The 57,671-nt window shown below is 41.3% G+C and carries 47 protein-coding genes and 3 tRNA genes (1 of these 50 only partly in view); 27 read left to right on the top strand and 23 right to left on the bottom strand.

All coding sequences use genetic code 11. The features are described 5' to 3' along the window. The 4 genes from ruvC to SALWKB2_RS01225 form a co-directional block, all read right to left on the bottom strand. Nucleotides 1-193, bottom strand: partial view of a crossover junction endodeoxyribonuclease RuvC gene (gene ruvC / locus SALWKB2_RS01240; RefSeq protein ID WP_025329884.1) — the 5' portion only. The gene continues 359 nt to the left of window position 1, outside the view; the window shows 193 of its 552 coding nt (coding positions 1-193); its start codon is at nucleotides 191-193; its stop codon lies beyond the left edge, outside the window. Between the two features lie 130 nt (nucleotides 194-323). Continuing rightward, on the bottom strand, nucleotides 324-1,025 hold the full coding sequence (murU, locus tag SALWKB2_RS01235) for an N-acetylmuramate alpha-1-phosphate uridylyltransferase MurU (protein ID WP_025329883.1): 702 nt from the start codon (nucleotides 1,023-1,025) through the stop codon (nucleotides 324-326). Nucleotides 1,026-1,156: 131 nt separating this feature from the next. Next, complete coding sequence (locus tag SALWKB2_RS01230) at nucleotides 1,157-2,386, bottom strand: PilT/PilU family type 4a pilus ATPase (protein ID WP_080690477.1); 1,230 nt, start codon at nucleotides 2,384-2,386, stop codon at nucleotides 1,157-1,159. A gap of 401 nt (nucleotides 2,387-2,787) precedes the next feature. Then, nucleotides 2,788-3,831 carry a type IV pilus twitching motility protein PilT gene (locus tag SALWKB2_RS01225; RefSeq protein ID WP_025329881.1) on the bottom strand — a complete coding sequence of 348 codons (1,044 nt, stop codon included), beginning with the start codon at nucleotides 3,829-3,831 and terminating at the stop codon, nucleotides 2,788-2,790. Nucleotides 3,832-3,990: 159 nt separating this feature from the next. Between SALWKB2_RS01225 and SALWKB2_RS01220 the strand changes: the two genes are divergently transcribed. Next, nucleotides 3,991-4,710, top strand: a complete 720-nt coding sequence (locus SALWKB2_RS01220; RefSeq protein ID WP_025329880.1) for a YggS family pyridoxal phosphate-dependent enzyme — start codon at nucleotides 3,991-3,993, stop codon at nucleotides 4,708-4,710. Between the two features lie 76 nt (nucleotides 4,711-4,786). Here the strand turns inward: SALWKB2_RS01220 and pdxY are convergent, their stop codons facing one another. Together pdxY and SALWKB2_RS01210 are read right to left on the bottom strand one after the other, a co-directional pair. Continuing rightward, a complete protein-coding gene (pdxY, locus tag SALWKB2_RS01215) occupies nucleotides 4,787-5,653 on the bottom strand; it encodes a pyridoxal kinase PdxY (RefSeq protein WP_025329879.1) in 867 nt (288 codons plus the stop codon). Nucleotides 5,654-6,300: 647 nt separating this feature from the next. Beyond that, on the bottom strand, nucleotides 6,301-8,055 hold the full coding sequence (locus tag SALWKB2_RS01210) for a vWA domain-containing protein (protein WP_080690420.1): 1,755 nt from the start codon (nucleotides 8,053-8,055) through the stop codon (nucleotides 6,301-6,303). 310 nt (nucleotides 8,056-8,365) lie between these two features. On the opposite strand from SALWKB2_RS01210, the gene proC reads away from it, so the two are divergent. The 3 genes from proC (at nucleotide 8,366) to dksA (ending at nucleotide 11,070) form a co-directional block, all read left to right on the top strand. Further along, nucleotides 8,366-9,163, top strand: a complete 798-nt coding sequence (proC, locus tag SALWKB2_RS01205; RefSeq protein ID WP_025329877.1) for a pyrroline-5-carboxylate reductase — start codon at nucleotides 8,366-8,368, stop codon at nucleotides 9,161-9,163. A 764-nt stretch (nucleotides 9,164-9,927) separates the two neighbouring features. Next, the gene (locus SALWKB2_RS01200) at nucleotides 9,928-10,491 is read left to right on the top strand and encodes a YggT family protein (protein ID WP_025329876.1); all 564 of its coding nucleotides are present in this window, start codon (nucleotides 9,928-9,930) and stop codon (nucleotides 10,489-10,491) included. A 162-nt stretch (nucleotides 10,492-10,653) separates the two neighbouring features. Further along, a complete protein-coding gene (gene dksA / locus SALWKB2_RS01195) occupies nucleotides 10,654-11,070 on the top strand; it encodes an RNA polymerase-binding protein DksA (protein WP_025329875.1) in 417 nt (138 codons plus the stop codon). A 216-nt stretch (nucleotides 11,071-11,286) separates the two neighbouring features. Here the strand turns inward: dksA and rnhB are convergent, their stop codons facing one another. The 5 genes from rnhB to SALWKB2_RS01170 form a co-directional block, all read right to left on the bottom strand. After that, a complete protein-coding gene (gene rnhB, locus SALWKB2_RS01190) occupies nucleotides 11,287-11,892 on the bottom strand; it encodes a ribonuclease HII (protein WP_025329874.1) in 606 nt (201 codons plus the stop codon). Then, a complete protein-coding gene (gene lpxB, locus SALWKB2_RS01185; protein ID WP_025329873.1) occupies nucleotides 11,889-13,061 on the bottom strand; it encodes a lipid-A-disaccharide synthase in 1,173 nt (390 codons plus the stop codon). The genes rnhB and lpxB overlap by 4 nt, the downstream gene beginning before the upstream one ends. Before the next feature lie 131 nt (nucleotides 13,062-13,192). Next, nucleotides 13,193-13,268, bottom strand: a tRNA-His gene (locus tag SALWKB2_RS01180). A gap of 19 nt (nucleotides 13,269-13,287) precedes the next feature. Further along, nucleotides 13,288-13,364: transfer RNA gene (locus tag SALWKB2_RS01175), tRNA-Arg, on the bottom strand. Nucleotides 13,365-13,402: 38 nt separating this feature from the next. Next, nucleotides 13,403-13,480 (bottom strand) — tRNA-Pro (locus tag SALWKB2_RS01170). Nucleotides 13,481-13,692: 212 nt separating this feature from the next. Here SALWKB2_RS01170 and folD point away from each other — a divergent pair. The 18 genes from folD to SALWKB2_RS12620 all read left to right on the top strand — a co-directional run bounded on the left by folD (nucleotide 13,693) and on the right by SALWKB2_RS12620 (nucleotide 36,264). After that, nucleotides 13,693-14,556, top strand: a complete 864-nt coding sequence (gene folD, locus SALWKB2_RS01165; protein ID WP_025329872.1) for a bifunctional methylenetetrahydrofolate dehydrogenase/methenyltetrahydrofolate cyclohydrolase FolD — start codon at nucleotides 13,693-13,695, stop codon at nucleotides 14,554-14,556. 72 nt (nucleotides 14,557-14,628) lie between these two features. Continuing rightward, entirely contained in the window at nucleotides 14,629-15,324 is a 696-nt protein-coding gene (locus SALWKB2_RS01160; protein ID WP_144353307.1) for a hypothetical protein, read from the top strand. Nucleotides 15,325-15,447: 123 nt separating this feature from the next. Further along, the gene (gene gap / locus SALWKB2_RS01155; RefSeq protein ID WP_025329870.1) at nucleotides 15,448-16,476 is read left to right on the top strand and encodes a type I glyceraldehyde-3-phosphate dehydrogenase; all 1,029 of its coding nucleotides are present in this window, start codon (nucleotides 15,448-15,450) and stop codon (nucleotides 16,474-16,476) included. A 203-nt stretch (nucleotides 16,477-16,679) separates the two neighbouring features. Further along, nucleotides 16,680-18,440: a M61 family metallopeptidase gene (locus SALWKB2_RS01145; RefSeq protein ID WP_025329868.1), complete on the top strand. Its 1,761-nt coding sequence runs from the start codon at nucleotides 16,680-16,682 to the stop codon at nucleotides 18,438-18,440. A 43-nt stretch (nucleotides 18,441-18,483) separates the two neighbouring features. Then, nucleotides 18,484-19,017, top strand: a complete 534-nt coding sequence (locus SALWKB2_RS01140; protein WP_025329867.1) for a tyrosine-protein phosphatase — start codon at nucleotides 18,484-18,486, stop codon at nucleotides 19,015-19,017. A 105-nt stretch (nucleotides 19,018-19,122) separates the two neighbouring features. Continuing rightward, nucleotides 19,123-20,097 (top strand): hypothetical protein, encoded by a 975-nt coding sequence (locus SALWKB2_RS01135; RefSeq protein WP_025329866.1) that lies wholly within the window; start codon nucleotides 19,123-19,125, stop codon nucleotides 20,095-20,097. After that, nucleotides 20,094-21,791: a single-stranded-DNA-specific exonuclease RecJ gene (gene recJ, locus SALWKB2_RS01130; RefSeq protein ID WP_025329865.1), complete on the top strand. Its 1,698-nt coding sequence runs from the start codon at nucleotides 20,094-20,096 to the stop codon at nucleotides 21,789-21,791. Before SALWKB2_RS01135 ends, recJ begins: the two co-directional genes overlap by 4 nt. A 201-nt stretch (nucleotides 21,792-21,992) precedes the next feature. Then, nucleotides 21,993-23,672, top strand: coding sequence for a type IV-A pilus assembly ATPase PilB (gene pilB / locus SALWKB2_RS01125; protein WP_025329864.1), 1,680 nt, complete (start codon nucleotides 21,993-21,995; stop codon nucleotides 23,670-23,672). A 48-nt stretch (nucleotides 23,673-23,720) separates the two neighbouring features. Then, nucleotides 23,721-24,953 carry a type II secretion system F family protein gene (locus tag SALWKB2_RS01120; RefSeq protein WP_025329863.1) on the top strand — a complete coding sequence of 411 codons (1,233 nt, stop codon included), beginning with the start codon at nucleotides 23,721-23,723 and terminating at the stop codon, nucleotides 24,951-24,953. A gap of 6 nt (nucleotides 24,954-24,959) precedes the next feature. Beyond that, nucleotides 24,960-25,811, top strand: a complete 852-nt coding sequence (locus SALWKB2_RS01115; protein ID WP_025329862.1) for a prepilin peptidase — start codon at nucleotides 24,960-24,962, stop codon at nucleotides 25,809-25,811. After that, nucleotides 25,808-26,422, top strand: coding sequence for a dephospho-CoA kinase (gene coaE / locus SALWKB2_RS01110; protein WP_025329861.1), 615 nt, complete (start codon nucleotides 25,808-25,810; stop codon nucleotides 26,420-26,422). Before SALWKB2_RS01115 ends, coaE begins: the two co-directional genes overlap by 4 nt. Before the next feature lie 5 nt (nucleotides 26,423-26,427). Next, complete coding sequence (gene zapD, locus SALWKB2_RS01105) at nucleotides 26,428-27,180, top strand: cell division protein ZapD (protein ID WP_025329860.1); 753 nt, start codon at nucleotides 26,428-26,430, stop codon at nucleotides 27,178-27,180. Beyond that, nucleotides 27,180-27,377 carry a DNA gyrase inhibitor YacG gene (gene yacG, locus SALWKB2_RS01100; protein WP_025329859.1) on the top strand — a complete coding sequence of 66 codons (198 nt, stop codon included), beginning with the start codon at nucleotides 27,180-27,182 and terminating at the stop codon, nucleotides 27,375-27,377. Before zapD ends, yacG begins: the two co-directional genes overlap by 1 nt. A gap of 46 nt (nucleotides 27,378-27,423) precedes the next feature. Continuing rightward, nucleotides 27,424-28,344, top strand: a complete 921-nt coding sequence (locus tag SALWKB2_RS01095; protein ID WP_025329858.1) for an ABC transporter ATP-binding protein — start codon at nucleotides 27,424-27,426, stop codon at nucleotides 28,342-28,344. Further along, complete coding sequence (locus SALWKB2_RS01090) at nucleotides 28,341-29,102, top strand: ABC transporter permease (protein ID WP_038648602.1); 762 nt, start codon at nucleotides 28,341-28,343, stop codon at nucleotides 29,100-29,102. Before SALWKB2_RS01095 ends, SALWKB2_RS01090 begins: the two co-directional genes overlap by 4 nt. A 54-nt stretch (nucleotides 29,103-29,156) precedes the next feature. After that, nucleotides 29,157-29,405, top strand: coding sequence for a BolA family protein (locus SALWKB2_RS01085; protein WP_025329856.1), 249 nt, complete (start codon nucleotides 29,157-29,159; stop codon nucleotides 29,403-29,405). A gap of 39 nt (nucleotides 29,406-29,444) precedes the next feature. Continuing rightward, complete coding sequence (murA, locus tag SALWKB2_RS01080; protein ID WP_025329855.1) at nucleotides 29,445-30,704, top strand: UDP-N-acetylglucosamine 1-carboxyvinyltransferase; 1,260 nt, start codon at nucleotides 29,445-29,447, stop codon at nucleotides 30,702-30,704. 382 nt (nucleotides 30,705-31,086) lie between these two features. Next, nucleotides 31,087-36,264 (top strand): calcium-binding protein, encoded by a 5,178-nt coding sequence (locus tag SALWKB2_RS12620; RefSeq protein ID WP_025329854.1) that lies wholly within the window; start codon nucleotides 31,087-31,089, stop codon nucleotides 36,262-36,264. A 283-nt stretch (nucleotides 36,265-36,547) separates the two neighbouring features. Here the strand turns inward: SALWKB2_RS12620 and SALWKB2_RS01070 are convergent, their stop codons facing one another. The 3 genes from SALWKB2_RS01070 to cysT are packed head-to-tail and all read right to left on the bottom strand — an operon-like array spanning nucleotide 36,548 to nucleotide 39,369. Further along, complete coding sequence (locus tag SALWKB2_RS01070) at nucleotides 36,548-37,630, bottom strand: sulfate/molybdate ABC transporter ATP-binding protein (RefSeq protein ID WP_025329853.1); 1,083 nt, start codon at nucleotides 37,628-37,630, stop codon at nucleotides 36,548-36,550. Between the two features lie 30 nt (nucleotides 37,631-37,660). After that, nucleotides 37,661-38,533 (bottom strand): sulfate ABC transporter permease subunit CysW, encoded by an 873-nt coding sequence (gene cysW, locus SALWKB2_RS01065; RefSeq protein ID WP_025329852.1) that lies wholly within the window; start codon nucleotides 38,531-38,533, stop codon nucleotides 37,661-37,663. Further along, complete coding sequence (gene cysT, locus SALWKB2_RS01060) at nucleotides 38,533-39,369, bottom strand: sulfate ABC transporter permease subunit CysT (RefSeq protein ID WP_025329851.1); 837 nt, start codon at nucleotides 39,367-39,369, stop codon at nucleotides 38,533-38,535. The genes cysW and cysT overlap by 1 nt, the downstream gene beginning before the upstream one ends. Before the next feature lie 364 nt (nucleotides 39,370-39,733). On the opposite strand from cysT, the gene ppc reads away from it, so the two are divergent. Then, complete coding sequence (gene ppc, locus SALWKB2_RS01055; RefSeq protein ID WP_025329850.1) at nucleotides 39,734-42,436, top strand: phosphoenolpyruvate carboxylase; 2,703 nt, start codon at nucleotides 39,734-39,736, stop codon at nucleotides 42,434-42,436. A gap of 264 nt (nucleotides 42,437-42,700) precedes the next feature. After that, a complete protein-coding gene (gene grpE, locus SALWKB2_RS01050) occupies nucleotides 42,701-43,249 on the top strand; it encodes a nucleotide exchange factor GrpE (RefSeq protein ID WP_025329849.1) in 549 nt (182 codons plus the stop codon). 99 nt (nucleotides 43,250-43,348) lie between these two features. On the opposite strand, the gene SALWKB2_RS01045 is transcribed toward grpE, so the two are convergent. The 8 genes from SALWKB2_RS01045 to SALWKB2_RS01010 all read right to left on the bottom strand — a co-directional run bounded on the left by SALWKB2_RS01045 (nucleotide 43,349) and on the right by SALWKB2_RS01010 (nucleotide 51,857). Then, nucleotides 43,349-44,104, bottom strand: a complete 756-nt coding sequence (locus SALWKB2_RS01045) for an amino acid ABC transporter ATP-binding protein (protein WP_025329848.1) — start codon at nucleotides 44,102-44,104, stop codon at nucleotides 43,349-43,351. A gap of 4 nt (nucleotides 44,105-44,108) precedes the next feature. Beyond that, entirely contained in the window at nucleotides 44,109-44,753 is a 645-nt protein-coding gene (locus SALWKB2_RS01040) for an amino acid ABC transporter permease (protein ID WP_025329847.1), read from the bottom strand. 78 nt (nucleotides 44,754-44,831) lie between these two features. Beyond that, the gene (locus SALWKB2_RS01035) at nucleotides 44,832-45,632 is read right to left on the bottom strand and encodes an amino acid ABC transporter substrate-binding protein (protein WP_025329846.1); all 801 of its coding nucleotides are present in this window, start codon (nucleotides 45,630-45,632) and stop codon (nucleotides 44,832-44,834) included. Nucleotides 45,633-45,837: 205 nt separating this feature from the next. Then, on the bottom strand, nucleotides 45,838-46,608 hold the full coding sequence (locus tag SALWKB2_RS01030; RefSeq protein WP_025329845.1) for an ABC transporter ATP-binding protein: 771 nt from the start codon (nucleotides 46,606-46,608) through the stop codon (nucleotides 45,838-45,840). A gap of 9 nt (nucleotides 46,609-46,617) precedes the next feature. After that, the gene (locus SALWKB2_RS01025; RefSeq protein ID WP_025329844.1) at nucleotides 46,618-47,619 is read right to left on the bottom strand and encodes a FecCD family ABC transporter permease; all 1,002 of its coding nucleotides are present in this window, start codon (nucleotides 47,617-47,619) and stop codon (nucleotides 46,618-46,620) included. A gap of 2 nt (nucleotides 47,620-47,621) precedes the next feature. Further along, nucleotides 47,622-48,410: a heme/hemin ABC transporter substrate-binding protein gene (locus tag SALWKB2_RS01020; RefSeq protein WP_025329843.1), complete on the bottom strand. Its 789-nt coding sequence runs from the start codon at nucleotides 48,408-48,410 to the stop codon at nucleotides 47,622-47,624. A 100-nt stretch (nucleotides 48,411-48,510) separates the two neighbouring features. Further along, nucleotides 48,511-49,551 carry a hemin-degrading factor gene (locus tag SALWKB2_RS01015; RefSeq protein WP_025329842.1) on the bottom strand — a complete coding sequence of 347 codons (1,041 nt, stop codon included), beginning with the start codon at nucleotides 49,549-49,551 and terminating at the stop codon, nucleotides 48,511-48,513. A 77-nt stretch (nucleotides 49,552-49,628) separates the two neighbouring features. Next, the gene (locus tag SALWKB2_RS01010) at nucleotides 49,629-51,857 is read right to left on the bottom strand and encodes a TonB-dependent hemoglobin/transferrin/lactoferrin family receptor (RefSeq protein WP_025329841.1); all 2,229 of its coding nucleotides are present in this window, start codon (nucleotides 51,855-51,857) and stop codon (nucleotides 49,629-49,631) included. A gap of 621 nt (nucleotides 51,858-52,478) precedes the next feature. Here SALWKB2_RS01010 and SALWKB2_RS01005 point away from each other — a divergent pair. Continuing rightward, nucleotides 52,479-52,784 (top strand): hypothetical protein, encoded by a 306-nt coding sequence (locus SALWKB2_RS01005; protein ID WP_025329840.1) that lies wholly within the window; start codon nucleotides 52,479-52,481, stop codon nucleotides 52,782-52,784. A 536-nt stretch (nucleotides 52,785-53,320) separates the two neighbouring features. Here SALWKB2_RS01005 and SALWKB2_RS12615 read toward each other — a convergent pair. Next, a complete protein-coding gene (locus tag SALWKB2_RS12615) occupies nucleotides 53,321-53,455 on the bottom strand; it encodes a hypothetical protein (RefSeq protein WP_269146747.1) in 135 nt (44 codons plus the stop codon). A gap of 205 nt (nucleotides 53,456-53,660) precedes the next feature. Between SALWKB2_RS12615 and SALWKB2_RS01000 the strand changes: the two genes are divergently transcribed. Together SALWKB2_RS01000 and SALWKB2_RS00990 are read left to right on the top strand one after the other, a co-directional pair. After that, nucleotides 53,661-55,010: a M48 family metallopeptidase gene (locus SALWKB2_RS01000; RefSeq protein ID WP_144353306.1), complete on the top strand. Its 1,350-nt coding sequence runs from the start codon at nucleotides 53,661-53,663 to the stop codon at nucleotides 55,008-55,010. A 1,983-nt stretch (nucleotides 55,011-56,993) separates the two neighbouring features. After that, nucleotides 56,994-57,536 (top strand): hypothetical protein, encoded by a 543-nt coding sequence (locus SALWKB2_RS00990; RefSeq protein WP_038648597.1) that lies wholly within the window; start codon nucleotides 56,994-56,996, stop codon nucleotides 57,534-57,536. Nucleotides 57,537-57,671: the final 135 nt, after the last annotated feature.

The following is a 57,671-nucleotide window of genomic DNA, read 5'->3' as shown; positions in this document are numbered from 1 at the left end:
CCTCACGTAAATTTTGAACGATTATGCGGATACGTTCAGCTAATGGGGCACCTGAAGTCGTTTTAATGCAACCGGAAGCCACATAAATATGCTGGCTACCGATGACATCAATCACTCCAAAGCCGGTAACTCGGCTGCCAGGATCAACGCCCAGAATTCGGATATGAGTTTGCTCTTTCGGCTGTTTTTGCATGCTTTACTACTTAATCACTGAAAAACAATAATTTATTCTGACAGGTTGTAACACTATCTTATAAAACGGATATTCGCTCTGCCAGTTGAGTAAATTATGTTACCGTATATTAATCATACCTGTTAGTGATTCATGATATTTTTTCAACAAGCCATTGATTTGCTTGTTTCAATCGCTCTACTGTACCTACATCCAGCCAATAGCCGTCATAATACTCTCCGCTCACCAGCCCGGTTTGCATAGCTGTACGCAACAAAGGTGCCAGTTTAGCCCGGGTATATCTTGGTATCTCATTAAAAAGAGCAGGATGATAGACACCTACACCACTGAAAGTAAATGCCGGGTTTTCTGGCTGCCGTTCAACAACATCTCCTTGGTCCGTCAGACTAAAATCACCCTCCGGATGATGTACCGGATTATTAACCAGCCATAGATGTGCCAGCTTACCTGTTTGCTGTAACTTTTTACTAATCTTTAACGCCTGTGCAAAATCAATATCAGTTAAAACATCTCCGTTTATGACCAGAAAAGGGGCATGCCCCAATAAAGGTAAGGCCGTGGCAATCCCTCCGGCTGTTTCCAACCCACCCTCAGCTTCCGCAGAATAACGGATATTCACGCCATAAGTACGCCCTGAACCTAGAGTATCTTCGATTTGCTGTCCAAGCCAGGCATGATTAATAACAATATCAGTAAATCCGGCTGCCTTTAACCGCCGTAAATGATGGGCAATTAAAGGTATACCACCAACATTCAGCAATGGTTTCGGACAAGTATCTGTCAGTGGACGCATACGCTCACCGCGTCCGGCAGCAAGAATCATGGCTTTCATGGTGATTGATTATTCCGTAGTAAATACAGTTAAAATTACAAGCTGATAGATCAAGCCGATAATATAACAGGCAAAGCATATAGCTTTGCCTGAATATTCGAAATCATAGCTGATTAATAAATTTAATCAGTTTAAATCAGATTCAAATCTGCCCCAGTATCAAAGATTGCCGCACCCTTTTCACCCTGTTCATACAGATTAATACGTAAACGTAAGTCATTGGGTGAATCAGACTGACGTAAGGCTTCGTCAAAATCAATAATACCATCAGCATATAACTGGAACAGACATTGATCGAAAGTTTGCATGCCATCATTACCTGCTTTAGCCATCAGTTCTTTTATCTGCATTAATTCACCTTTGTAGATATAGTCCTGAACAGTAGCAGTATTAATAAGCAAGTCAACCACAGCACGACGGCCTTTACCATCTTTTTTCGAAGCCAGGCGCTGACCAATAATACATACCAGATTCAGTGCCAAATCCATCAATACTTGTTTATGCTGCTCTTCCGGATAAAAGTTCAGAATACGTTCAATAGCCTGATTTGCACTGCTGGCATGCAGAGTAAAAAAGCATAAGTGGCCAGTTTGAGCCAGCTTTAATGCATACTCCATGCTTTCATCACTGCGCACCTCCCCCACACAGACTACATCAGGAGCCTCACGCAGTGCACTTTGCATAGCATTATCCCAGCTCAGCGTATCTACGCCTACCTCGCGATGAGTAATAATGCTTTTCTTAGGTTTATGAACATATTCAATCGGATCTTCAATAGTCAGAATATGGCCGGCAGAATTAGCATTGCGATAATCCAGCATAGCAGCCATAGTAGTGGATTTACCGCTACCGGTAGGACCGGCAAGAATAATCAGCCCGCGTTTTTTCATTACCAGCTCGTCTAGCACCGGTGGGAGAAAAAGGCTTTCAGTAGTTGGAATATCGGTGGTAATCCGGCGCAGTACCATGCCTACCCGACCTTGTTCATGATAGGCATTTACCCTGAAGCGCACGCCATTTTTAGCAATAATGGAATAGTTCAGATCCAGTTCTTGGATAAACCGCTGACGTTGCGCCATGGTCATGGTTGACATAGCAATTTTGGCAGTTTCATCAGCAGTTAAAGGCTTAGTAGGCGCCGGTGTGATCTTACCATCAATTTTCCATGATGGCGGGAATCCGGGACTGATAAAGATATCAGCAGCATTTAAACGCACAGCTTCCACAGCCATTTTTTCCAGTACCGGATGAAGATGGATAGTTTCCCGTTCCAGAGTAAGGGAAGCATGAGTACTGGCAGAAGCTGCTGCACTGATATCGGGTGTATGTGAATCTGTCATTGTGCTTGTAGGTTTTGTCATTGTATTGATTTCAGAAGTAACGGAAGTCTTTGCAGGAATACGTTCTGCAACCGGTACAGATACAGCTTTTTCAGTTTGTGATACTGCTGTAACAGCAGATTTTGTCATATTTCCGGCAGTTGCTGTTGTGGCTGTTGTATTCGGCGCTGATATTTGGTTTGCTGTCGTTACCGTAACCTCTTTTGCAACAGCATTAGACTGCAAAACCGGTTGTTCTGTTGTCACTGTGGATGTATTGGCAGCTGTACCGGAAGCAGAAGTATCGGCAGCACCGGTTGCTGCAGGATGTTGATAATGATTAACCATATCTGCAAGTAGATCAGATAAAGCGGACGACTCCTCAGCAGAACCTTTCAACGTACCCATATCAATACACTTTCCTATATAAAAACAACAAACAATTAGCCTACCAGCTGATCCGGACTTACTGCTTTGGCACGTGCAACATCTATACTAATACGGTTTTCACGCACTAATTGCTGTAAACACTGATCGAGTGTCTGCATTCCGAATTTCTGACCAGTTTGTAAAGTAGAGTTGATCTGAGCAATTTTGTTTTCCCGAATCAGGTTACGTACTGCCGGATTACTGATCATAATTTCATGTGCTGCCACACGGCCGTTACCATCTTTGGTTTTAAGCAGAGTCTGAGAAATCACTGCCTGCAAACTTTCTGATAGCATGGAACGAACCATTTCTTTTTCACCTGCAGGGAATACATCCACAATACGGTCAACGGTTTTAGCAGCACCTGTGGTATGCAAAGTACCAAACACTAAGTGACCTGTTTCGGCAGCAGTTAAAGCCAGACCAATCGTTTCAGGGTCACGCATTTCGCCTACCAGAATCACATCCGGATCTTCACGCAGTGCCGAACGCAGGGCATTGGCGAAACTATGAGTATGCTGATGCAGTTCACGCTGATTTACCAACGATTTTTTACTTTGATGTACAAACTCAATCGGGTCTTCAATTGTTAGAATATGACCGGCATCATTATTATTGATGTAGTCGATCATTGCTGCCAGTGTAGTTGACTTACCGGAACCAGTAGGACCGGTTACCAGTACCAGCCCGCGCGGCAGTTCTGCAATTTTCTGAAAAATTGCCGGAGCCCTCAGTTCTTCAAGTGTAAGAACTTTACTCGGAATGGTACGCATAACGGCTGCAGGACCGCGTTCAGTATTAAAGGCATTCACACGGAACCGCGATACATTGGGCAATTCGAACGAAAAGTCAGTTTCCAGGTTTTGCTGATATTCCTTGCGCTGATAATCGTTCATGATAGAAGCAATCATTTTGCCTACTTCTTCTGCACTCAATTCAGGCAGATTGATACGGCGGATATCACCATTAACGCGTATCATGGGAGGCAGACCAGCACTCAGATGCAAGTCGGAAGCTTTATTTTTAACGCCGAAGGCCAATAAATCGGTTATCTGCATATTTACTCCATTATGCTTGCCTGCATGATACAGGCACAAAATATGGTTCTTATTTTAATCAAGTTGTCGTATCTTTAAAATGAAAATATTTGTCACTATGTCAAAATTTTTACAAATATACTTAGATTTAATCAGAAAAATTGAAAAACACCATTAATTATGAAAAATACAGACATCTTAATTCAACACTGGCAACAGGTACTGGCAAACATAAATGATGTCTGCCGGCAAACTGCGGCACCACAGCCGGTACAGCTGATTGCTGTCAGTAAAACCTTTCCTGCCAATGATATCATTACTTTATATGAGGCTGGTCAGCGTGATTTTGGTGAAAACTATATTCAGGAATTCAGCGAAAAAACCAGTCAGCTCGCTGAGCTGGATGTTGTCTGGCACATGATAGGGCATATTCAGTCAAATAAAAGCCGAATTGTGGCAGAACGGGCACACTGGGTACACACTATTGATCGTGAAAAAATTGCCCGGCGGCTGCATGAGCGGCGTCCTGAATATTTACCGCCCCTCAATGTCTGTATTGAGGTGAATATTTCAGCAGAAAGCAATAAACATGGTATTAGCCCAGATAAAAGCGAATTACTGACACTGGCTAATATGATCAGCGAATTACCGCGTCTTAAACTGCGCGGACTTATGTGTGTAGCCAAGGCCGGTAGCACAGACACTGAATTACAACAACAGTTCCATCAGATGCAAAACCTGTTACAGTACTTGCACCAGGCCGGTTTTGCTGTTGATGTATTATCAATGGGTATGAGCGCGGATTTAAGTATTGCTATAGCTTGCGGAGCTACTCATGTACGGGTAGGCAGTGCAATTTTCGGGCAGCGCAACTACACTCAGACAGAAAATAATTCTTAGAAATAAAATTATGCCGGTAAGGATTTCTTACCGGCAGCACAAAAATTATCATCATTATGATAAATATATAAATCAATCAGGCTATTTTCTCAGCCTGAAAGCAATGTGCAGGATGAGCTATTTCTTCCTGAGCAGCGACCACCTGCAACTCATACTGCCGGCGTTTCAGAGTTTCCAGCATAACGCCGTATACTGCAGCAGTAGTATGCTCAAATGACTCCAGCAAGGTCTTACCAGACAGATAATCAGCCAGAAAAATACCACTGGTCATATCTCCCACACCTACCGGCTGCCGTTCACCAAAATCTACCAGTGGCCGGTGAATATGCCATGCTTCCTCAGCAGTGACCAGCAGCATTTCAAAACGATCTGTCTGATAGCCGGCACGGCTCAAATGTTTCACCAGAACCACCTGCGGACCTTTATTGCATAAAGCGCGGCAGGCTGCAACTGCTTCCTCCACATTATGAATACGTTGTTTGTTGTTCAATTCTTCCAGCTCAAACAGATTCGGCGCAATCATATCACTCAGCGGCAAAGCCACATCACACAAAAATTCAGCTACACCACCTGCCACAATACAGCCTTTTTCCGGATGTCCCATTACCGGATCACAAAAATAAATGGCTTGCGGGTTAGCTTGTTTCACTTTTCTGACAATATCAGTAATCGCATTGCCTTGCTCAGCTGAACCCATATAACCACTTAGTACAGCATCACAATTTTTTAATTCATCAATTGCGGCAATACCATCTGCAATATCCAGTAAATGTGCAGCCGGCATTACCATACCTTTCCATTGCTTGTACTGAGTATGGTTAGAAAACTGTACTGTATTTAATGGCCAGACATTGACACCTAACCGACGGATAGGAAAAACTGTAGCACTGTTACCTGCATGACCAAATACCACGTGAGACTGAATTGAAAGTATATTTTTCATAATAATGCCATTTACAATCCGATGAGTGTTTACCCTGCGAATTTCATAAAAACCTGATAATCAGCTAAACATGCTGACAAAACTGATTATACTCAGATTATATTGGTTCGGATAAATCATTACTTATATCAACACCTCAGTCCGGTATCTTGCTTTTCATACCTGTATACAAATTAATTACAACATAATTTGTCCGGATTTATCTCTAGCATTGCAAAAACAATACGATATTAAATTTATTTACAAAATACTCAGATATTCATCTAACAACCAAACCTTGTATTTTATTTTTTCTCAATATTTATTGGTTTTATACATTCAGAATACATACTGCATATCATGACCTGAATAATACAGATTCTGATTGCAGAATATAAACCAGACAAGAGTTGAATTGAATTAAACTAAAAACAATTATTTTTATTACTGAAATAAATTACAACCTTTAAATTACTTCAAGGGCATAAATGTTTGTATCTACCAAATCTGATAATTGTAGTGAGTAAATAAGACTAATTCATAAGCAATAAAAACGAAAAAGCCAGCTTTAAAAAACTGGCTTTTTTTGGTTATTAAACTATCCGGTTCAATAACTCTGTTTATTTTCTCTTAGAAATAGAATTTAATATATGCTACTGAATCATACCTTAGTTGTCTTTATCGTCCAGAGCAGCTGCCTTTCTGACTAATTTTACAAATTCAGCGCGGTAGCCCTGCTTGTCCTCACCTTTGGCATTATTTGCCCAGCTTGCTATCTGCTGATAAGATGTTTTAGACAATTCAGGATTATTACGCAATTTTTGTCCGTATGCAGCCACAGCGGCCATAAACCGTGTTTCTACTCCGGCGCTAGCAAAAGAACTGGCCAGAGCTTTCTTTTCTATAGGCAGGGAAGCCAGTTCACTTTTTTGACCACGTGGTGCTTTCCAGCGTAATTTAAGAAAAGCAATTTCATTATTGTTTGCATTTATAGCTGGTGCTGATTTTTTGTTCTGATAACGTAAAGGATCAATACTTGGTTTACCACCGGCCAGCGTCAGTTCATATAAAACCGTCAGCTTTTTCCCCGCACCAATATCACCTGCATCAACTTTATCATTATTAAAATCTTCCTGCTTTAACTGCCGTTTTTCATAACCAATCTGGCGATACTCAAGTACCTGAGCCGGATTAAATTCGATCTGAGCTTTCACATCTTTAGCTACCGTAACCAAAGTGGCACTCATCTCCTCCTGCAATACCTTTTGTGCTTCTTCGAGGCTATCGATGTAGCTGTAATTACCATTACCTGCATCAGCAATCTGAACCATCATTGCATCATTGAAATTATCATCACCAAAACCAAGTGTAGATAATGTTATACCCTTTTCTTTTTCTCTGCTGACAAATGCTTTCAGCTCTTCTGTGCTATTAATACCAACATTAAAATCACCATCAGTAGCCAGTAATATCCGGTTGATTCCACCGTTTACTTTGCCCCGCTCTGCCATCTTGTAAGCCAGTTGCAGCCCTTCTCCGCCAGCAGTACTGCCTCCGGCTTCAAATTTATCAATAGCAGCCAGAATTTTGGCTTTATTACTACCAGAGGTGGGTTCCAGTGCCACTCCGGCACTTCCGGCATAAGCAACAATAGAAACTTTATCTTGCGGCCGCAGTTTATTTACCAGTAATTTTAATGATTCTTTGAGCAAATCCAGTCTGTCTTCACCATACATCGAACCAGATGTATCTACCAGAAAAACAAGATTCGACGGGGGTAACTGATTAAAATTGACATCATTTGCCTTAATATTAACTCTTAACAGAACCTTATCTGTGTTCCATGGGCTGGGTGCGAGCTCATAACCGGCAGAAAAAGGAGAACCTGTTATTGACGTTAATTTCTCATTCGAAGTACTTGGAAAATAATTAATAAATTCTTCTACTCTCACTGCATCAGGATGCGGCATCCGGCCATGTGCAATAAACCGTCGGCTATTTGCATAACTGGCTGTATCCATATCCAGACTGAATGTACTAACAGGTTCAGTAACTACCTGTTTTACCGGGTTATCAGAATAATTTTTATATTGCGCAGTATCCGGCTGCTGAGTTTCAAATACAGCCCTTAAGCCTGGACTCTGATAGTCTGCCCCCCTGAATCCTATTCTGGAATTATACTCCACGCTGGACGAAGATGGTTTACTCTTCCTAAGAGACAGGCTTTCCTCAGAAAACGAAGTTTTATATCCTGCTGACATGTTTGCATAGTAACCATCTGATTGATTGCTGGTGCTATCCGTACTACTAACCCTATCCCTACTACTGGTGCCAGCCGTATTACAAGCACTCAGTATGCTGGTTAATAACACCAAGACTAAACTATAAGAAGCCTTACGACCTATTGCTTTTATTTTTAACATAAATATTCTTTATTTATCAGATAAAAATACATTATTAACATAACAGTCAAATTAACACCAGTAATTTTATTTGTTTCTTTTCAGCTTTAAAATCAATAAAATCAGTAGAATAAGATATTAATTAATTAATATTCAGCTGCTGAATCTGAAGATGCAATCCATATTGACTTTATCCTTTACACATTGAACCTATAATTAAGCTAATATTGAATATAAAAGTCTTTACAAACCAATATTGTTTAAATTTATTCAATTAAGACAATATTATCGATTAAGTTAATTATTTTTAATAAAAATTGAGGAAAATCTTATGAACGTATATTTTCTTGGCGGTGGCAATATGGCAACAGCTATCGTAGCCGGTATGACTCAGCAAGGCGGTTATGAGATTGAAGTAATTGACCGTAATCAGGATAAACGACAATATCTAAGCGAACGATATCAGGTACGTACCAGTGCTAAATTAACTGAACTGGCAGCCACAGATATCCTGGTACTGGCAGTTAAACCGCAAGATATGCAGCAGGCTACTACCGGTATCCGGCTTAACGGTGCGCTTGTATTAAGCATAGCAGCAGGCTTAACAATAAGTACTTTAAGTCAGTTTCTGGGTAATCACCAGCGTATTATCCGTATTATGCCCAATACCCCCTGCCAGATTGGTCAGGGAATCTCCGGTATGTATGCACCGGCAGGCATAAGTAAAGCAGACAAAACCATAGCAGAAAATATCATGCGCACAACAGGCGAAGTAGTATGGCTGGAAGAAGAAAGTGGCATTAATCGTATCGCTGGTATTAGTGGCAGTGGTCCGGCCTATGTCTTCTATTTTCTTAATGCCCTGCAACAGGCTGCCATACAACAGGGTTTCAGCCCTGAAGAGGCTCATCGTTTAACACTTGATACATTCAAAGGTGCGGTAAATCTGGCAGAACAGTCTGGCACCGAATTTGCTCAACTACAAAAAAATGTAACATCTAAAGGTGGCACCACATTTGCTGCGACTTCAGTTTTTGACCGGCATCAGCTGACACAGGTTGTAATTGACGGTGTTGCTGCCAGTGTTGCGCGAGCAGAAGAAATGCAGCAACAACTTGCACCTTTTTAAAAGTTATTATTTTGATATAGAGTTACATTTTATTAAAAACTTCAGGCGTTTTTATGAAGTACATTAAAGAGTATATTTTTAACATATTCACTTATAATGTACTTCATTTATTGATATTTTATCTTGTTTATATTAAGTATTTAAAAATACTTCAATGTTAATCGACTAATCCAAATCTATATTTCTGGCTTTTACTTAACAAAGATTTGTTTTACATATTTAATTTATTGGTTTTGATTAATTAGTAAAATTAAAATACTTTCTCTCTATGCAATTATTGGCACTGTATTAATCATCAATAAAAATACATCAAATATATTAATCAGCAAAACAAATGTACTCTTGTGAAGGGTACAAAATGAATAAAATAACAATACATGATTTGATTATTAATATAGTTAAAGTAAACCAATATTTACTCGGAGTGCAGAAGAAAAAATTTTATTAGCTGCTACAGATATACTTTAACAGTCAAAGCAAAATTCAAAACCAAGAAAAGCTGCTCATATCATAGCACTGCAATTCAGATCAGATTTTTAGACTATGAATTCCGCCCACAATCAATGGATTGTATTATTACAGCGGTAAACCCGACTTTAAATAAACAAATCATATTTATCAAATATCATTATTTATCTCTTATATTGTATACAATATAATCTTAAGTCAGAATTTGTTTGTTCAAATTTTTCCATAATATAATCCGCCCGAATCTTTTTCTATAAAAAGAAAGTTCAATATCCGTCGGACATTAAAGGCAATATGTGATTAGTAAAACATTATTTTTATTAGCCAGTGCACTGAGTATTATATGCTGGGCCCGGCTTCTGTTACAGTGGGCTAAATTACCTTTTCTGCATCCTCTGGCTCAGTTTTGTGTACGTAGTACCAACTGGCTGGTACGCCCTCTGCGTAAAATTATACCACCATTGTACCAATGGGATATTGCCTGCATTCTGGCTACTGTCATTATTTATTACCTGGCATGTACGTTAAATCTGTTTATCAGCCTTAGATGGGTATTACCGGATATTCGCACTATTGCAGCCAGTCTGGCTCTTTGCATTCTGTTTTCCCTGAAAGCACTGTGCTATGTATTATTCATCGGGCTGGTAATAAGAATGTTTTTAAGTCTGAGCAAACCTTATTCAATACTGCTATTTACCTTGCAACGTATCTATGCTCCGTTAACCCGTCCGTTTGCCTTTATGCGTATTGGTAAATATGATTTTTCTGCGACAATTATTCTGCTTGTGCTCTGGCTTTGTCTCGAATGGTGGCTGCCGCAGGCAAGCAGTAAGATTTCATACTGGCTGATATTCGGATAATGTTGTCGAATGCAAAATTATTAATAAATTATAAAAACATGCTATTATGCCCGAACTTTTTTAACAGCCTGAAATCCAGTATCTGTTATTTTCAAATCCAGATTAAGCTGTCAGTTCCTGAGCTAATTGCTTAATCGAGCTATGCAAAAGAAAGACTGTACAATGGCCAAACTCACAGAACAAGACATCCAGGCCTGGAATGGCCCTGAAGAAGAATACATGAATGAAGAACACCAAGCTTTCTTCCGTGATTTGCTGTTAAAACTCCAGGATGAGCTGATTCATAATGCCAACAATACGGCCGGACATTTACAGGAGCAGGCTACTACGCCTGATCCTGCAGACCGCGCAACACTGGAAGAAGAATATGCATTAGAATTGCGCACCCGTGACCGTGAACGTAAGTTATTAAGTAAAATTCAGGCTTCATTGCGCCAACTAGACGAAGGCGATTATGGCTTTTGTCAGGATACCGGCGAACCTATTGGTCTGAAACGGCTACTCGCTCGCCCTACTGCAACTTTGTCGGTAGAAGCGCAGGAACGACGTGAACGAATTAAAAAACAGTTTGTTGATTAATTTATCTGTTATGGATTAAAAACGCTTTCCTGCCGGAAAGCGTTTTTGCATTATTGCTACATATCATCATTGCGATAATGCATGCCTCACCGCTGATTTGCATAATTATTAACTGCTGCTAATTATTTGATATTAATTCAACAGAAATCATAAAATATTAATATAACAGCGATGTACAGATTAAGCATAAAAGTACAATCCCGCGGTTGAATAGCCTCAGAGACAGTATTTTCCCTGCGCCAGCAAGGCTTTCACAGGTGCAAAATCCTGCCGGTGCTGTGGCAGTACACCAAACTGTTGCAATGCAGCAAGATGTGCGGCTGTACCATAGCCTTTATGACGGGCAAAACCATACTGCGGATAACATTTATCCAGCTCATACATCTCTGCATCACGTGCCGTTTTGGCCAGAATAGAGGCGGCTGAAATAGCGGCTATTTTGAGATCGCCTTTAACTACTGCTTCTGCCGGCAAAGTCATATCAACAGGAATGCGATTGCCATCTATCCACACTTTAGCCGGCTGAATATGCAAACCGGCTACAGCACGAGCCATGGCACGCATAGTTGCAAACAGAATATTAAATTGGTGTATTTCTGCCACGTCTGCTGCAGCTACAGACCATGCAGTTGCCTGCTGCTTAATTAATATTGCCAGCTCATCACGCTTTTTCTCGGACAGTTTTTTTGAATCAGTAAGACCGGGTAAATCATAATCTGCCGGTAAAATAACTGCTGCTGCATATACACTGCCAACTAACGGACCACGACCGGCTTCGTCTACACCGGCATGGCTGGGTAATACCATCAGCTCTGTATTCATATTTGCCCCGTTGCATGCTGCAATACCGCCTGTGCAGACAGTTCATCAGTATTCAAACGCAGCTGCTGATGTAGTGCTGAAAAGTCTGCCTGCAAATCCTGTACTTCCTGTGGCGATTCGTACCAGTGAATCACAGCCTCTGCCAGTTTTTGTGGTGTTGCATTACTTTGCAGTAATTCAGGTACCACACCTCTGTCTAACAGAATATTAGGCAAACCAACATACGGCACTTTAATTTTATGTTTGACATATGCATAGGTTAAAGGTGAGATTTTATAGCTGATTACCATCGGGCATTGGCATAAAGCCACTTCGAGCGTGGCTGTACCGCTGGTAACCAGTGCAACATCGGCTGCCTGACAGGCCATTTCTGCATGTGCAGACATTAAACGTATCGGCAATTTTTGCCACACCGGCTGAGCCAGAATATCCTGCATACGCTGCCGTGTTGCCGCCGTAGCCAGTGGTAGTAAAAACTGAGCCTGAGGATAACGCTGGTGAATAATTTCAGCAGCCTGTAAAAAAATCGGTGCCATGAAATCAATTTCACTGACCCGGCTGCCCGGCATTAAAACAAACACTGGAGCCTGTTCAGACAGTTTCAGCTGCTGCCTTTTCGCCTTTCTGTCAATAACCAGTGGCAAAGTCTGAGCAAGAGGATGTCCGACAAAACGTGCCCGTCCGCCTGCCTGCCGGTATAGTTCCGGTTCCATCGGAAACAGGCATAATACCTCGTCCACCTGTTTAACAATCTTTTTTACCCGTTTACGCCGCCATGCCCAGACAGACGGACTGACATAATGTACGGTAGCAATACCGGCCTGTTTTAAACTTTCGGCAACACCCAGATTGAAATCCGGTGCATCAATACCGACAAATACCTGTGGTTTGATTTGTTTCAGTGAACGAATCAGGCCGCGACGAATGGCCAGAATTTCCGGTAGTTTTTTGACAACTTCAACAAAACCGCGTACTGCCAGTTTTTCCTGATCATAGAGACTTTGTATTCCGGCTGCCAGCATCCGCGGTCCGCCAATACCAACGAACTGTACCCGCGGATATCGTGTACGAATCGCATTCATCAAATGGGCACCCAGTAAATCACCAGATGCTTCGCCGGCACACAAGGCTATGGTTAAAATGGGAAGTTCAGTTGCAGCTTTATTCATAGCAGGATAGCAGTTTTATAAGCAACTATTATAGTAAGACGTAATAGATAGCAAGTTTAGCAGGCGATAGTGTATTCCCGAAGGGTACCATAAAAATTAAAAGCCCAAGCAAACGGCTTGGGCTTTTATATTGGGGTGGCTGATGGGGCTCGAACCCACGACAACTGGAATCACAATCCAGGGCTCTACCAACTGAGCTACAGCCACCATAAAACTTTTCAAACTTTGGTGCGCCCGACAGGAATCGAACCTGTAACCCCCGGCTTAGAAGGCCGGTGCTCTATCCGGTTGAGCTACGGGCGCGTACTCTCAAATCTATCCGGACAAGGATTCGGTCGATATGGTCGGGGTGGTGGGATTCGAACTCACGACCCTCTGCTCCCAAAGCAGATGCGCTAACCAGACTGCGCTACACCCCGACGAGAGAGGCGAACTATACAGCCATGAAAAACTATCGTCAAGAGGTAAAGTAAATTTTTTTGCCATATTTTTGAAATATGGCTGATTTATATGAACAGCTATATATAAAAGCAGATGAAACCGCTTAAAAAAAATGCGACAATGCTATTCTTGTAAATATTAGCTGATAGTTACCTGCCATCAGCATAATCTTTTTCTCTGGAATTTTCTCATGACCGCTCAACTCATTGATGGTAAAAAAATTTCTCAACAAATCCTGCAAGAATTAACCATTCGTGTACAGCAGCGTCTGGATAATCAGCTACGCCGCCCCTGTCTGGCTGTGGTTCTGGTTGGTGAAGATCCGGCCAGTACAGTATATGTACGCAATAAAAAGCGTGCCTGTGAAACCATTGGTTTTGAATCCCGCAGTTACGAGCTGCCTGTACATACCACAGAAGCCGAATTACTAGCCTTGATTGACGAAATGAATGCAGATAATGGTATAGACGGAATTCTGGTGCAATTACCACTGCCTGCACATATTGACAGTCAGCAGGTACTGGAACGGATTGTGCCTCATAAAGATGTAGATGGTTTTCATCCGTATAATGTTGGCCGGCTGGCGGTAAAAATGCCATTAATGCGTCCGTGTACACCTAAAGGGGTAATGACATTACTGGATGCCTGTCAGGTACCAGTCACCGGTAAAAAAGCTGTTGTAGTAGGCGCTTCAAATATTGTCGGCCGACCGCAGGCGTTAGAATTACTTCTGGCACGTGCGACAGTCACAATCTGTCATAGCGCCACCCGGAATCTGGCACAGGAAGTTGCTGCTGCTGATATTGTGGTTGTAGGCGTCGGCATTCCGAACTTTGTTAAAGGTGAATGGATTAAACCCGGGGCTGTAGTAATAGATGTGGGAATTAACCGTCTGGAAAACGGACAGTTGTGCGGGGATGTAGAGTTTGATGCAGCCAGAGAACGTGCTTCTATGATTACACCGGTACCGGGCGGAGTAGGCCCTATGACCATAGCTACCTTAATGGAAAACACATTGAAAGCAGCAGAAATTCACAATACAAAACAATCGTGATGTTATCGGTAAAGCTATATTGTGTATTGATTACACACTAATATCAGCCATCATACAAAACAACAAACATGTTTGCTTGGTAAAATAGACATACCAGTCTTCTGCCCTGTACTTGATTATGATGCGATAGAATGGCTACCGGTTAAAACAGCTATCCTTATTTATAACCCTAATTGTGGTATTGACCTGATGTATCAATTTTTTCTGGACGCCTGTGCTGCTCTGCGCCTGCGCTTTTATCCCAAAACACATTATCGTTACAATCCATTAATCTTCGTTACCGTTTTACTTGCGCTCGGTCTGATGAATATGGCCAATATGTCACAGATTCTGGGACGGCAAACCGGTATAACTATCTTTGTCATTGTGTTAACAGTGGTGCGCTGGGGTGTTCTGAGCATGGTAATGGAGATCATTCTGGGCTATTACAATAAGCAGCCAGGACACTGGTATGGTTATGTACTGGCCACTGAGGTGCTGATCCTGCCTACACTGGCCACACTATACTGGCCACAGGTATTAGCCACTCCGGGGTCTTTATGGCTGCTATGGACATTGGTAGTACAGATCTTTGGATTTGTCCGCATCAGTCAGCAAAATATATTTAAAGTATTTTTGGGATACATTATCTATTTCTTAATTACCTGTCTGGCCGGAGGCATACTGCTATTATTATTCAGCGCCATGGGCTGGGTGGATATTAACAGCATGTCAGATGCATTTCGGCAAATGCTGGAAGCACAGTCAGCTGGAACAGGTATGCGCTGATACAGATGTGGAAACAGACTGGTTCAGCTATAATACAAGATGTTTTTGGTACGGTTTAAACCATTTCGCTCTGTACATCCCGAATTTGCCTGATTGGTTTTGTTGATTTAAAAAGGAACAAGCATGACGTTAAAAGTTGCCATTAATGGTTATGGCCGTATTGGCCGCCAGGTATTGCGTGCAATCTATGACTATAACTTGAGCAACCAGTTGGAAATTGTTGCGGTAAATGCCAGCGGTTCACTGGAAACCAGTGCACACCTGACAAAATTTGATACAGTTCATGGCCGTTTTGCCGCAGATGTTTCATCTGATAATGATGCTTTAATTATTAATGGCGACCGCATCCGTTTTTTTTCTACCCGTAACCCGGCAGAATTACCCTGGGGTGAACTGGGTATCGATCTGGTGCTGGAATGTACCGGTGCTTTTACTACCAAAGAAAAAGCCAACATTCATTTACAAAGTGGTGCTAAAAAAGTTTTGATTTCCGCACCCGGCGGTGCCGATGTGGATGCTACCGTGGTATACGGAGTTAATCATCAGGTATTAACACCGGAAATGACAGTAATATCCAATGGTTCTTGCACAACCAACTGTCTGGCACCGGTGGCAAAAGCCATTAACGACGAACTGGGAATGGTAAAAGGCTTAATGACAACCATTCATTCATTTACCAATGATCAGGTACTGACTGATGTTCGCCATAAAGATTTACGCCGTGCCCGCAGTGCTGTTGAAAATCTGATTCCAACCAAAACCGGAGCAGCCAAGGCTGTAGGACTGGTATTACCGGAATTACAGGGTAAGTTTGATGGCTTTGCAGTACGTGTTCCCACAATTAATGTTTCACTGGTTGATTTAACGTTTGAAGCCGCTCGTAACACCAGTGTCGAAGAAGTTAATGCTATAGTTAAAGCAGCCAGTGAAGGCAGTATGAAACATATTCTGGGCTACAATACTCTGCCATTGGTTTCCACCGATTTTAATCATACAACTCAGGCTTCCATATTTGACAGTACATTAACTAAAGTTACTAATGGTAATATGGTAAAAGTACTGGCGTGGTACGACAATGAATGGGGCTTTAGCTGCCAGATGCTGAATACTGCACGTGCTATGTTTGGCATGAAAGTTACACCACTCGCTTAACCCGTTTTACCAGCAGAAGTACAGGCTGTCTGAATCCGCTTATATAGGCTTCAGACAGCCTGAACCTATTGTGGCAAACAGAATCAGTACCTGTTTGCCATACAAACACCAGAACAAATTCAACCAAGTTAATATTAATCTTGGCAATTTTTCTCTGACAGACAACGCTGATATTTCTTTTCCGCTTCATTGAGGCACAAATTATGCTTAACTATCATTTGCAACCCCATTCTCTGACTCAGCATCTGTGGCAAGTACGCCTTAGTTTTACACAACTGGATAATCAGAATTTCAGTCTGAGTTTACCTAGCTGGGTACCCGGTAGTTACATGATTCGTGATTTTGCCCGTCATATTGTCACTTTATCAGCCAGTTGCAACAATACACCGGCATCAGCTGAACAGATAAATAAAAATACCTGGGCTTGCAACGGACAGGCAGGTAAATGGGAGATCACTTATCTGGTATATGCTTTCGATACTTCTGTGCGCGGCTCTTTTTTAAATACTGAACGAGGTTTCTTTGACGGTGCCTGTCTGTTTTTACGTCATAATCAGCGTGAACAGGAGAACTGCCAGTTAATCATTACCGGCCTGCCTGAAAACTGGGATATTGCCACTACCATGCCGCAAACATCACAACCCCATGTTTATCAAGTGAATAATTACCGCTCTTTAATTGATTATCCGGTAGAAATGGGCTATTTGCTGCGTCTGCCATTTAGTGCAGGCGGCATTGAACATGAAATTGTTATCAGCGGCCATTTCTCATCTTTTGATCAGCAGCGTCTGGTAGATGATGTAAGCAAAATATGTGCCAGTGAAATTGCTATGTTTGCCGCACCGGCACCGTTTGAACGCTACAGCTTTTTACTTTTTGTCGGAAATGGCATTTATGGCGGACTGGAACATAAATCCTCCTCTGCCCTCATGGCCGACCGGCATGATCTGCCGCAAAAAGACGGAAAAAATAACGACGCTTATATTACATTACTGGGTTTGTTCAGCCATGAATATTTTCATGCATGGAACGTAAAATCTATTATTCCTTCTGCATTTTTAAACAGCAAACTGGATGATGAAGCTTATACAAAGCTGTTGTGGGCTTTTGAAGGTATCACTTCCTATTATGATGACTGGTTTCTGGTACGCAGCGGTGTGATTACACCAGAGCAGTATCTGCAATTACTGGCCAAAACCATTACCCGCGTGCAACAGGGTGCCGGCCGTTTAAAGCAAAGTCTGGCAGATTCCAGCTTTACTGCATGGACAAAATATTACAAACAGAATGAAAACAGTGCCAACAGTATTGTCAGCTATTACCAGAAAGGCGCACTGGCAGCTCTGTGTCTGGATCACTATATCCGCCGGCATACTGGCCAGCAAAAAAATCTGGATGATATTATGCGTGCCCTGTATCAGGACTGGCGTCAGCGGGGTATGGGGCTGGCTGAAAATGAATGGCTGAAAATAGCCCAGCAAGCTACCGGAATAGACTTAACTCAAGTTTATCAGCAATACATTATGACCACGGCAGACTTGCCTTTGGCAGAACAATTACAGCAGGCTGGTGTACAGCTCCACTGGGCTGCCTTGCCTCGCCAGCATGGTGGCGCATATGTTGAGCATTATTCCGTTGCCGAACAGCCCAGTGCAGATCTGGGTGCCCGCGTTCAGCCAGCCTCATTCGGTGTCAGCCTGCAACAAGTATTTAATCAAGGCAGTGCCGAGAATGCAGGTATGAGTGCCGGTGACCAGCTGATTGCTATTAATGATGAAATTATTACCGATTTTAATAAGCAATGGGCACGTATTCATGCTGGTGAAACAGTACGGATACATTTCATCCGTGACGGTTTACTGCGACAGACTACTTTACTGGCACAGGCAGCATTAGCTGATACTGCGTTGCTGAGTATTGATAATGCATTGCTATTAAAGAGTTGGTTACAGCCACAGCCTTAAATTCATCCGCATACTTTTACCGTTATCTTTCTATGGTTTTAGAATGACAAGAATAGCAAATATTTTTTTATGGTGCTGCGTGTGTTTCATTATCAGCAGTTGTCAGTCTTATGCTAATTCTAATCAGTTACCCGGCAATTTTTATAAAGTATCTGATGATGTATACCGATCTGAACAACCCTCTTTAAAAGAGGCTGAACAGCTTAATAAAATAGGGATTAAAACAATAATTAACTTGCGTTCATGGCATAGTGATCAGGACAAAATTGCTAATACGGACATGTCTGAAATCCGGATTGATATGCGGGCTGAGAATATAACCGATGAAAAAATCATTCAAATTCTTAAAGCTATTAAAAACTCGCCTAAACCAGTATTAATTCATTGCTGGCATGGCAGTGATCGCACAGGAGTAGTTATTGCGATGTATCGGTTAATTTTTCAGAATTGGACTAAAAAACAGGTTATCGAAGAATTAATGAAGCCGGAATTGAATCATCATTACAAGATTTATCCAAACATACAAAGATATATCCAAGATGTTGATGTTGAAAAAATTCGTCAGGCTGTATTTTAATAACTCCATGATGGAATGAATGAAAAGTATAGTATCAAATTAACAATCTGATTTGATAAAAACTCAAAGTGATATTGATTTTTATACTGGGAATATTGTGTATTCATGTCTGCAGATTTAAGTATAACTCTCGTTCTGCCGGGTTTATTATGGCCTCATCAGGAAGCTGCGGTACCTGACTTACAGCTACCGGCACTGAATACCCTGCGGCAATGGAGCAAATATACATTACAAACCATAAACAGAAGTCAGTTATATCAGCAATATCTGTGGGAAGGTTCATGGGTTCAACAGGCTCAGCAGCAATTAAACCTAAACCCGGAATATTGCGGCTTTATTGTCACACCTATAAACCAGACAGCCGGCATGCATCAGCTTCAGTATCTTGACGGAAATGCTCTTGGTCTGAATCCAGAAGAGGCAAAATCTTTCTGTGAAGTTTTGAGTACATGGTTACAGCGAGATGGCTGGCGGTTTTTTCCGGTCAGACCGGATTTATGGCTAGTTACCACGCCACAGGTACTTGATTTTACCCTGTCATCTTTACTTGATTTGTCAGGCTGCATAGACGGTACCGCCAAACCTTCGGGTAAAGATGCAACTCTGATTCTGCAACAGCAAACTGAGCTGCAAATGTTGCTGTATCAGCATCCACTGAATCAGGAGCGCAGCACACGCGGTCTGCCCACGATTAATGGTTTATGGTTTGAAAAAGACCTTATTGGCACAGCAAAGCACGACACACTACTTTATACCAATAGTTCGTGGGCATTGCATGCGCATGAATTACTGCTAAATTACGCAGCATTAATGGATACTCTGTCAGATTCAGGCCAGCAGGAAATTGTATTGTTTAATGATAGTTTATGCTTACCAGTAAATCAGGGTGATGTTTATACCTATGCACAAATAATGCATCAATGGGAACAAGACTGGTGGCAACCTTTGCTGTCAGGATTAAAAAACAGACATATCAGCCAGCTGAATATCCGCTGTGAAGCCGGATTGCTTCAGATTCGCAAGCCCAGATTTCGTTTGTTCCGGATTAAAACCCAACCTTTTACCGGATTGAATTTATGAAGCCGGCACATATTATTACCCGTTCGGTAGATACTGATGCTCTGCAAACTCTGCTTGCTCAGGGTGTTGATCCTCTGCTGGCCAAACTGTATGCAACACGAGCAATTAAAAACAAAAGTGAAACTGAATACAATTTATCTGCGCTGTTACCGTTTCAGAATTTGAAAAATATTCAGGCCGCCAGTGAACGACTGGCTCAGGCAATCGAACGGCAGGAAAAAATTCTGATTGTTGCCGATTATGATGCAGACGGAGCCACAGCATGTGCCTTAGGGATGCGCGGATTACAGGCAATGGGAGCGCAAACTGATTTTTTCGTCCCCAACCGCTTTGAACATGGTTATGGCTTAACTGAACAAATTGCTGAGCTTGCAGCTCAGACAGGTACGAACCTGCTGCTTACCGTGGATAATGGTATCGCCAGTGTAGCCGGCGTACAACGCGCACAACAGCTAGGAATGGACGTCCTGATTACTGACCACCATCTGCCGGGTGAACAACTGCCTGAATGTATTATTGTTAATCCTAATCAACCAGGTGATCAATTTCCCAGTAAAGCATTGGCTGGTGTGGGTGTGATGTTCTACGTACTAATGGCTTTGCGTTACCATCTGCGCCAGCAAAACTGGTTTAGTAAACATCCGGAACCCAATCTTGCTCAATGGCTTGATTTGGTGGCACTGGGCACCATCGCCGATGTAGTACCTCTCGATCAGAATAATCGCCTGCTGGTAGCTCAAGGGCTCAGACGAATTAAAGCTGATAAAATGCAAGCAGGAATTCGTGCCTTGTTTGCAGTGGCCAAACGCAATCCGCAACAGGCACATGCATTTGATCTGGGTTTTGCTATCGGACCCCGTCTGAATGCTGCCGGCAGACTGGATGATATGAGTCTGGGTATAGCCTGTCTGTTGAGCGATGATATGGAAAGTGCAACCGATCTGGCCAAACAACTGAATGATCTGAACCATGAACGTCGTCAGATTCAGCGCAGCATGCAGGATGAAGCTAATCTACAACTGGCCGGCTTCAATACAGAAAACAGCTATAGCATCGTTGCTTATCATGATAACTGGCATCAGGGAGTAACCGGAATTTTAGCAGGCCGGTTACGCGAAACCTTTCATCGACCCAGTATTGTTTTTGCTCAGGCGGAAGATGGTACATTACGCGGCTCCGGCCGGTCTATTACCGGTTTACATCTGCGTGATGCACTGGATATGGTCAGTAAGCGCCGGCCGGATATTATCCAGAAGTTTGGCGGACATGCTATGGCTGCAGGCTTAAGTATTTCCGAAATACATCTGGCAGCTTTCCAAAATGAATTTGAGGCAGTCTGCCGGCAACTCATCCGGCCGGCGGATTTAAACTATACGTACCAGACTGATGGTTCATTAGACAATCAATATCTGAACTTAGCCACAGCACAGCAATTGGCGGCTCTGGTATGGGGCCAGAATTTTCCTGAACCTCGTTTTTGCGATGAATTTAAAGTAATCAGACAACAAATAGTGGGTACCGGCCATATTAAAGCAGTGTTACACAAGAACAACTGTGAATATGAAGTTATGTTTTTCCGCTGTACAGCCACCTTACCGGAACATATTCGCGTGGTTTACCGGCTAATTGCCAACCAGTGGCACCAGCAAATGGAATTACAGTTATATGCAGATTACTGGGAAATTTGTAATTAAACCGATATATAGGCTGTTTAAATACACAAATTCACTTATAATTAGCACAATTAAACATTAACATGAATTTACTCTGGTCTTTTATCTGATACAGGTTAGAAAAAAGTGTGCTGTATGCAGTAATATTTCAGTCAAACCTGAACAGGTACAGCATTTACCAGAATGTAAACTCAGAAGTTATGGAGACGGGAATTAATTTGTATGAGTCTTGGACTGATCAGGGTTTTATATAAGCACCAGATTATTGACGCAGAAAAAGCAGAAAAACTGCGTCAGGAACTGGAACAAAAACGTCCGGTTATACCGGCACTACTACAATCTGGAGCCATCAATGCTGATAAACTGGCCAGCTTTCTGTCCGGTGTATTCGGTATTCCTTACCTGAATCTGGAGCCATATAATCAAAGTCTGGTACCGCTGGATTTAATTAATCTGAAAATTATGCAGCAATACATTTGCGTGCCGCTATTCAAGCGCGGTAATCGACTGTTTTTGGCTGTATCTGATCCTACATCAATTCAGCATTACCAGAAAATTGCCACAGATGCCGGCTGCGTACTGAATCTGGTTATAGTCCGCGATAGTCAGTTACGCCAATTACTGGAAAATCTTGGTCAGGAATCCACCAACCTTCTAGAAGATATGGATTCAATTGGTGACTCCAGTGCTGTAGAAAATAACGCCATGTCTGCAGATGACGAAGATGGCGAAAATGGACCAATTGCAAAATTTGTTTTTAAAATACTAGGTGATGCATTAAACAGCGGCGCATCAGATATCCATTTTGAATTTTATGAAGAAATGGCACGAGTACGCTTTCGCGTTGACGGACAGTTGCGTGAAGTGGTACGTATGCCACTGAATATTCGCGGCCAGATCGCTTCACGTATTAAAGTAATGGCCAAACTGGACATTTCAGAAAAACGTATTCCTCAGGACGGACGTATTCAGGTTCAGTTCCGTAAAGGTGCCAAGCCGATTGATTTCCGTGTCAGCACACTGCCCACTCTGTTCGGGGAAAAAATTGTAATGCGTATCCTGAATTCGGATGCGGCTACTCTGAATATTGAACAACTTGGTTTTGAGCCATTTCAGAAAGAATTACTGCTTGAGGCCATCCACCGGCCATATGGTATGGTGCTGGTTACTGGCCCTACCGGTTCCGGTAAAACCGTATCACTGTATACCTGCCTTAATATTCTTAATACCGACAGTGTTAACATTTCCACTGCTGAAGACCCTGCGGAAATTAACCTGCCTGGTATTAACCAGGTAAATGTTAATGATAAACAAGGACTGACATTTGCTGCAGCGTTAAAATCATTTCTGCGCCAGGATCCGGATATCATTATGGTGGGGGAAATCCGTGATTTGGAAACCGCAGATATTGCCATTAAAGCTGCACAAACCGGCCATATGGTATTTTCAACTCTGCATACCAATAATGCCCCTGCTACATTATCCCGTATGCTGAATATGGGCGTTGCGCCGTTTAATATTGCCAGCTCAGTAAATCTGATTATGGCACAGCGTCTGGTGCGGCGTTTATGTACCTGCAAGGCACCGGCAGAGCGTCCGCCTGAATTTGCACTGAAAAAAGCAGGTTTTTCAGATGAAGATCTCGCCAAAGAATGGACATTCTACCGGCCAGTAGGTTGTGAAAGGTGTAAGGGTAAAGGTTATAAAGGACGTGCCGGCGTATATGAAGTTATGCCGGTCAGTGATGAAATGCAACGTATTATCATGAATAATGGTAATGAAGTTGATATCAGCACTCAGGCGCTCAAGGAAGGGCTAGTTGATTTACGCCATGCCGGTTTACTGAAAGTCATGGAAGGCATTACGTCTCTGGACGAGATTCTTGCTAGCACTAATGATTAAAACTGATTGTTCGCCTATACAATTAAGTCAATACTGTGAGAGAACACTATGAATAAACCCGTAGCAGTATCCAAAACCAAATCCTCCGGAACCAGTTTCAGTTTTGAAGGCAAAAACCTTAAAACTGAACAGATTGTACGCGGAGAAGTTGTCGCGAAAGACGAGGCTGATGCACGCGCCAAGCTAACCCGGCGTCAAATTCGTGTAATACAGATTGCCAAGGTCAAAAAACAGCGCCAAAAGAAAATTAGTCAGGCAGATATTACCGTCTTTACCCGGCAGTTATCCACCATGATGAAATCTGGTCTGCCTATGATGCAGGCTTTCGATATTGCAGCCAAAGGCCATTCCAACCCGGCAATGACCCAGCTACTGTTGCAAATCCGCTCTGATGTTGAGCAAGGTACATCTCTGGCAGAGTCTTTTTCTAAACATCCGAAATATTTCGATCATTTTTACTGTAATCTGGTGCATGCGGGTGAAGCCGGTGGTGTACTAGAGGCTATTCTTGACAAGCTGTCGGTATATAAAGAAAAAACTCAGGGTATCAAGAAAAAAGTTAAAAGTGCCTTGACCTACCCAGCTGTGGTAGTAGTCGTAGCAATCGCACTGGTAATCGTCATGATGATGTTCGTATTACCTTCATTTGGTAAAGTTTACGAGAGTATGGGCGTACCATTACCTGGTTTGACTCAGTTCATGATGAATATTTCCAATTTCTTTGTACATTACGGCATATTTGTCATCATTGCACTGATAGGTGGTGTAATTGGCTTATTTAAGTGGTATCAGAACTCAGATGATCTGAAAAAACGTTTTGATTATATGCTGTTAAAAATGCCTATTTTCGGCCAAATCGTTCGTAAAGCCACCATTGCACGCTGGTCTCGTACAACAGCAACTCTATTTGCAGCAGGCGTACCATTGGTAGAAGTTCTTGATTCAGTTGCCGGAGCTTCCGGTAATATTCGCTATGAAGAAGCTACTCAGGAAATCCGTGCCAAAGTTAATCAGGGTATTTCTCTTACCTCAGCCATGCAGGCAACAGAGTTGTTTCCGAACATGGTGATGCAAATGGCTTCAATCGGTGAAGAATCAGGTTCTTTGGATGACATGCTCAATAAAGCCGCAGAATTCTATGAAGAAGATGTAGATACTGCCGTTGCACAACTGTCTTCATTGATGGAACCGATTATTATGGTTGTACTTGGTGGTATTGTCGGGATAATTCTGGTTGCCATGTATTTACCGCTATTTAATATCGGTAATGCTGTAGGTTAATACCTGATGTTAACTGATACTCTGTTTTTTAGCGTCATTGCATTAATATCGGGATGTGCTGTTGGCAGTTTTCTGAATGTAGTGATCTATCGTTTACCCATTATGATGGAACGAAGCTGGCAGGCAGAAGCACGAATGGCATTGCAACTGCCTGCAGAACACACCAGTCACTTTAATCTCTGTGTTCCGCATTCAGCCTGCCCGCACTGTCAGCATAAAATCCGCTGGTGGCAGAATATACCTCTTGTCAGTTATATACTGCTACGCGGACGCTGTGCTTCATGTTCAGCATCCATCAGCCCACGCTATTTTTGCGTGGAATTATTAACCGGTATTGCATTTGCTGCAGTAGTCTGGCGTTATGATGTCACACCTATTGCTGCGGGCGGTCTGATACTGACTGCCGCACTGATTGCACTGACCTTTATAGATGCCGAAACCCAGCTGTTACCTGACCAAATCACCTTACCTCTACTCTGGCTGGGTTTACTGTTTAACTGGTATTGTGAATTTGTTCCCTTAGCTTCTGCTGTCTGGGGTGCTGCATTAGGCTATCTGAGCTTGTGGTCACTTTTCTGGTTATTCAAACTACTAACCGGTAAAGATGGTATGGGTTATGGTGATTTTAAACTACTGGCTGCCCTTGGTGCGTGGATGGGTGCTTCTGCATTGCCTTTAATTGTATTTATGGCAGCAATTGTCGGTATTATTGCTTCACTTATTCTCAGAGTTGCCCGCAGCCAGCCTATGGCTTTTGGTCCGGCACTGGCCATTGCAGGCTGGATTGTGTGGATGACAAACAGTCAGATTAATCAGTTGATTCACTGGTGGCTGCGTCTTTCCGGGTTTAGTACATGACGTTCTGGATAGGTCTGTCCGGGGGCATAGGTAGTGGAAAATCTGCCGTAGCAAGCTGTTTTACTGCTCTGGGCATACCAGTACTGAATGCAGATGAAATCGCACACCAGCTTACTGCTCCTGGTGGTCTGGCTTTACCTGAAATCCGCAGACAGTGCGGGAATAATCTGTTTCTTACTGGCGGCACTCTGGATCGGCCAAAACTGCGTAATTGGGTGTTTGCCGATTCACAGAATCGTATTCTGCTGGAAAATATTCTCCATCCGTTAATTCTGCAAAGTCTTCAGCAAGCAAAACAGCAAATCGTTTTGAATCAGCATTATGGAATTATTGAAATTCCTTTACTGGCAGAAAAACCGGAATTTCAACAACTGGTACAACGTATACTCATTATCGAAGCACCGGTTAACATATGTATTCAAAGAGTTCGGCAGCGCAGTAATCTGGACGAATCAACAATCCGTGCTATCATGGCGCAGCAGGCTGACAGTAATAGCCGGAAAGCCATTGCCGATGACATCATTATCAACGATGGCAACTGGCAGGAACTAAACCGGAAAGTTATCCAGCTGCATCATTTCTATCAAGCTCTAACACCAGCCAAGTTATGACAGATATTATCCATTTCGAACATCCTTTGTCTGAGCGCGTCCGTAATTTCCTGCGCATAGCACATTTGTTCAAACATTTCCATGAAGTAGTGATACGCAGTGAAATCTGGGCACATCATTGTGCATTATTCTCACTATTCGAAATCATGGAAGCAGCAGCACGTGCCGAATTGAAACTGGATATTCTGCAAGAACTGGAACGACAAAAAAGTCTGGCCAGACAACGTGGTGAAGAAGGTAAAAATGTCCTGGTAGATATACAAACTGCAATTACAAATCTGCAAAGTGTTCAGCAAAAATTCGGACAGCATTTACGCGAAAATGAATGGCTGATGGCAATCAAGCAGCGCATGTTCGTACCCGGCGGTACCAGTCCGTATGATTTGCCTTCCTATTATTACTGGCAGCAAAAAAAGCCGGCAGAACGTGAATTACAGTTACGCCAGTGGATCCAGAGTCTGTTACCTACTTATGAAGCCATCAAATTGCTACTGGAAATTCTGCGTCAAAACAGTCTGTCTGTAGACTGTCTGGCAACAAGCGGAAGTTATCAGCATAACAGTCTTGGACAGAACATTCACCTACTAGGAATTAATGTTTCCCAGAATGCCACTGCACTGCCAGAAGTATCTGCTAATAAATATTTTACCCATATTCGCTTTTTACAGGCATCACAACAACAGGCACGTGGCCAGGTTTTAACCACTGATATACCATTTACTCTGGTCATGTGCAGCTTTGATCCGGTAATCAAATAATGACTGAAAAAATCACCACTGTAATTTGCCCGATATGCGGGAAAAATGTTGACTGGACTCCGTCCAGCCGCTTTCGTCCGTTCTGTTCAGAGCGTTGCAAAATGATTGATCTGGGAGCATGGGCTAGTGAAAATTATAATCTGCCAGCCGATGAAGATCAGCCGCTAAGTGAAGAAATAACACCATCAAAGCATTGATAAACAGCGGCAAATATCACTTATAACCTTACAAATATTCAATTTTATGACTTCCCCTGCTCTTTGTATTAAACAAGCAGTAAAAACCTATGCTAATGGTTTTACTGCTTTAAAAGGTGTCAGCTTTAGCGTCCAGCCCGGTGAATTTTTTGGTTTACTCGGTCCTAACGGTGCCGGCAAAACTACTCTCATTTCCGCAATGGCCGGACTAAGCCGCCTGACTTCCGGACAAATCAGCATTTGTGGTCATGATGTACAACTGGAAGCAAACACTACCCGTAAACTTCTGGGTGTCGTTCCGCAGGAACTGGTTTTCGATCCTTTTTTTAACGTACGTGAAGCACTGAAGTTTCAGTCCGGCTATTTTGGTCTGCGTAATAACGATGACTGGATAGATGAAATTATCGCCGGTCTCGGACTGACAGATAAAGCCGACACAAACACACGTAATCTGTCTGGCGGGATGAAACGCCGCGTTATGGTTGCTCTGGCATTAGTACACCGACCGCCCGTTATCGTACTGGACGAACCCACAGCCGGAGTAGACGTAGAATTACGTCAGAATCTGTGGCAGTTTATTACCCGGCTGAATACAGACGGCCATACCATTATTCTAACCACACATTATCTGGAAGAAGCACAATCATTATGCAATCGCATCGCCATGCTGAAACATGGCGAAATTGTCGCACTGGACAGCACACGCAATTTGCTGGATACCGAAACAGAATTACGGCTGGCATTAACTACAGATCAAACATTACCGGATAATTTACGTCATTATCTGATTAAAGAAGATGATAATAACCATTATCTGCTTAAACTCGCTGACTACAACCAGCTAACAGCCTTATTACAAATTCTGCAGACTCAGAGAATTAACGTTATCAATCTAAATATTCTGGAAAACGATCTGGAAAACGTTTTTCTGCGCCTGACCAGTGACCATGCGAAAGGCACAAAATGAATACAATTGGTTGCTACACCCTTTTTAAAAAAGAAGTATTGCGATTCTGGAAAGTAGGTTTTCAAACTTTATCTGCTCCTATCCTCACCGCCTTGCTGTATCAGCTGATATTTGCTCATGTAATGCAGGGGCGTCCTGATATATTACCGGGAGTCAGTTACAATGTATTTCTGATACCGGGCCTGGCTATGATGTCCATGCTGCAAAATGCTTTTGCCAACTCATCTTCCAGCCTGATTCAGTCACGGATTACCGGTAATCTGATATTTATTCTGTTGCCGCCATTGGGTACCATTGCTTTCTTTTGCGCTTATGTCGGCGCTTCCATCCTGCGCGGACTGATGGTAGGTATTGGAGTCATAGCAGTAACAGCTTTTTTCGGATTAACCATGCCACATCATATTGGCTGGATAATAACATTTGCACTGCTCGGATGTGCCATTATGGGTATGTTTGGCTTACTTGCCGGCATTGTTGCAGAAAAATTTGATCAGCTGGCCGCTTTTCAGAACTTTCTTATCATGCCTTTAACATTTCTGTCCGGTGTATTCTATTCTATCAACAGCCTGCCTGAATTCTGGCGTTCACTCAGCCATTTCAATCCGGTTTTTTATATGATTGACGGCTTCCGTTTTGGTTTTTTCGGCCAGAGTGATTCCTCTCCCTGGCTTGCACTAACAGTAGTCGGCAGCTTTGCTATCGTCCTGTGTTTTCTTGTCTGCGGCATCCTGAAATCAGGCTGGAAATTACGCAATTAGACACAGCAAAACGCTATAATAGCCGCCTTATTAATAACTATTCCGGAGCACGTTATGTTAACACCAGAAGAAGTTAAAACCATGATTGCAAACCTTCTACCTTGTGAATATCTTGAGGTTGAAGGTGATGGTCATCATTTCTTTGCCCGGATTGTATCCAGTGCCTTTAACGGAAAAAACCGGCTGGCACGCCATCGTATGATTAAAGACGGGTTAGCGCAGCAGATTGCCAGTAATGAATTACATGCACTATCCATTACCACTGCCGCCACTCCTGACGAATGGGCTGTCAAACAGCATTAATCCGGCAAACAGACACTATTGCCATAATTGAGAATCCATATGGAAAAATTAAAAATCCGTGCTAACGGCGCATTACACGGTGAAATTGTTATTTCCGGCGCTAAAAATGCCGCTTTACCTTTGTTATGTGCCTCCTTACTGACTCGTGATACCCTGCATCTGGCCAATGTGCCCATGCTTCGTGATGTTAAAACCACCCAAAAACTGTTACAGGGCATGGGAGCACGTGTACTTACAGATAATATTCAGGAATTTGAAATAAACTGTAACAGTATCAATAATACCTGTGCACCATACGATCTGGTTAAAACCATGCGTGCATCTATTCTGGTACTGGGTCCCACACTGGCACACTTTGGTGAGGCTCAGGTCAGCCTACCCGGAGGCTGTGCCATCGGATCGAGACCGGTAGACCAGCACCTCAAAGGGCTTGAAGCCATGGGGGCAGAAATCAGTATTGAGCATGGTTATGTCAAAGCCCGGGCAAAACGTCTGCAAGGTGCACATATTGTTATGGATATGGTTACCGTAACCGGCACAGAAAATCTGTTAATGGCTGCAACACTGGCAAACGGAACGACTATTCTGGAAAATGCTGCCATGGAACCGGAAGTTACCGATCTTGCCGATTGTCTGGTTAAAATGGGTGCCAATATTCAGGGAATAGGTACACCTACTCTTACCATTACCGGTGTAGAAAAGTTACATGGATGCAGTCACCGTGTCGTTCCCGACCGCATAGAAGCCGGAACTTTTTTGTGTGCAGTGGCTATGACCGGCGGCAAAGTCGTTCTTAAACATGCTGCACCTAAAACCATGCAGGCCATTCTGGAAAAGCTGAGTGAAGCCGGTGCAATTATTGAAGCCGGTGACGATTGGATCAGCATCGACATGCAACAGCGTCCCAAAGCTATCGATATCCGCACCCTCCCCTATCCGGCATTTCCTACCGATATGCAAGCACAGTTTATGGTAATGAATAGTATTGCCAGCGGTAACAGTAAAGTAGTAGAAACCATTTTTGAAAACCGTTTTATGCATGTACCCGAACTTAATCGCATGGGTGCCCGGATATCCGCTGAAGGTAATACTGCAATTGTGGAAGGTGTGGAACAATTATCTGGTACAACTGTTATGGCTACCGATTTACGCGCTTCTGCCAGTCTGGTACTTGCCGGTCTGGTAGCCAGTGGTGAAACTACAGTTGAACGTATTTATCATCTTGATCGCGGCTATGAAAATATAGAACAGAAGCTAGGCGGAGTGGGCGCAATTATTGAACGTGTCAGCGACCATTAATCATCAGTAAATCGCAACGACATATCCGCATATATATCCGGATATGTCCTTTTATACATTACAAAGCAATTAAAATTCAATTTGTCATAATTTAAATTCATAAATATATTAAATAATTTAAAAATAAAATTAATTATGCATAATTTTTAATAAAAACAGATATTTACATAATAAAAAAATCATAGTATTTTAAAAAAATATAAATTGTTTGATATAAATCAAATTTTATACCGGTTATACAGAGTATATATACTCTCAGATTATGATACATAAAGCTTTGATTTATAATGATTAAAACTTAAATATCATAATCAGTGCTGATTCTGACTAGTCAGCAAACTTTATTTAAGAATATAAACTTTAATCAAGGAGATTCAGGATTATGGAAACTTTAAACAATTTATACAGACAGCAAAATAATTCCCAGCCAAGAACTGAAATAAACTCTCTGAAATCAGCAGCTTTTGCAGAAAGTCCTAATTCAGCAAACACTAATGGTCTTATTCAGGGTAATGACTGGGTAAAAGACAGGTACGTATTCAGAAACGGCCACGGACAGCATACTATCAGTGATCAGGGATATGATAGTTCTGACTCTTATTGGCAACAACAACGCAATGATATTGTTTTTGAAAATATCAATTCCGCTGAGGCATTATTTAAACGCTCCGGTAATAATCTGATTATCTACACTAATAACTCCAGAGATTCTGTTATCTTAAATGATTATTTTGACTATAATAAAAACAGCCGCGCTTTTAACTTCATTTTCAATGATAAAACGATAACCTACGAAAATCTGAAGAGCGATTATACCTTTAGTGTAAACGGCGATTATAATGACAATATCATTAATGGCTGGCAGGGTAAAGATCTTCTTTATGGAGGTGACGGTAACGATACTCTTAACGGCAATGATGGAGATGATACTCTCTACGGCGAAGCCGGCAATGATATCTTAAATGGTGGTAATGGTAACGACACCCTTTATGGCGGTACCGGTAATGATACGCTGAATGGAGCTGATGGCGACGATATTATCAACGGCGATGATGGAGACGATATTCTCTATGGCGATGCCGGTAATGATCAGCTCAATGGCGGTTACGGCAACGATACCCTGAACGGAGGTAATGGCAACGATATTCTTAATGGTGATGGTGGAGATGATATTCTCTACGGCGATGCCGGTAATGATGTGCTTAATGGCGGTTACGGCAATGATACGATAACTGGCGGCACTGGTTTTGATATTCTCAATGGTGGCTACGGTAACGATATTCTCAATGGCGGCGATTACGAAAAAGATCAGTATATCTTCCAGCGGGGACATGGGCAGGATGTTATCAATGATAAAGGAGATGATTACGCCATTTCTTACTTACAACAAAAGCGCAATGATCTGGTATTTCAGGGTGCCAATTCAGTAAATGCCCTATTTACCCGTGCCGGTAATGATCTGATTATCCGTGCCTACGGCACTACTGATTCCGTTACCTTGCCGGATTATTTTGATCTGAATAAAAGCAGCCGTGCCTTTAACTTTATCTTTGATGATAAAACCATCACTTACGAAAATCTCAAAACCGATTATGGTATTCCATCCAATGGTGATGCCGGTAACAATACCCTTATCGGCTGGGTAGGTAAGGATATTATGAACGGGGGTTATGGTAATGATGTTCTGTGGGGTAGAAATGGTGATGATATCCTGAATGGCGGCGATGGCAATGACGAACTCAACGGAGAAAACGGTGATGATATTCTTAATGGCGACTACGGTTGTGATACATTAAATGGTGGTGCCGGTAATGATATTCTTAATGGCGGAAATTTTGAAAAAGATCGTTACCTGTTCCAAAAAGGGCACGGACAGGACATTATTAACGATATGAGTAAACCTAATCAAACTTCTGCAATTAATGACCTTGTTTTTCAGGGTGCGAAATCTGCGGATGCTGTCTTTACCCGTTCTGGCAATAATCTGGTTATCAGTGCCTATGGCTCAAATGATTCTGTCACCTTAATTGATTATTTTGACTACATATTAGGCAGTGGCGCAAATAGTAAAATAGATAGTACATTAGACAGTCGCGCATTTAATTTTATCTTTGATGATAGAACGATCACTTATGAATATTTCAAAAATAATTACACCTTTACTGCTAATGGCAATGATCAAAATAATATTATTAGAGGCTGGGAAGGCAAAAATATTCTGAATGGTGGTGCCGGCAACGATACATTATATGGTGATGGTAGTAATGATATTCTTATCGGCGGGACGGGTAATGACATACTCTACGGAGGAGGCGGACAAAAAGACATTTTTCAGTTCGAAAAAGGACACGGACAAGACGTTATCTATAACGGATATACTACCGATAATACAGCAAACAGTTATGATCTTATCTTTAAAGTAGCCTATTCAGCAAATGCTGCATTCAGCCGGTATGGAGATAATTTGATTATCCATGCCTATGGTAGTGATGACTCCGTTACTATAATTAATTATTTCAATTGTAGCAATAAACAGGATTTTAATTTTATCTTTGATGATAAAACCATTAATTATCAATATATATTAAATAATTTTCCCCTTACTTTTATAGGTGATAGTCGTAGAAACTACGAAAATGGCTGGGAAGGCAAAAATATTTTGAATGGTGGTGGCGGTAATGATGTTCTATATGGAAATAAACAAGATGATATTTTAAACGGCGATGACGGCGATGACTATTTAAGTGGACAAGACGGTAACGATACGCTTAATGGAGGTGCTGGCAATGATAGATTAAATGGTGGTAATGGTTCAGATATTCTCAATGGTGGTGCCGGCAATGATATTCTTGATGGTGGCCACAATGAAAAAGACACTTATATATTTCAGCGCGGACACGGACAGGATATCATCCAAGAAAGTTATTATAGCAATCAATCTGTAGAGGTGAATGATGTTATATTCGAGGGAGTAAATTTTGCAAATGCAGTATTTACCCGTTCTGATAATAATCTGGTTATCCATGCCTATGGTAGCGATGATTCTGTTACTATAAATAATTATTTTTACAAAAATAGTTATCTTCCTAATAGTAATAGCCATGCTTATAATTTTATTTTTAATGACAAAATAATTACTTATTCCGACCTTGTTAATAACGATTACTCTTTTACTGCTATTGGTGATAATACCAATAACAAAATTGATGGCTGGGATGGTAAAAATATTCTTAGCGGCGGTGGCGGTAATGATTTTCTATATGGGCAAGACAAAGATGATGTTCTGAATGGAGATGATGGCGATGACGAACTCAATGGAGCAGGTGGTGACGATATACTTAATGGCGGTGATGGCGATGACAAATTATATGGAGGAAAAGGTTCTGATGTTCTGATCGGAGGTACAGGCAATGACATCCTAAACGGTGGTTATAATGAAAAAGACACTTACCTGTTTCAGTATGGTCACGGACAGGATATTATCAATGAAGGATACAATGGTAACCAGCCAGTATATGCTAATGACGTTATTTTTGAAGATGCCTATTCTAATGATGCTACTTTTACCCGTTCCGGGAACGATTTAGTCATACACGCTTATCACTCAGATGATTCTGTTACGCTAACTAATTATTTTACTGACGGTTCCAAACGAGCTTTTAATTTTATCTTTACTGATAAAACTATCGATTATGAATATCTTAAAAATAATTACACTTTTACGCCCACAGTGATTACTAATAAAACAATAGTGGGTACCGATAGTAACGATATTCTGAACGGAGGTGTGGGTAATGATACTCTATACGGGCTAAGTGGCAATGATACTCTGAACGGAAATGATGGCAGCGATATCTTATGGGGTGGATACGACAATGATATCCTGAATGGCGGTAACGGCAATGATACCTTATATGGCGATAGTGGTTATGACATACTGAATGGTGGCGCCGGTAATGATATTCTGAATGGAGGTGACAGAGAAAAAGACCGTTATCTGTTTCAACGCGGACACGGACAGGATACTATTAATGATACTGGATACTATAACTACTCAAATGAAGTCGATGATATTGTTTTTGAAGGTGCCAATTTTGCCGATGCAGTTTTTATCCGCTCCGGCAAAGATTTGATTGTTCGGGCTTATGGATCAGAGGATTCTGTTACTCTGACTGATTATTTCACTAACGGTCTAGCTAATGCTTTCAACTTTATTTTTAACGATAAATCCATTGATTATCAATATATCAAAAATAATTTTACTTTTACTGCAGATGGTGATGATACTGATAATACAATTAATGGCTGGAGAGACGGTAAAAATATTCTGAATGGCGGTGCCGGTAATGACATTCTGAACGGAGAAGATAAGGATGATGTCCTGAATGGCGGTGATGGCAACGATAGTTTGTATGGTAACAATGGCATCGACACCCTTAATGGTGGTGCCGGTAATGATTTTCTTGATGGTGGTGATTCCGCAGACCGTTATTTATTTCAGCGTGGACACGGGCAAGACATTATTGATGATAAATTTCTCACCAGCGATGTTAATGAAGTTGTTTTCCAAGGTGCTAAGTTTGCTGATGCCGTATTTACCAGCTCTGGCGAAAATCTGATTATTCATGCCTATGGTTCGAATGATTCTGTTACTATTAATGATTATTTCTATATTGACAGTTATAAACCAGCCAAAGCTTATAAATTCATTTTTGAAGATAGAATTATCACCTATCAAGATTTTCAGAATTATTATACCTATATTACCCATGGTGATAGCAGTAATGACACAATTAATGGCATTAATGGCTGGGAGGGCAAAAACATTATCAGTGGCGGTTATGGTAATGACAAGTTATATGGTCAAAACAAAGATGATATTCTGAATGGTGATGATGGTGATGACACATTACATGGTTGGAGCGGAAATGATATTCTGAATGGCGGTAATGGTGATGATTACCTATACGGAGATGGTGGATTTGATATACTGAATGGCGGTACCGGTAACGATTATCTGGATGGTGGTGATAGAAAAGATCGTTATCTGTTTCAGCGTGGTCACGGACAGGATATTATTGATGATAGGGGGAATGATATATCCAGTGAATATAATGATATTGTTTTTGAGGGAACAAATCTTACCAATGCTGTATTTAGCCGTTCCGGTTATGATCTGATCGTGCGGGCATATGGTACTGATGATTCTGTAACTTTGAGTAGATACTTTGATTCTAGTGCACGAGCCCATTCTTTCAACTTTATATTTGATGATAAAACCATCAGCTATCTAGATATTATTAAAGGAAATTACTTGTCTGCCCAAACCGGTAAATCCGGCTATGGTATAACTTCAAAAAGTTTACTTAACCGTGATTTATTGACCAGAAATTCTACTCCTGTAGCAAATGAAAGTCCGGCTGTAGCCAGTCAGGCTCAGCAACTGGCTTCGGCTATGTCCGGTTTTACCGCCAGACAGGATAGTTCTCTTTCCGGCATGCCAGATCAGATACAACAATTTGTTCAGCAAAATAATTTTGCTGCCTATTGGGGTAATTAAATCATAGATGATTTAATTAAAGCGGCTACCGAATATCATTTCGGTAGCCGTTTTTTATTTATTCAATATTTATTGTGATAATTTTTTTTGAATTATATCTTTATTGGTATTGATAGCTTAGCTGCCATTTAATTAATCTTTTTTTTGCAGATAAAAAATACCTACGATTAATATTTACTAACTTAAAATATTTGAAATTATATAAATAAAAACACATATATAACCGAGGCAGATTTTATTTTAATTTAATTATTTAAAGGCTTTCCGAATAAAATTAATCTAACTAAATCACGTAATCCACCATCTCCGGCAATCTGAACATAGTCAACCGCTGAGGTCTGAACCATACTGTCTGAGCCGGCTGCAATGACAGCGTACGAAACTCGGCCGGCGACAGCCATACCTGTATACGCTGATTATTATCCTCCCGGCGCAACCATAACCTTATTTGTGCACCGATAGCATGTATTTTTTCTACGCATGCACTGGCAATTATATTATCCTGAATATGAGTTAATACCTGTACTTCCTGAGGCCGGATATAAACAGCTACATTCTGACGGGCTTTTTCTCCTGTGGTAATAGGTTCATGATAATGCCCCAGACACAATTGTCCGTGTTCAATACAGGCATCTTCAAATACATTAACCTCACCCAGAAACTCGGTAACAAATACATTTTCAGGATTATCATACAAAGATGAGGCAGCTCCGCTTTGCTCAACTTTTCCCTGATTCATCACTACTATCTGCTCGGCCATTTCCAGCGCCTCTTCCTGATCATGTGTAACCAGTACACTGGTAATCCCCAGCTGATGATGAATTTCCAGCAGCCACTGGCGTAATTCCTTGCGCACCTTGGCATCCAGTGCACCAAACGGCTCATCCAGCAGCAGCAGCTTTGGTCTGGTAGCCAGAGCACGTGCCAGAGCAATACGCTGGCGCTGACCTCCGGATAGTTGCTGCGGATATACTTTAGCCAGCCAGTCAAGCTGCACCAGTTGTAATAATTCATGCACCCGGTCAGCTATTTCTGCTTTATTCGGGCGAATGCGTTTAGGCAGTACCTGTAAACCAAAAGCCACATTATCAAATACGGTCATATGTCTGAATAAGGCATAGTGCTGAAACATAAACCCGACCCGGCGCTCACGCACATGAAGATTACTGACCTCATCATCAGCAAAAAACAGCTCACCCGAATCTGCGCGTTCCAGCCCGGCAATGATGCGTAACAAGGTGGTTTTTCCACAGCCGGACGGACCAAGCAATGCCGTCAGTGAACCGGTTGGTACCTGCAGATTAATATTCTGCAAGGCTTGATAATCACCATAATATTTATTTAACTGTTTAATACGAATACTCATAATCGCTACCCAGCACGGTACTTTACTTATTCAGTCGCTTACTGCAATCTGCTCGCGCCGTGCATCTTTGAACAAACGTGTCTGCCGCCAGTCGAGATATTTCTGTAATACCAGCGTGCATAAAGCCAGCAAGGCCAGTAAACTGGAAACAGCAAATGCCCCTACCATGTTGTATTCGTTATACATCATCTCTACCAGTAAAGGCATTGTATTGGTTTCACCGCGGATATGGCCTGAAACCATGCTGACAGCCCCGAATTCACCCATTGCACGGGCATTAGTCAGAATAATGCCGTAAACCAGAGCCCATTTCAGATTGGGTAATGTGACACGCCAGAACATTTGCCAGCCACTGGCACCCAGTATCAGTGCAGCCTGTTCTTCACTACTTCCCTGAGCCTGCATTAAAGGGATGAGCTCACGCGCCACAAAAGGGAAGGTAACAAACAGAGTCGCCAGCACCATACCCGGTACTGCAAAAATAATCTGTATTCCATGTGTTTCCATCCAGCCACCGAACCAGCTGTTACTACCGAAGAGTAAAACAAACATCAGACCCGCCACGACCGGTGAGACTGCAAATGGCAGATCCAGCAAGGTTGTCCATAACTGTTTACCACGAAATGAAAAATGGGTTAACAACCAGGCCATTGCCACACCCAGTATCACATTCACCGGCACAACAATAACAGTAATCAGCAAGGACAAACGAATAGCTGAGAGTGCCTCTTCATCAGTCAAAGCAGCCAGATACAATTGCCAACCCTTTGCCAGCGCAAAACTGAATACCGATAACAGCGGCAAAAGTAACAGCAAACCCAGACACAGCAGCGTTATGCTTATCAGCAAGTAGCGCAGCCAGCGCGGTTCGGTAAGCAACTCATTGGTTTTAACTGTGCTCATCAGTATCGTCCCTGCATACGCCGGCTCAGACGCCATTGCCATAAATTCAGCATAAACAAAATGGTAAAGGAAATTATTAGCATAAATAATGCGACTGCTGCCGCTGCAGGCAAATCAAACAATTCAAATTTACTGACAATAATCAGCGGCAGAATTTCTGATTTAAATGGCACATTACCGGCAATAAAAATTACGGAACCGTATTCTCCGGTAGCGCGTGCAAAAGCCATACCTGCCCCCATTACCAGTGCCGGTAAAACTTCCGGCAGCAGCACCCTGAATACAATGGTTAATCTGGAAGCACCCAGAATAGCCGCAGCTTCTTCATATTCTCCTGATAATTCTGCCAGCACCGGCTGTACTGCGCGTACGACGAATGGCAGGCTTACCAGCAACAATGCCAGCCAGATACCTGCCGGTGTAAATGCTATCTGCAATCCAAACCGAGTTAATAACGCACCTATCCACCCTGTAGGTGCATATAAGGTAGCCAAAGCCACCCCTGTTACTGCAGTAGGTAAAGCAAACGGCAAATCCACCAATGCATTAACCAGATCCTTACCCCAGAAGTGGTAACGTACCAATACCCATGCCACCAAAGTTCCCAGCAGTACACTGGCCAGCATTGCCAGTAAAGACATTTTCAAAGTCAGCCATACCGCAGCAAGTGTCCTTGGTTCAGAAATAACTTGTATAAAACCATGCCAGCCCAGATCAGTAACAGTCCATACCAGCATCGTAAATGGCAACAGCACCAGTACTGACAGCGATAACACACTTATGCCGAGACTAAGCGAAAAACCGGGCAGTACAGATGGCTGTTTTAAAAACAGCATAACCTTCTCTCCCACAGACCTGGCAGGCACAAACAATACCGGTAGCTGTATCAGAAACACCGGCACACATTGGAAGCATCCTGTTCGGGCTATGTTCCAAGCGCAAAATACCAACCACAACAAGAAAATGATTAATAAGTCAAAAAAACAGAATGTAAAAAACAAATTCCATCATTCTGTTAAATCAGAATCAGCCAACAATATAAAAGGCTGTTCGGGTGATTGAGAAAGAATATATTTTTGTAACCTAAGAAGCTGAGGTTATAACTCTGATCGAATCAGTAGTATTGCCCGTATCATCACCACGTAATATCATGGACTCAGGTTATCAATATAAACACAAGTCTGCAAAAGCGAGAACACAATGCCAACATCACTTCTGGACGAGCGTAAAGATGCGCCCCTGTCGGCAGATATCAAATTCCTGACTGAAGCACTATTTAACGTCCTGCAAAATGAAACCACAGCTACTGTACAAACTGTATTGCGCCAGCTCCTCAGTGGTAATCAGCCACAAACCATCATTCAACAGGTGGTGCCCACTCTGGATTTACAACAACAGCAAGATTTGATTCGCGCATGCAGCCTGTTTGCACAAGTACTGAATATTGCCGAAGATGCCCACCATGAACGGCGGCGACAGGCATATGAAAATGACAGACAGCATCCCGGACGCACCAGTTTTACTCATGTTATCAACCAGATTCAGCAACAGCAGATTAGTGCTGCGCAACTGGAACAGATTTTGCAGCAAACCAGTATCAGTGCAGTGCTAACCGCTCATCCGACTGAAGTACAGCGCCAGTGCATTCTGTGCTTTCAGCGTCATATCCGCACCATTCTCAGTGAATACGACCATTCTGATCATCACTATAACGAACAGCTAAAGCAACAGGCTGAAACTATTCTGCTGGCCTTATGGCAGACTGATGAAACGCGCCATTTCAAAATCAGCGTAAGTGATGAAATTTATAATAGCGTTAACTATTTTCCATTGAGTTTTTTTAAAGCGGTACCAGCTCTTTACCGCAAACTGCAACAGCAGCTCACCAGCGCGTATCCGCAAATAACTCTTCCTGATGTACTCAGTATCGGTGGCTGGGTTGGCGGAGATCGTGACGGTAATCCGTATGTTAATGCAGATACTTTACAGGAAGCTTTCATCTTTCAGGGTGACACTTTGTTAAAGCATTATCATCAATGTCTGGATGAGCTGCACCAGCTGCTGCCGCTTTCTTCTCGTCGCGTTCAGATTGACAGCAGCGTGTATCATATGGCCGAGCAGTCACCAGATACCGCAACGGCTCATAGCGAAGAACCATACCGCCGTGCTCTTACCTATATACAGGCACGCCTGAATGCTACCTCCCGGCAACTGAATATTGCTCCACACAACCAGCATCATGGTCTGCCTCCATATAAACAACCGGCGGAACTTTTGCAGGAGCTTAATAATATAGCCAGCTCTCTACAACAAAATGGCAGTGCCCTGCTCACACAAGGCAAACTGGCGGACCTGATTCGTTCTGTTTCCCTGTTCGGTTTTCATCTGATGTCCATCGACTTGCGTCAGCATGCAGCCAAACATGCCGAAGTTGTAGCCGAGCTGTTTACACACGCCGGTCTTGAAACATTTGAGACATTAAGTGAAGCAGCCAAACAGCGCGTTCTGTTACGTGAATTAAGCACCCAGCGCCCGCTATACAGCCCTTATATTCAGTATAGTCCGCACACCATGCGTGAGCTGGCTATATTCCAGACTGCGGCGAATATTAAAAATAACTATGGTGAAAGCGCTATCAATCAGTGCATTATTTCTAACGCCGAAACCGTTAGCGATATATTGGTGGTAGCGTTATTGCTGAAAGAAACCGGTTTACTCAGCATCAGTAATGAGAAACCGACCAGCCGGATTAATATTGTTCCTCTGTTTGAGACCATTGATGCCTTGCATAATTGCATCAGTATTATGGATAAATTGTTTAATCTGCCCTGGTATCGTGCTTTTTTGCGTAGTCGTGATAACCTGCAGGAAATTATGCTGGGCTACTCCGACAGTAATAAAGACGGTGGTTATGTAACCAGCCAGTGGTCACTTTATCAGGCTGAGTCGAGACTGGTACAACTGTTTGGTCAGCACCATATCCGTCTGCGCCTGTTTCATGGCCGCGGTGGCAGTGTCGGTCGCGGTGGCGGACCCTCATTCGACGCAATCATGGCACAGCCGGCTGGCAGCGTAGCCGGACAAATACGCATTACTGAACAAGGAGAAGTTATTACTGCCAAATATGCTGATCCGACCAATGCAGAACGTAATCTTGAAGCACTCATTGCTGCTACTCTTGAAGCTACTGTTTTACCCATGCACAACAGCGAGCCTGACAGCGAGCTGATGAATGCATTGTCTGCCAGCGCATTCACACATTACCGGCAATTAATTACCTTCCCAGGCTTTATTGATTATTTTCTGCAAACCAGCCCGATTCAGGAAATTGCGAGCCTGAATATTGGCAGCCGCCCCGCCAGCCGGAAAACCCTGGCTAAAATTCAGGACTTACGCGCCATACCATGGGTATTTTCATGGACCCAGAACCGCCTGATGCTGCCGGCCTGGTACGGTTTCGGTAGTGCAGTAGCGGAACTGATTGAACAGGACAGCACCAATCTGCAACGCTTACAGCAGCAGGTTAAAAACAGTCCGTTTTTTCAAACCATGCTTTCCAACATGGATCAAGTCATGGCCAAAGCCGATCTCACTATTGCTGAGGCTTATGTAGATCTTGCCAGTGATCAGCAAGCTGCCAGAACCATTTACACCATGCTTTCTGAAGAGTTTGAACGCAGCCGACAGGCTTTGCTTAATATTTTGCAACGTCAGCATTATCTGAGTGATAACCGCACTCTGGCACGTTCTCTGGCCTTGCGTATTCCCTATCTGAATGCACTTAACTGGTTGCAGATACATCTGCTGCAACAATTACGCCAGCAGCCGGATAATAGTGAGATACTCCAGCTCATCCATCTGACAATTAATGGTATTGCACAAGGGTTGCGTAATACCGGCTAGATATTATCCTGTTTTGCGGACAGTATTTCTATTCTGTCCGCTCATCACCAGTACATATAACTTGAATTTTTCCAATGAAATATTTACTTTTATGTCCAAAATAAAATACTTGGATATTGATATATAAATATATTTAATTTTTATAAAAATCAACTCATTAAAATTAATAAATAAAAGTAATTACAAATCTGTTACAGTCGCTTGAAATCGATATACAACGACCCAATTTAATCAAATAACTTACCCTTTTGCAGAGGAAAAAATATGCAACCGGAAAACAATACCGAAAACGAAACACAGGTTAATGATAATACCGAAACCACAGAACCAATTGTCGCTCCTGAAGCTACCGTAGAAGAGTTACAGGAACGTATTAGCGAACTTGAAGGACAACTCAAAGACGAACAGTTACGTTCACTCGCCAATGAACAAAATCTGCGCAGACGTCATCAGGATGAACTGGAAAGCGCACACAAATTTGCCGGACAGAAATTTGCCAGTGCCATGCTACCAGTTAAAGATTATCTGGAAATGGCTCTGCAAGATCAAAGCGGTAACTTTGACGCACTGAAAATGGGCGTACAAATGACGCTGACCGAATTACAAAAAGCTTTCGATCAGTCTAATATTAAAGAGATCGATCCCAAAGCCGGCGACAAACTTGATCCGCACCGTCATCAGGCCTTGCAAAGTGTAGAAAGTGAACAAGAACCCAATACAGTAGTTTCGGTAATGAAAAAAGGTTATACCCTGTCCGACCGTGTATTACGCCCTGCTATGGTAACCGTAGCTAAAGCTGCTGATACAGAATAAACTGTATTTTCTAAAAACCATCAGACACACTTGTGTTCTGATGGTTTTATATATAACGATTTTATATTTATTCAATAAATTAACATCTATAAAATATTTTTACTTCAGCATCGAGCTCAAAAACTCCTGTGTTCGTGTATGCTGAGGATTAGCAAAAAAGCTGCTGGCTTCACCAGCCTCAACAATCACACCCTTATCCATAAACAACACCTTATCAGCCACCTCACGAGCAAAACCCATTTCATGAGTGACCACAACCATAGTCATTCTGTCTTCAGCTAGTTGCTGCATCGTTTTCAATACTTCGCCGGTTAATTCAGGATCAAGCGCTGAAGTAGGTTCATCAAACAGCATAATTTGCGGCTGCATAGCCAGTGCACGGGCAATAGCAACCCGCTGTTTTTGTCCGCCGGATAATTGAGACGGATAATAATCCTGTTTATTAGCCAGACCAACCTTGCGCAACAACTCCTGTGCCAGCGGAACAATCTCATCACGCTTCATTTTTTTCACAGTTATTGGTGCTTCAATGATATTTTGTAATACGGTCATGTGCGGAAACAGATTGAACTGCTGAAAAACCATACCCATCCGAGTACAGATTTTTTTTATCAGACCTTCAGATACATAATGGGCACGATTGTGGATATTGTTCTGTACCAGAAAATCATTTTCAATGGCAATACTGCCCGCATCTATCTTTTCCAGATAATTCAGACAACGCAATAATGTAGATTTGCCTGAACCGGAAGAACCGATAATGGCAACTACTTCTGAGCGTGCTACCTGAATATCGACGCCTTTGAGTACTTCAGTATTACCAAAAGCCTTATAAATACCGCGGGCATCTATCATTAAATCAGTCGTCGTAGCGTGCATAGCGTTTCTCCATTTTCTGGAAGCCCCAGGTCAGAATTAGGGTCATAATCAGGTAGAATGCAGCCGCCACAAAAAACGGCATCAGATTAAATTCACGCTGTACCAGCTGATAAGTTACCCGCATCACATCCTGTAATGCCAGCACATATACCAGCGATGTATCTTTAACCAGTGTAATCGTTTCATTGCTTAACGGCGGCAGAATTTTTTTCCACATTTGTGGTAAAACAATACGACGCATGGTTTGGCCGTAGCTCATCCCTAATGTCTTTGCTGCTTCATACTGTCCCTTACCTACCCCCTGAATTCCGGCACGGAAAATCTCTGCAAAATAAGCAGCATAGTTAAGCACAAACGCTACTACCGCTGTAGTATATGCCGGCAGTAAAATATTTACTGCCGGTAAAGCAAAGTAAATAAAGAAAATCTGCAACATTAAAGGTGTGCCGCGCATCACCCAGATATAAAAATTAACAATATAATCCAGCGCCCTGATTTCGGAAAGGCGCAATAATGCCAATACCAACCCTAACGGAATAGACAGTAATAGAGTAATGGCAAACAGGCTCAGAGTAATTTTTGCTCCTGTCCAGAGTTCAGGCAGCATATTTAACACATAATTCATGTGTATTCCTTAAAACAACAATAACGCTGCCTGAATAAATTCTATTCAGGCAGCGTTGATTCCAAAGTAAAACAACATTTATTTAATGATGTCTTTACCGAACCATTTCGTAGCAATTTTAGCAGATGTACCGTCTGCTTTCATACTATCCAGAGCCCCTTGAATTTTTTGCTCCAGAGCCTGATCATCTTTACGGAAAGCAACAGCATATTGCTCCGTACCAAAATTATCACCTAATACTTTATATTCATTAGGTTTTTTTGAAACATAATAGCGACCGACTACTTCATCTACAACCAGTGCATCTACACGTTTGGCGGATACATCCATTAATGCTGTCACATTATCTGCATATTTCTTCAATTCTTTGAATGATTTGGCTGTATTCTGATCAGCTTCTACTGCATCAACAGCACTACTGCCATCTTGAACCGCCACAATTTTACCATTCAGATCAGCTTTAGTATTAATTCCGCTATCGGGACGGACAACAATAATCTGATGATTGTCCATATACGGTTTGGATAATAATAATTGCTGCTGCCGCTGTGGAGTAATGGTTAATCCGTTCCACAGCATATCAACACGTTTACTGTTAAGCTCCGATTCTTTGGCACTCCAGTCGATTGGCTTAAGCTCAACATTCAGGCCGGCACGCTTGGCTGCTTCACGAGCCATATCAATATCGAAACCAACCAACTCATTTTTTTCATTACGAAAGCCCATAGGCGGAAAGCTGTCATCCAGCCCCATTACTACCTTTTGACCTGTACTCTCACCGGAGCTGGAAGCAGTACCTGAGGCAGATTCACCACCACAGGCAGCTAACGCCACCGCAACTACAGAACCAAATAAAAAATTACGTATGGCGTTTTGCATATATAAAGTTCCTGATTTAAAGGTATTAGATAATTGTGTCATACACACTATACCGGAATTTTTTAACACTTTCATCTGCCGGCAATCAGGTATTTACTGCAAATACCAGAACACATAGCAAACAAATACCAAGTTATTATTGGTCATTTTATCTCTGATTCAGCATGAACCGTGCTGATACTAACCATGGAGATTCATTGTGATATTATGCGGCAGCCGAATGCAACGCTTGATGGTTCATACGAAAAAACAGTTTACCATCCTCTTCAATACGCCGGATGGGCCATTGATATACTTCACTCAGCAAAGCAGATTGCATAACATCCTGAGGTGTTCCTGAAGCAACTATCTGTCCTTCATTCATTAATACAATAAAATCAGAATGATTTGCTGCCATAGTTAAATCATGGAGTACCATAACAACAGAAAAATCATCGTGATGCTCATGTAAATAATGCATCAGTTGGTGCTGATGACGAATATCCAGATGATTACATGGTTCATCAAGCAGTAGTAATGGTGCATTCTGAAGCAGCGCACGTACTACATTAGCACGCTGCTGTTCACCTCCGGATAAACTGCCTATGCGTTGCTGTGCCAGTGTGCACAAGTCGAAAACATCAAGTAACTGCTGGAGCTTTGCTGCGGGTGCCCGGGCTTTCTTAAACCAACCGCCCTGAGGAGAGCAGCCAAGCTGTACATACTCAACTACCGTAAGCGGCAAATTATATTGTCCGTGCTGACCCACCCATGCAATCTGCCGGCGCTTTAAACTATTGTCAACCGGTTCTCCAAATAATTTGACACCGGCACCATGCAGGCCTAACAGTGCACGCAGTAAAGTTGACTTACCTGCACCATTCGGCCCGATAATACTGATATGCTGATTGGCCGGTAAATCAAGTTGTGGTACCGATAAAATACAACGGCCACGTGGTTGTACATGTACATTGCGAATGGTAAATAAATTTTCCATATCCAGATCCTAGCGACGCAATGGCTGTAAAAACAACCACAGGAAAAATGGTCCGCCAAGTAAAGAAATTACAATACCCACAGGCAAATCAACCGGATAACTCAGCCAGCGCGATACACTGTCTACCAGCAGCAAAAATATTGCTCCCAGCCAGGCAGATAACAGAATAATTTTACGCCGGCTACCGCCACGATTACGGGCAACCACATTCGGTACCATCATACCCAGAAAACCAATAATACCGGCCATTGATACCGCTGCTCCGGTTAATAGAGCTGAGCCTATCACTGCCCATATTCGGGTACTCCCGACAGCAACACCCATACTAATGGCTGTTTCTTCTCCCAGCATCAGAATATCCAGTCGCCTGCCCACTGCCACCAGAACACACAACCCCAGCAGCATTACTACCAGAGCATACCATGGTGAAGTAAAACCAGATTCAGCCAAACTGCCAGCCAGCCAGCTGGTTGCACTGCGTAAAACCATATCATCCGACATAAACAGAATCATGCTTACCAATGCACCACAAAAGGCACTGATAACAAAACCCATCACCAGTAGCCCCAATGTTCCTCCGCCTAGTAGACGATGTACCGTCAGAATCAGAACACATACCAGCAAAGCCCCCAGAAACGCAGCCATTGGTACTGTTACTGCACCCCAGCCACCCGCCAGGACGGCAATAACCCCCAGTGCGGCACCACCGGAAGTACCTATCAGGCTCGGATCCGCCAGCGGATTATCAAATAATGCCTGCAATGCAGCACCAGAAGCGGCCAGTGCGGCACCCACTATCAGCGCGACCAGTACTCGCGGCAGCCGGATACCTAGTGTTATCTCATCCATGGATTGCGGCCATTGCCAGCCACCCATACCCAGTCCCAGACAAAACCAGCTCAACAGTAAACTGAATAATATAGCGGCGATAAACCAAACCAATTTAGGCCAGAACGCACTTTTCACCCTATTGTGATCAGGCGTACCGGCCGTTTGCTGCACTTGCGTCATAATTATTGTGCCAGTTTATAAAGTTTAGGAATAACCTGCGGAGTATTCAGGCCATAACGAAAAATATCATTTGACGGCATAAAATAGATTTTCTTTTGTTTTGCGGCTGGAGAAGCAGCAATTTCCGGTCGTTTAATCAAGCCCTGCACGCCGCCTGTCAGTTTTTGGTTACGTTCGGCAATCAGAATGATATCCGGTTTCGCGGCCAGCCATGCCTCGCGTGACATCGGTTTCATACCTTCAATAGCAGCGGCTGCATTAATACCACCAGCCCGCCTGATGAGTTCATCCGCAGCAGTACCCCGGCCGGAAACATAACGACCATCATAGCTAATCAGATAGCGCTTACCGGTTTTTGGCATCTGTTTCACCTGACTGAGCCAGCGATCTGCCAATGCATTGGCTTCTTTACTCTTACCAATAAGCTGTCCGATCTGGCGAATACCGGCCGCATAGCCATTAATATCATCCTTTGGCGCAACATTCACCGCTTTAACACCTACCCGGTTCAGATTGGCGTAAATACTGGTTGGCTGAGCCATCCACGAACCCAGAACAAGAGTTGGTTTTCTAGCCGCAATCGGTTCCACACTCAGCCCGTGAAACAAGCCGATACTGGGCACATTCTTTAAAGCCGGATTAGTAGAAGCCCTCTCGCGCCCTACTACTTCTTTAGCACTACCCAACTCCACCACAATATCTGCCACATCAGGCGTCAGCGTAACAATACGAGCAGCAAACGCAAATGGAAAAGCAGCGCACATAGCCGCTGCCAACAGTAATTTTTTCATAATCCACCCTTTAATTACTCATATTACAATGGCAGATATCCATATTCCTAGTAATTTATGATTTCACCATAACTACAAAATGCATATCTGCCCCGGCTACTTAGCCTGCTAACAAGCCATCCATCAGCTGATGCCATGATTGCATTTCATCATTACCTTCTTCACGGCGACCAAAAATCTGCACCACAGTTTGACGATTTTTGTCAAAACCTTCTATGCAGGTCACATAACCTTCACTAATCGGACGACGTACCACCCAGGTTTCTACAATATCACTATCACGCAGATGTAAATCAAAGCCTTCTTCCGGTACTTTAGCATCCAGTACATTCAGATAACCATGTGAGCGTACTACATTGTGTAGTTTACCGGTCTGAATCTGCACTAAACCACGATTACCGACAAATACCATAATTTCCAGATTATTTGCCTGAACATACTGCAGAACTTCTTCCCATACACTGCAATCGACCTGCTTAGTGCTGCCTGCCGGTGCATGACGGTAAGACTGCTGGCGGTCAATTTTAAAAGTCTCCAGCAAACCACCAAAATGATGTACATCTTTCAGCTCATTCCAGCGCTCCTGAAAGGCCTGCTCGCGCTCTGGTGACAATGGTTCCGGTATCGTTACATTAATTTCCGGTGCCGGCAGAAATTCCGGTTTGCCACTGGTTGCGAATTCATCAATCAGAGCCTGCCATGCGTCCAGTTTAGTTTCATCACGCATGAAAACTTTTTCAATACTCATGCCGTATTCGTCATAAAACTGAATCGAACGCATGGTTCTTTCACCAATCACCACAGTTGTAGCGATAGCATGATGCCAGTTATGCAGGAAAAAACGTAAATCCAACCCGCCCACATTCAGCGCCAGCCCTGTACGCGCAGTCAGCGTTACATGTTCATAAACACCAACTTTTTCATGTACTGCGGCATCATTACGCACCACACTCAAAACTTCTCCCAGGGTTTCCAGCTTAAGTACCAGATCGCGAATCCGGCTGCCCAGATAAACAGAGTCCGGAGCATCTGCCATTAATGCGCCTTCACTCACACCCAGATCAGCTGCTGCCTGACGCGGAAAGTACATTCCTCCTTCGACAGTTGCCTTTTTATCCAGATATTGTTGCCATAAACTCATGTCTCGTTCCTTTACAAAGTTATTATTGATAGTGATTTAGCAAATAATTCAGCTAATTATTTTAATTTCAGATTTATTTAAAAGGTGTAGCGCAACCCTACATTAAATGTCCGTCCCGGAGCTGAATAGAAATCAGCATTGTCTCTGGTTAACTTAGTCGCATTGCCGTCGCTTTGCCCAGAAGTGCCCGACTGACTGTTTACATTCGGCATCATGTAAGCAATATCTGCCCAGTTCCAGTATTTCTTATTAAAAACATTATTCACACCGGCACGGAAACTCAGATGCTTAGTTGGTTTCCAATAGCCACCCAAATCAACCAGCGCGTAATTTCTGGATGGATTATAGTAACTTGTTCCTTTTGGAACATTTTGAATGTCGCTATCATCTTTTTTCGCCACATAGGTTAAATCAACATTAGCTCCCCACACTTCCTTATCATAGGCAAGACCAAGTTTCACTTTAACCGGCATCACTGAGTTAAGCGGTCTGTCTACGCCTTCCTGGCGAATCGAGCCACGCGAATAGGCTATTGAACCATTTACTTTCCAGTCTGGCGCGAACTTCCAGCGTGCATATGCTTCACCGCCGTAAATATGTGCCTTACTGAAATTCTGTGCCTGCAATACCAGCGTCTGTTTACTGCCCGGACGGCTCCATACAGCATCAGCCGGTAGCTTCACCACATCAGAAATATTTACATAATCAATAAAGTTTTTATAGTGATTATCAAATCCGGCTATACCGTATTCAAAAACATCATTTTTACCGCGTAAACCAAGCTCAAAATTATTTGCAGTTTCCGCTTTTAGATTCGGATTACCCCAGGAACTGTAGTTTCCCGGATTCCATGAAGAAGCCAGCTGCTGAGAAGATGGCGCATTAAAACCACGGGCATACTGAAAATACGGTACCAGCAATGGAGTAATCTGATACGAAATACCCAGACGAGGTGTTAATGCACTTTGATGTTTTTTGCGCAATTCACCGATTTCACCATTGATTCCGGTTACAAAGCCATTGGAATTAGGCTTCATATTATAGTAAGCAGCCGATAAACCTGGACTGACAACCAAATTGCCCCATTGCAGATCTGCATCTATATACGCACTGGCCCGAATAGTAGTGTTATCGGCATTAGGCTTCGATCTGGCATAATATCCTTGCCAGTCACTAGTTAATTCATGGTGCGCAAAACTCAGACCATAGCGCCATTCCTGACTCAGACTACCTGTATCAAAATGCGATGACCAGTCTGTTGTCAATCCCCATACTTTATCTTTATTGGTAAAGTCAAAAACGCAACGATTATTCCGGTCAGGAACCATACTGGTACAACCTTTGACATAGTCACGCTGGGTACTTGAATCTGTTTTAGTCTGTTGCCAGTAAATCTGAGTTTTACCTGATTGAATCAATCCCTCATCACTGTGATAATCATGTCCCAGTGAAAACCGTGTTTTCTTGTTGTCATCTATACCGCGTACATCAGTATAGGTATTATTTACCTGAGACAATGAATCAGTCCACTGATTCCGGCTCAAATATTCAGCAGTAAAATTCAGGGTATTTTTGTCATTAATATCAAATTCGTGCTTAGTAAGAAAATACCGGCTATTGTGATCAACAGGGTCTGATTTAGTACGCAAAGCCCCTTTGCCGCCAATATTACCCCGGTTATCCACTTCATCACCTTTACGGTAAGTACCCAGTACCATTCCGCGCCAGCGGTCACTTCTCATTGCACCGACACCTGTTACCGCTGTAGATTTATCCACACTGTTATACTGAGTATCAATATAACCACCCTGATCTTTATCCTGCAAAATCTCATCAGGGGTAAGTGTGTGCATAGCAACAACACCGCCCAAACCAAAACCACGGGCATTTTTACTGATATCAACACTACTGAGCGCGGAAACATCCATAAAATTACCACGACCGAAAATCGCATACTGTCCCGTATGCTTCATTTCATTTGCTTCAGGCAACTCAATTCCATCAATGGTCATACCAACCCGGTTACCACTTAAACCACGAATATTGACACTGTCATTACCCTGTCGTGTACCCTGAGTATCCAATACCTCTACACCCGGAACATCTTTTAATGCCGTTTTTAAATCCACCGCACCTTGTTTCTTAATAGTATCTGCCTTGACTTTAGTATCTTTGAATACACTTGGCGTAACACGTTTACCCTCAACATGAATTGTTGGCAAATGAGCTTCGCCTTCGGCATAAACTACTGCAGGAAAGCCGATATAAGCTACAGCCAGCGCAATAATCTTGGGTGAGCGGCGCATATTAAGTTAACCCCTTTTGACACAAATTAATATAAAGATGCCGCATTGTAATCAATAATGATTCTTTTATACAAGTGAAAATAGGAATTATTCTTATTAATTTTAAGTCATATTTTTCTAATACTGCTCAGCTGCTTTTTACAGTATTCTTATAAATGACAGTAAGCATAAATATGTTTTAAATCCGGACAGATCGGCCTTGCAAAAATATAATTTTTTATTAATATAAAAACATTACTTTCTCATAATTATTCAAAATTACCTTTGTATGAAATTATACAAACTTTGATTTAGGTTATTTTATATTCTGAATTTATCTTTCAGAGTAATAAAAAATTTATTTTATCAATTATATTATCAAAATAAAATTTGCTAATTTCTATATAATAAGTATCTCTCATCACCGCTTACTGTCGGTTTATCACTGTCTAATTCAGATTATTATTTTTTTAACATTCTAAATGTATCAATGAGAACCAGACAAATACAAAATACTTCCTGAAACAATCATCATAATTAAAATTACACATCCAGATTACAAAACACAGCAGCCTGCTACCAGAACTTAATCAGGCTATATTACAATTATTCCATTATTTATATTGATTATCACAGACAGCCATGCAACTTGATCGTACTCTTCAGTATCAGATTCTTACCGAACTTACCGATTGTTTTCCGAATCCCTCATCGCAGGAATTTTTTGACCAGTTAGTAACACAATATAGCCTTGATCATGTACTGGGCAATCTTATCTATCTGGACGGACACGGATTAATTCGGTTAAAAATCGATCAGGGATTTAATTATAAAGAAATTCTCTGGACACTAACCGAACCAACCGTAAAGGCATTTGATTTTCTGGCAGACGATGGTGGTTTAGCAGCTATTCTGCAGGCCGAAACAGAAAAACCGAATAATAAATAGGCAAATTCCTAACTTGGTCAGAAAATTTAATAAAAATGAGACATTAAAGTATATAAAATCATTTGTTTTTATGTATTCTAATGGTAGAAATGTATTTAGTTTGGTAAATTAAAGATTCTGAATTATTGTTAACTGATTCATATTGCTTTTTTCTGTAAGATTACGCAAGAAAGTAATATAGCAGGTGATTATCTTGCATAAAAGTACAAACCTTCATATCTTTTCGCTCAAAGAGAAAATCTATCTTTTTTTTTCATCATTTTATTACCACTTATTAGCATTCGCCTAAGCATTTACTATTATCCCTCCTCATCACAAATCCAGAGCATCAATCAGGAAATCTTTCAGCTTTCATTACAACAGCAAGAGTTACTACAGCAGCCTGAAAGTTATGAGAATAACTGCAAGCGTCAGCAAATAAAGCAAGAAATTAAAAAGCATAATTTCGCACTTACATATGCCAAACCACTCGCTACAGGCGGCATAGTTAGCGGTATTATGTGTCTTTTTTCCGGAGTAGTTGCTTTATTCCTGATTCAGCATTTGGGCAGAAAAGCAGATAAATCATTAAAACAATTGCGCATTAATTTTACTCGTGCGTCGCATATGATACAGGCAATTTTGCTGATATTGCCCATCAGTCTTATTCTGTCTTTTTTATTCGTTTTCATAATACTTACTGATGGTACAAGACCGGAGAAGGCAATCATCCCTCTGTTTGTTGTAGCAGGATTATGCTTTTTCTATTTACACAGATATAACAAACAGGATAATACAGGAACAGCCAGAGTAAGCGGTGTGCTGATCACGACTGAAACCAATCCGGAATTATGGAAATTAATTAGGGAAATTGTACAAAAGCTTGGGTTAAACGCTATGCCAAACCATATTGTACTTTGCATAGGAAATGGCTTCAGGGTAAGTAATAAAGCAGTTCGTCTGTATCCGGACAGAATAGTATTAACAGGAAATACTTTATATCTGGACAGTACTTATATTAATTATTTAACCTTAGCAGAATTATCCAGCATAATTGCGCAGAGATTAAGTCATATTGCCAGTAATGATTTAAATGTATCTGCAAATTTTAATCGTCAGATTGATAAGTTAACTGAAACAGCTAATTTTTTATACCAGAATTATTTATCCTATTCTTTATTCGAAAATTATTTATTCTACCCTCCATATTTGCTAGCCAAATATTTTTATTGTTCGTTCAATAAAGCAATTCATTGGTGGTATCGTTCCACAGAAGCTATGGCGGATTTAAATGTTTTAAAAGTTACCCATAAAGAGCAATTTGCTTTAGCCTTAAGTAAAATGCATCTTTTGCAAACACGAATTAATCAGGCATTGGAAAATTATTACTATAAAACACATATAAACTTTCTGCCTTTAGATTATGTTACACACTATGTAGAACACTCAGAAACACCATCGCTTAGCAAACTTCTAAAAAAATCACCTTCTGTTTATGCCCGGCACCCGACTTTAGCTCAACGACTGTCTTACATTAAATATGGCGAATTAAACCGTTTGAGTGGTTTGCTCATCAACATTAGTCCAACCACGCTTCTGAAAGATTTATTTAGTAAAGAACTAAACATCCTGCAATCAGATTATCAAAATGATATACAGGAAACAGCAGAAACTAAATTAAATTATCTGAAACATATCAGTAGTCAACATCAGGAAACCATTACCTTAAAACAGGGCGGAATAATCAGATCGTTTCTGCGATCCCTGCTGGCTGGTCTGTTTATCTTAATAACATATGCTTGTATTACAACTGATAAAGCATATGATTCAGAGTGGCTGATAGGTGTCATTATCCTCTCAATGATTAGTGCTTTTTGCTTATTCAGATGCTACAAAATGTATAAAAGCATTGGTTCAGCACTACTTACCATGAAGCCACGCGGATTAATTCTTCCCTGCTTTGATAAAGCTATTCCATGGAAGCAAATAGACTCTTTTGAGATAACTGGCCAAATGTACAAAAAGCTAACTCTTTATCTCAATCCAGCATTCAAACCGGGAGAATTCAAACCATGTTACGCAAAAATAAAATATAACAAACGAAATAATCATATCCAGATAACTGCATATGAAATCAGAGGCAAAATAAAGTTACCGGATTGTGAGTCTTTAATATCAGACTACATAACAGTTGCTCATGCCCGAATAGAGCTGCAGTTATTTATGCAAAGCCAAAATAATCAATAGATTATGATTAAATTCATTATCATTCCTATTATTCTGCTTCTTCAGATGGCCGGCTATATGTTTCTGTTTTATGAAAATAAACATGGACATGCTGATTTTCCTATTGAATGGGTCATATTTAACATTTTGGGAATTTTTAACCTGATTATATTGGTACTGTCTTATTTTCTTTTTTTTAATTCTGAAAATAAAATTTCTTTTTGGTGGATTCCTGTAACAATAGCTGTAATTACTATTATCAAACTGATTATTCAATATATAAGAATGGCTTTGGGTGAATTCTAAATTTATTAGCACAAAACGAGACAGGGAAAAGAGAAAAATTTATCTTTTGCAATAATAGAAAGAGAAGGAGGTAATATAACCGATATAAAATCTTTTATTAATTATTTAACTTTAGCAGCATAATCGCACATAAATTAAATAACATTGCCAGAAATCATTTAAATGCATAAGCAAGTTTTAATCATCAAATTGATAAGTTAATTGAAACAATTGATTTATTTAAAAATTATTTATTTTATCGAATATATCTGCCATCTAAATATTTTTTATCATTCATTTAACTGGACAATTTATCAATGGAATCGTTCCAAAGAGTTTATGGCAGATTTAGATGCTTTAAAAATGATTCCTAAATAGCACTTTACCTTAGACGTATCTTTTGCAGGAGCCAATTATTCAGGCATTGGAAAATTATTATTACAAAACAGATATAAATTATCTGACTTAGATTATGTTACATATTATGTAAGAAAGTCAGAAACACTGTAACTTAGCAAACTACTTAAATAATCACCTTCTGTTTACAACCGATACCCGAATTTAGCTCAACGGCTGTCTAGTATTAAATATTACCAGCCTAAATCATTGAATATTTTACTCATTAGCATTACTGCAACCAGGCTTCCGGAAGATCCGTTTAATAAGGAATTAAGCATTCGGTAATCGAATTACCAAAACGATGTACAGGAATTAGTAGAAATTAATTTAGATTATCAAAAAAGCATCATTAATGATCATCAGGAACTCATTATCCTAAAACAGGGCGGAATTATCAGATTATTTATGCGATCCCTGCTGGCAGATCCGTTTATCTTAACAATATATGCTTGTATTACAACTGATAAAGCACATGATTCAGAGTGGCTGATAAGTGTCATTATCTTCTCAATGATCAGTGCTTTTAGCTTAGTCAGATGTTACAGAATGTATAACCCATTGGTTCAGCACTACTCACCATGAAGCCTCGGGGATTGATTCTTCTCTGTTTTGATAAAGCCATTGTATGGGAGCAAATAAACTCTTTTGAGATAACTGGCAAAATGTACAAAAAGCTAAATCTTTATCTCAATCCAACATTCAAACCGGGAGAATTCAAACCATGTTACGCAAAAATATAATATGACAAAAAATAATCAGTAGATAAATTACGACTGATAATAATCAATAAAATTTTTACCAATATTTAAGTAATTTCTTTATGAATAAATTTTAAAATTAGCGAATTTTAGTATATTAAATATGTTCAAAGTCCTGCATTCTTTACTTTATCAGAGTTTTTAATTTGTATATCAGTGTATGTATATGCAACAATCAATTTCGGTTCTAGGAAATAATTTGAATAATAGTACAACCCAAACGACTCAATACAAGCCCAACAAAGAGCCAATTTAGTTCAATTGTATTTGTATTATATTATTGTTAAAATAAATTAACTTAAAATATCTTTTGATATTTAATCAAAAAAATATCAAAATTTAAAGAGTTATAAGTTAACAACTTTAAAGACAAAAGCATATTTATATATTTATTTTAAGAGAGGATCTATTTTTAGTTCAACAACTATCTTAATATCAGTACAGGAACAATATAGCTTATGCAGTTAACCTATCAATATCAGTGAAACAGCTTTCTCTAAGCAATCTATTTAATAATGAATCAGCACATTTACATCAAATTGATACACGGAAAGTAATAAAAATGAACCAGCGTGAACCAAACCATCATGTGAATTATGATCATAATCAAGAAACCATTACCATAATACAAGGCGGATATATTCGATTATTTTTTCGCGCATTAATAGCAATCTTTTTCATTATTATGACATATTTGATAATAAGATTTGGTCATAAAATGGATTATGGAAGTAAAATATCTTCAGTTCTGATAAGTATTTATTTTTCATCTAGATGTTACAAATTGTATAAATGTATAGGTTCTGCACTACTTACCATGACGCCGCAAGGATTAGTTCTTCCTTGTTTTGATGAAGTTATTCCCTGGGAACAAATAACCTCATATCAGATAATTAAAAACATGCATATCAAGCTAAAAATTTGTCTTAATCCTGCATTTAAATTAGGGCAACCTAAATTTTGCGGCGCAGAAATAGACTATTATTGTAATAAAAAAGAAAATCGTATTGAGATAACTGCATATGAAATCAAAGGAAAAATACAGTTATCCGACTGTATTCAACTGATATCAAAATATAAAACACTTTCCGAAGCAAAAGTTTGAATACTAAAATCTACACTTAATAAAATAGTTTATACATCAACTAAAGCAGATAACAATCAGAAAAATTTCAAAGGATATCTAAATAAATTTTCTTATGAATAAATATTTAGATATAAAAATTTTCACTACTATTGT

The organism is Snodgrassella alvi wkB2 (genome assembly GCF_000600005.1).
In the GTDB taxonomy this organism is placed as follows: Bacteria; Pseudomonadota; Gammaproteobacteria; order Burkholderiales; family Neisseriaceae; genus Snodgrassella; species Snodgrassella alvi.
Note: the sequence above shows the minus strand (reverse complement) of the source record. Positions and strands in the feature narration are given on the sequence as shown.

What these genes read in the sequence shown, in the direction of transcription:
- murU (WP_025329883.1), bottom strand. Translation starts at nt 1,025, where the DNA reads ATGAAAGCCATGATTCTTGCTGCCGGACGCGGTGAGCGTATGCGTCCA.
- SALWKB2_RS01230 (WP_080690477.1), bottom strand. Translation starts at nt 2,386, where the DNA reads ATGACAAAACCTACAAGCACAATGACAGATTCACATACACCCGATATC.
- SALWKB2_RS01225 (WP_025329881.1), bottom strand. Translation starts at nt 3,831, where the DNA reads ATGCAGATAACCGATTTATTGGCCTTCGGCGTTAAAAATAAAGCTTCC.
- SALWKB2_RS01220 (WP_025329880.1), top strand. Translation starts at nt 3,991, where the DNA reads ATGAAAAATACAGACATCTTAATTCAACACTGGCAACAGGTACTGGCA.
- pdxY (WP_025329879.1), bottom strand. Translation starts at nt 5,653, where the DNA reads ATGAAAAATATACTTTCAATTCAGTCTCACGTGGTATTTGGTCATGCA.
- SALWKB2_RS01210 (WP_080690420.1), bottom strand. Translation starts at nt 8,055, where the DNA reads ATGTTAAAAATAAAAGCAATAGGTCGTAAGGCTTCTTATAGTTTAGTC.
- proC (WP_025329877.1), top strand. Translation starts at nt 8,366, where the DNA reads ATGAACGTATATTTTCTTGGCGGTGGCAATATGGCAACAGCTATCGTA.
- dksA (WP_025329875.1), top strand. Translation starts at nt 10,654, where the DNA reads ATGGCCAAACTCACAGAACAAGACATCCAGGCCTGGAATGGCCCTGAA.
- rnhB (WP_025329874.1), bottom strand. Translation starts at nt 11,892, where the DNA reads ATGAATACAGAGCTGATGGTATTACCCAGCCATGCCGGTGTAGACGAA.
- lpxB (WP_025329873.1), bottom strand. Translation starts at nt 13,061, where the DNA reads ATGAATAAAGCTGCAACTGAACTTCCCATTTTAACCATAGCCTTGTGT.
- folD (WP_025329872.1), top strand. Translation starts at nt 13,693, where the DNA reads ATGACCGCTCAACTCATTGATGGTAAAAAAATTTCTCAACAAATCCTG.
- gap (WP_025329870.1), top strand. Translation starts at nt 15,448, where the DNA reads ATGACGTTAAAAGTTGCCATTAATGGTTATGGCCGTATTGGCCGCCAG.
- SALWKB2_RS01145 (WP_025329868.1), top strand. Translation starts at nt 16,680, where the DNA reads ATGCTTAACTATCATTTGCAACCCCATTCTCTGACTCAGCATCTGTGG.
- SALWKB2_RS01140 (WP_025329867.1), top strand. Translation starts at nt 18,484, where the DNA reads ATGACAAGAATAGCAAATATTTTTTTATGGTGCTGCGTGTGTTTCATT.
- SALWKB2_RS01135 (WP_025329866.1), top strand. Translation starts at nt 19,123, where the DNA reads ATGTCTGCAGATTTAAGTATAACTCTCGTTCTGCCGGGTTTATTATGG.
- recJ (WP_025329865.1), top strand. Translation starts at nt 20,094, where the DNA reads ATGAAGCCGGCACATATTATTACCCGTTCGGTAGATACTGATGCTCTG.
- pilB (WP_025329864.1), top strand. Translation starts at nt 21,993, where the DNA reads ATGAGTCTTGGACTGATCAGGGTTTTATATAAGCACCAGATTATTGAC.
- SALWKB2_RS01120 (WP_025329863.1), top strand. Translation starts at nt 23,721, where the DNA reads ATGAATAAACCCGTAGCAGTATCCAAAACCAAATCCTCCGGAACCAGT.
- SALWKB2_RS01115 (WP_025329862.1), top strand. Translation starts at nt 24,960, where the DNA reads ATGTTAACTGATACTCTGTTTTTTAGCGTCATTGCATTAATATCGGGA.
- coaE (WP_025329861.1), top strand. Translation starts at nt 25,808, where the DNA reads ATGACGTTCTGGATAGGTCTGTCCGGGGGCATAGGTAGTGGAAAATCT.
- yacG (WP_025329859.1), top strand. Translation starts at nt 27,180, where the DNA reads ATGACTGAAAAAATCACCACTGTAATTTGCCCGATATGCGGGAAAAAT.
- SALWKB2_RS01095 (WP_025329858.1), top strand. Translation starts at nt 27,424, where the DNA reads ATGACTTCCCCTGCTCTTTGTATTAAACAAGCAGTAAAAACCTATGCT.
- SALWKB2_RS01090 (WP_038648602.1), top strand. Translation starts at nt 28,341, where the DNA reads ATGAATACAATTGGTTGCTACACCCTTTTTAAAAAAGAAGTATTGCGA.
- SALWKB2_RS01085 (WP_025329856.1), top strand. Translation starts at nt 29,157, where the DNA reads ATGTTAACACCAGAAGAAGTTAAAACCATGATTGCAAACCTTCTACCT.
- murA (WP_025329855.1), top strand. Translation starts at nt 29,445, where the DNA reads ATGGAAAAATTAAAAATCCGTGCTAACGGCGCATTACACGGTGAAATT.
- SALWKB2_RS12620 (WP_025329854.1), top strand. Translation starts at nt 31,087, where the DNA reads ATGGAAACTTTAAACAATTTATACAGACAGCAAAATAATTCCCAGCCA.
- SALWKB2_RS01070 (WP_025329853.1), bottom strand. Translation starts at nt 37,630, where the DNA reads ATGAGTATTCGTATTAAACAGTTAAATAAATATTATGGTGATTATCAA.
- cysW (WP_025329852.1), bottom strand. Translation starts at nt 38,533, where the DNA reads ATGAGCACAGTTAAAACCAATGAGTTGCTTACCGAACCGCGCTGGCTG.
- cysT (WP_025329851.1), bottom strand. Translation starts at nt 39,369, where the DNA reads ATGCTGTTTTTAAAACAGCCATCTGTACTGCCCGGTTTTTCGCTTAGT.
- ppc (WP_025329850.1), top strand. Translation starts at nt 39,734, where the DNA reads ATGCCAACATCACTTCTGGACGAGCGTAAAGATGCGCCCCTGTCGGCA.
- grpE (WP_025329849.1), top strand. Translation starts at nt 42,701, where the DNA reads ATGCAACCGGAAAACAATACCGAAAACGAAACACAGGTTAATGATAAT.
- SALWKB2_RS01045 (WP_025329848.1), bottom strand. Translation starts at nt 44,104, where the DNA reads ATGATAGATGCCCGCGGTATTTATAAGGCTTTTGGTAATACTGAAGTA.
- SALWKB2_RS01040 (WP_025329847.1), bottom strand. Translation starts at nt 44,753, where the DNA reads ATGAATTATGTGTTAAATATGCTGCCTGAACTCTGGACAGGAGCAAAA.
- SALWKB2_RS01035 (WP_025329846.1), bottom strand. Translation starts at nt 45,632, where the DNA reads ATGCAAAACGCCATACGTAATTTTTTATTTGGTTCTGTAGTTGCGGTG.
- SALWKB2_RS01030 (WP_025329845.1), bottom strand. Translation starts at nt 46,608, where the DNA reads ATGGAAAATTTATTTACCATTCGCAATGTACATGTACAACCACGTGGC.
- SALWKB2_RS01025 (WP_025329844.1), bottom strand. Translation starts at nt 47,619, where the DNA reads ATGACGCAAGTGCAGCAAACGGCCGGTACGCCTGATCACAATAGGGTG.
- SALWKB2_RS01020 (WP_025329843.1), bottom strand. Translation starts at nt 48,410, where the DNA reads ATGAAAAAATTACTGTTGGCAGCGGCTATGTGCGCTGCTTTTCCATTT.
- SALWKB2_RS01015 (WP_025329842.1), bottom strand. Translation starts at nt 49,551, where the DNA reads ATGAGTTTATGGCAACAATATCTGGATAAAAAGGCAACTGTCGAAGGA.
- SALWKB2_RS01010 (WP_025329841.1), bottom strand. Translation starts at nt 51,857, where the DNA reads ATGCGCCGCTCACCCAAGATTATTGCGCTGGCTGTAGCTTATATCGGC.
- SALWKB2_RS01005 (WP_025329840.1), top strand. Translation starts at nt 52,479, where the DNA reads ATGCAACTTGATCGTACTCTTCAGTATCAGATTCTTACCGAACTTACC.
- SALWKB2_RS12615 (WP_269146747.1), bottom strand. Translation starts at nt 53,455, where the DNA reads ATGAAAACGAATAAAAAAGACAGAATAAGACTGATGGGCAATATCAGC.
- SALWKB2_RS01000 (WP_144353306.1), top strand. Translation starts at nt 53,661, where the DNA reads ATGCCAAACCATATTGTACTTTGCATAGGAAATGGCTTCAGGGTAAGT.
- SALWKB2_RS00990 (WP_038648597.1), top strand. Translation starts at nt 56,994, where the DNA reads ATGAACCAGCGTGAACCAAACCATCATGTGAATTATGATCATAATCAA.